This window comes from Sphingomonas sp. PP-CC-1A-547 (assembly GCF_003610375.1).
Lineage (GTDB): Bacteria > Pseudomonadota > Alphaproteobacteria > Sphingomonadales > Sphingomonadaceae > Sphingomonas.
This window is the reverse complement of the sequence record NZ_RAPZ01000011.1, coordinates 965,720-1,023,022: the sequence shown is the minus strand read 5'-3', so window position 1 is coordinate 1,023,022 and position 57,303 is coordinate 965,720. Positions and strand designations below refer to the sequence as shown.

Genomic DNA, 57,303 nt, shown 5'->3' with positions numbered 1-57,303 from the left:
CTTCAGGCTCGCGTCACAGGCCGACCGCACATAGTCGGGCGACCGTTGATGCCCTTGAAGCTGCCATCCGACCCGCGGACGTTGCCGAACTTGGTCGCGACCACGATCCACTCGCGGCGCTCGCGTACCACGCGACCGAGCAGCTCTTCGTTGGCGCCAACGCCGTACATGTCGGCGGTGTCCAGGAACGTCACGCCGAGATCCAGCGCGCGATTGATCGTCGCAATGGACTCCGTCTCGTCGCGGCTCCCGTAGAAGTCGGACATGCCCATGCAGCCGAGACCTAGCGCGGAGACTTCGAGGCCTTGCTGGCCCAGTTTGCGGGTTTCCATCAGATCAGTCCTTGTTGGCGGGCAATATGATTGTCGGGCGAAGGGTTACGGCCTGCGGGATTGCGAAGGTTCGTCCCAAACGTCGGCGGCCGTGAGCAGGACCGGGGGCTCCCCGCCCAGCCGGCTGACGAACTCCCGCCGCGCGATACGGTGTATGTCGGACTCGAATTCCCCATACGTCTCGATCGCGGTATCGCTGTCGATGCCGTCGAGGTCCGGACTGATGAACTCCGTCAACGCCTCGCTCGTGATCAGGAACTCGACCATGCCGAGATCGGTGTGGCCGAGGAACAGGACGCCGTGCCGTTCGGCGAGCCATTCATACTCGCCCGGCTCGAAGCGAACGCTCGCAGGTGCCATGGCTCAGCCCTCGTCGTTTGCGCTAGGCAGCCGCTCGGCCAGCGCGGCGATACCGTCGCCAGCGAGGGTTGCATGGGCCGCACCGTCGATTTGCAAAGGGTGCTCCGGCGTAAGCACGGCAGCGTCGCGATGCTCGGGATCGAGCGTCATCCACGTACGCACAGCGCCCTCAAGGCTCGTTACCTCGGCAAGGTTCTCGTCCCCACGCGGCACGTTCTCCAACGCAGCACTCATCCGCCAGTCGATATCCGGCGTCTTCGCATCGTCGCCCCAGGTCGCTTCCGTCATGCTCAAATCCCAAATTGACCGGGAGTGCCGGCTTCCTGATGGCTCAAGCGCTCACCTTCGAAGGCTGGTTCCAGGTAATTCGCATATCGACCGGACGGATCGCGTCGGCGGCAGGTCCAAGCCGCGACGTAGTTCAGCAATAGCTAATAGAAATCGACGGCTGCGGGTGTCGCCGGCTGGCCGACGCAATGAAACGATGGGAACCACTGGGCGGCTATCGCTGAGCCTCGTCGGACGCGACCGTACCCATCGTCATCGCCAGCAACGACATGCCGCCGTGTTCGTGATCCAGCTTCAGAAGCCTGACCCAGTGCGCGATATGCTTCCCGGCTGCCTCACCGGCCTTTCGCAGATGCTGCGGGGTCGACAGATCCGTGTCGTTTTCGATCACCGCGGCGATCGACAGCGCAAAGAAGTCGATGATGTCATCCGCAATCAGTGCTCGATCCGGGGAGTTCGCGGCGAGATACTGCATTACGATGGGCGCGATAACCTGGAACAGGTCGATCTTGGCTTGGTCGTCTACCTTCATCGTGTTTGCGGTCATGCTCGTCTCCTCCGTTCCTGACCTGTATCGTTCGAGACCGGGGGGCGAAAGGCGCAGGCCATCGCTCCCGCCAAGATCGGAGGCGCGATGATCCGCCGACAAGAGAATAGCTTTGCCGCAAAGTCTTAGCGATTGGCCGGGCGCCTCGAACCTGGAACTGTTCGGCGATCACCGTTTTCGCAACCGCGATCGGCGCCGTTGTCGAGCGGGTAGAAATCGCCGAACCAGTGGAGTGAGGCTACACGGGCGTCAGTAGATTGCCGCTCAGTTGGAGTTGCTCGATGTCACGACGCGGAGGGGCACCGAACAGGCGCGCATATTCGCGGTTGAACTGCGATGGGCTTTCATAGCCCACGGCAAAACCTGCGCCGCTTGCCGTCGTGTTCCCTGACAGCATCAGGCGTCGTGCCTCCTGTAGCCGCAATTGTTTTTGATACGCCAACGGCGTCATTTTCGTCACCGCCTTGAAGTGTTCATGGAGTGACGACGGGCTCATACCCGCGGCGGTGGCGATGTCCCCGATGCGGAGCGGCCGATCGAATCCGGTGCGGATTGTGGCGATAGCGCGGCTGACCTGATTGAGGTGGCTGTCGGCCACTGCCATGTAGCGAAGCGCAGCCCCGTGGGGACCCACGAGCAAACGGTACAGGATCTCCCGTTCGATCAGCGGCGCTAGCGCAGCGATGCTGTCCGGCCGATCCAGCAGCCGCATCAGTCGGCACGCCGCGTCGACCAGATCGTCGTCGCTGCGATAGACCGCGAGCGCCGGCAGATCGGCTTTCGGCGCCCGGCCGCCTTCCGCCAGGATGAGGTCCGCCAGCACGGACTGGTCGATGTCGATCTTGCAGCAGAGGTACGGCGCGTCACGATCCGCCTGGACGACGTGTCCGACGAGCGGCAGGTCGACCGAGACCAGCAGGTAATGCGCGGCATCGTAGAGCAGGCTCTCTCCGCCGAGCGAGACTCGCTTGGCACCTTGGGCAATTATGCAAAGCGACGCGTCATACACGGCGGGCAGGGGCACAGTCGGCTCATCGGCCCGGAACAGCGATAGTCGATGGATTGGCGTGCTGACCATGCCGGTTCTCGGGACATGGCGCGCAACCAGCGTGGCGAGGTCTGCGATCGTACTCATCGAGGGACTGTGTCCGCTGCCAGCCGTTCTCACAAGCGGCGGTGAGGCCGTTTTGGAGGATCGTGCAAGCATTGCGGGGGATCGGTCTCACGCTGGTCGGCAATCCGGTTCCATCTGTGTCCAGCCTTCGAGGCGACACGAAAGGAACCATCATGAACGACGTCATCGACAAGACAGTGCTGATCAGCGGCGCCTCCAGCGGTATCGGCGAGGCCACCGTGCGCGAACTGGCGGCCAAGGGCGCGCGCCTTTTCATCGGTGCGCGCAGGACCGATCGCCTCGACGCGCTGGCGGCGGAACTCGGCACGAATGTCGCGTGGCAGGTGCTGGACGTGACCGACGCGGCAAGCTTCGCCGCGTTCGCCGATGCCGCTGAAGCGCGGTTCGGGCGCGTGGACGTGCTGATCAACAATGCCGGCGTGATGCCGCTGTCACCCCTCGCCGCGCTGAAGCAGGACGAGTGGACGCGGATGATCGACGTCAACGTTCACGGCGTGCTGAACGGGATTGCCGCCGTGCTGCCTCGCTTCATCGCGCAGAAGGCGGGCCACGTCGTGAACGTCGCATCGATCGCCGCGCATTTCGTGATGCCGAGCGCCGCGGTCTACTGCGCCACCAAATACGCAGTCTGGGCGATCACCGAAGGGTTGCGGCAGGAGCATGACGATATCCGCACGACGATCATTTCACCCGGGGTCGTGGCAACCGAACTGGGCAACGACATCTCCGAACCTGATATTGCCACTGCACTGACCACGTGGCGGCAGAAGTCGCTGACTCCCGACGCGATCGCACGCGCGATCCGCTACGCTTTGGAGCAGCCCGAGGGGGTGGACATCAACGAGGTCATCGTCCGCCCGACCGCAGCCGGCATGTAGGCGGCGGTGCCAAACTCAGTCCGGGCGGACTTTCTGTCCCCCGGACTGATCAGGTGGACGACCGTCTCGTCAATAGGTCATCGAAAACCATCAATGTCAGTTCACATTGGACAAAGCGGATCGTCGCCCGGCATGATCGGCCCCAAAAACGAAATCATCCGTCCCTTATTTCGCAAGTCGGGGCGAAAGCCAGCCGCCATCCGCTAGCCAGTCTTGCAGGCGATCCGGCCAGTGCAGGATCGAGATCCGGTTCGACTCGTCGAGATTGAACGCGTGGCCACTGTCGGCATACATGTGAAGTTCCGCCGATACGCCACTCTTGCGCAACTGCTCGTAGAGCGTGACCGTCGGTGCTGCGCAGCAAGGATCGCGGCTGCCGGCGACCAGGAACGCTGGGGGCGCGTTGGCGATGGCGGTCGCTGGGATTCCTCGTGGCCCGGGGAAGACCAACACCTGGAAATCGGGGCGAGCGGACTGACGGTCGGTCGGATCGGCGGGTCGACGTCGGGCAGGCTCGGGATTGTCCGCGATCAGCGACACGAGTTCGCCGCCTGCCGAAAAGCCCATCGCACCGACGCGTGCCGGATCGATGCCATAGTCCGCAGCATGCGCTCGGACCCAGCGCATCGCGCGCCGCGCGTCATCCGCAGCATCGCCTTCAACCGAATATTTCGAGCCGGGCTCGTTCGCGAGGCGATATTTGAGCACGAACGCGGTCACCCCCATGCGGTTCAGCGCGGTCGCGACCTTCGTGCCCTCGTTCGTCCATACAAGTAATTTGTGCCCACCGCCGGGCATGATCACGATCGCGGCTCCGTTGCGGTTCGTTACGTCGGCGGGAAAGGCGAGCAGCGACGGATCATGGATGTTGCGGACCCAATAGTCGCGGCCGATCTCCGCCTCGCCGCGGCGTGCCGCCGACCCGGGCGCGCCGTTGGGCCACAGCTTGATCGCGGTGTAGCGGTGTGGCTGCTCTGGCGCCGGATCCTGTCCAGCCAATGACGCGGTTGCGACGGTAGCCGAGGCCAGCAGCGCAATGGTGGCGAAAAGGGTGCGCATCACTTCACCTCCGCGGTCGCGGCCATCGCCGCGAAGCGGATCGGGCTGAACTGGTTCTGGCCGACGATGACGCTCAACGCCTGCGTCTCGAGCGTTTCGGCAGGGCTCACCGTCAGCGATTGCACGTATGTCTCGCTGGAAAATGCACAGAGGCTTACCGAAGCGATGGCGGTGGCGATGCTCTTGCGGGACACACGTCTCTCCTGTCGAATATCGTGGCCGGTGGCGCGCTTGGTTGCGCGGCTCTCCGGTGGAACTGTCATAAAACTCGTCAGACGGAGTTTACTGCGCCGGTTTCAGCCAGCCGTGCATCGCCATCCAGCGGGTGAATTCATCGAACCAACCCGTGCTTGTGGTGGTCTTCGGGTACATGCCGAAGCCGTGACCGCCCTGTTCGAACAGGTGGAACTCGACCGGGCGCTTGGCCGCACGCCAGCTGTCGATCAGCCCATAGCCGCCATTGCCGAAGAAGGGGTCGTCCGCCGCGAGCGCAACGAACATCGGCGGCGCGTCGGCCGGCACCGTCATCGCGGCGAGCGGACCGTAGATGTTGCCGATGAAGGCCGGCTTCGCATCCTGCCCGGCGACGGTCGTTGCCATCGTCAGCATTGCACCTGCGGAAAATCCGACCATGCCGATGCGGCTGGGGTCGACATGCCATTCGCCCGCACGCCTGCGGACCGTGGCGAACGCCGCCCTCGCATCCGCGATCTGCGGCGCAAGGCCCGCCATCATCGCAGCAGCGTTCGGACGTGGCAGGCGCATACCCTGCGGCACCGGTCGCGCGAATGTTGCAAGATTCTGCGGGGTTGGGTTCAGGCGATACTTCAGGACGAAGGCAGCGACGCCTCTGGCGGCAAGTGCACGCGCCACGTCCCAGCCTTCGTTCTCCATCGACAGCGTCTGGAATCCACCGCCCGGTGCGACGATCACCGCCGTTCCGGTGGCCTTGTCGGGATCCGGCAGGAAGGGGGTGAGGGTCGCAACGGTAACGTTGCGGGCGAACACGCTGCCATATTGACTGTGCCACGCCTCCGGTGCGGTCGCCCCCGGGAGTTTACCGGTACCAAGCGCGATGGCGTCGGGCTGCGCCGGAGTGGCGATAGGCGCCATCTTGTCGGTCTGTGCCAGTGCCGGCGTGGTCGAGGCAATCAGCAGGCTGGACAGGCACAGAAGTGCGTGTCCCACCCATCGACGAACGGCGTTCATGCGGAACCCGAATCCCATACTCGCTCTCCCATTTTTATCGTTCTTTTCGTGACGATATAGATAGCGCTACCATAGTACAATGAATTCTGAACAGGTTTCCCCGGTAACCCGTCTACCTTGAATACTGGCGAAAGTTAGAGTGCTCGGGATCACATGATCGCCGCCATGGGAGCCGTCCAGATGGCAGGACTTGGAAGGCATCAAAGGTCTACTGAACATCTCCCCCCAAGGTCATCGCGCGTTGCGAACGATCTCCTGTTCGGCTCCCGATATTCGGCAGTGTTGATCATTGCGGTGATGCAAAGTGCCGGCTAGCGCTGGTCCGCAACTGATAGAAAGGCTCTGTGATGCTCACCAAGCGCGCGTTTGTAGGAATGCTGATGGCGGGCGCCGCTCTGCCGCTGATCGACCCACAGATCGCCATTGCGGCAACCGGGACCGCCGATGACGATGCGCGGCTCCTGCGCTTTCTCGACGCCGCGTTCGATGCGAGTGTCGCGCTCAGTCCCGAGACACAGACCAGCCTTGGCCTGAAAACCAACTACGACAGGCTCGATGATTATACCGACGCTGCCGCACGGCGCGCGCAAGCTTTGCAGGATGCGCAACTCGCCGACCTGCGACGCGGCTTCTCGGTCGATCGGCTTGGACCCGATGCTCGGCTGAGCTATCGATTGTTCGAAGCGCAGGTCGCCACGGATCGCCGCCAGTTCGCGTTCCGCGACTATGCCTTCCCGGTATCGACGAACGGCAGCCCGGCGGGCAACATCCCGGTTTTCCTCATCAACCAGCACCGCATCGCCACGGTAGCCGACGCTCACGCCTATGTGGCGCGGTTGCGTGATTCCCTGCGCGTCATGCGCGAGGTCGCCGCAACCATGCGCAAACAGGCGGCCAAGGGTATCGTGCCGCCAAAGATGGTTTTCACGCCTGCCCGTGGCGATGCCCGCCAAGTTATCACCGGAGCGCCGTTTGATAGTGGCGCGGACAGCAGCCTGATCGCCGATTTCAAGGCGAAGGTCGGCAAGCTTGGCGTGTCCGAGAGCATCAAGGCGGCGCTGATCGCGGATGCGGTCGCGGCATTGAAGGGGCCTTTCCGCCAAGGCTTCGACATACTCTTTGCCGCGCTCGACGAGATCGAGCCACTCGCCAAGGGCAATGACGGCGCGTGGAGCCTGCCCGGCGGCGACGCCTATTATCAAGCGCGGCTCGCCTATTACACGACTACCGACATGACAGCGGAGCAAATCCACCAGCTTGGGCTGGATCAGGTACGATCGATCCACGCCGAGATGACGGCGGTGATGCAACGGGCCGGCTTCACCGGATCGTTGCAGGATATATTCGTGGCGCTGCGGTCCGATCCGAAGTTCAAATACCCCAACACCGATGCTGGCCGTCAACTCTATCTCACCGACGCACGCACGGCCATCGCGCAGACCATGGCCGCCGCACCTCGCTTCTTTCGCCGACTGCCAAAGGCGCCGCTGGAGGTACGCGCGGTCGAGACGTGGCGACAGGAAACTGCCGCAGTGGCGTTCTACGATCAGCCCGCCCCGGATGGCTCGCGGCCGGGCATCTTCTACGTCAATCTGGCGGACATGACGCAGGTGCAGAAGACTCAGGTCGAGGGGATCGCCCATCACGAAGGCGCGCCGGGGCACCACTTCCAGATTGCTCGCGCACAGGAGCTGATTGGCGTGCCGAAGTTCCGCCGCTTCGGCTATTATGGCGCGTATACCGAAGGCTGGGGCCTGTACTCGGAACGGCTCGCCAAGGAGATGGGCGCCTATCGCGATCCGTATTCGGAACTGGGGATGCTGGCGTTGCAAGTGTGGCGCGCGTGTCGCCTGGTGCTCGACACGGGCATGCACGCCAAGCGTTGGAGCCGCGATCAGGCAATCGCTTATTTCACCCAGAATGCGCCACTTTCGGCACGCGACGTGGTCAAGGAGGTCGATCGCTACATCAACAACCCTGGCCAGGCGACGAGCTACATGGTGGGCCAGCAGCGTATATCGGCACTCCGGCATAAAGCGGAGACCGCATTGGGCGCGCGCTTCGACATTCGCGATTTTCACGAGGTTGTGCTGGCGCATGGCGCGCTGCCGCTCGGGGTACTGGCGGAACAGGTCGATGCTTGGATCGGGGTGGCCTGAGACCTACGCCAAGGCTACCACGCGACGAGGGGTGGATCGACGAACCTCGCCGCTCGGTTAGCAGTCCAAAGGTCAGAATTTGGTGAGGCCAGACCAGCACGCGAGTTCTGGGACAAGCGTCTGAACGCCTGTATTTGAACACGCGTTGACTACGATCAGTGGAGCAAGCGTAGTGGGTTACCCCGCAAAATCGAGCTATCGCTGGTCGCCTGCATGCTGATAGTAAGCGGTCAAACGAGACGGCGACGGGAAGCTCCACGGCATTGACGGTCAATCGGCGACATATCGCCATCATCGCGCCGCCAACGGCCGGGCACATCAATCCGCTGGTGGCATTGGGAACATCGCTCGTCGAAGCGGGGCGTAGAGTCACGATAGTCCATCTGGCCGACGTCGCCTCGCTAGTGCCTAACGGTAGTGTCGGTTTTGCGGCGCTCGACCACCCGGCGGACTGCAAAGGCTTGTTGGCAGCATATTACCGGAAGCTGGCGCAGCCATCGGGCCCTGTCGGACTGACCAGGATGATCCGCGGCACGGCGTCCGTGACGGAACTGCTATTGGAGGCTCTTCCGGCGGCACTGTCGAGACTTGGGGTGGATGCGGTACTCGCCGACTCCGTCGAGCCGGCCGGTGCGCTGGTGGCACGACATCTCCGACTGCCGTTTGTGACAGCCGTCACCGGGTTGCCCTTGCTCAGAGAGCCGATGGTGCCGCCACCGTTTCTCGGGTGGGAATATCGTCCCACTGCGGCTGGCCTTCGTCGCAACAATGGTGGGTACGCCGTCAGCGACCTGCTGATGCGGCCGATCGCGAAAGTCGTGTCGTCCTATGCGCGCCGGTGGAAGCTTGACTCCGACCCTAGGCAACAATGGTCGGACCGCCTCCACGTCGCACAATGCCCGGCAGGTCTGGATTTCCCGCGGGCGGCATTGCCACAGAACTTCCGATACGGCGCGCCGTGGCGGCTGGACGAAGCTGACGTCGATCTTCCGGAAGACGACGGCCGACCCTTCATATTCTGTTCGCTGGGATCGTTGCAGGGCGCGCGCCGATCGTTGTTTGCCGCGATGGCAACTGCCTGTGCCGCAGTCGGTGCTCGCGCGGTAGTCGCGCATGGTGGCGGGCTGAGCGAGGCCGAAGTCACCTCGCTACCCGGGAGGCCCCTGGTCCGGGCATTCTGGTCTCAGACCCGTATCCTGCCACAATGTTCGGCGGCGATTTTGCACGGCGGGTTCAATACCGTGCTGGACGCACTGGCCGCCGGCGTTCCGATCGTTGCGGTACCGCTGGCATTCGAACAACCCGCTACGGCCGCGCGACTGAAGCGGATCGGGGCGGCTCGTATCGTATCGCCCGCCGAAGCAGACAAGGGCGGCCTCGAAGCGGCGTTGCGGCTCGTGCTGTCGGATCCGTCGTACCGCCACGCGGCAAATTTGCTCGCTGCTGAAATGGCGGGGGCCGGGGGCGCTGCCGAGGCTGCCGCGCTGGTCGATTCGGCCCTCTTCGACGATGTCGACGCTATGCCGGCAGGGCTGAGTCCATCAGATGGGGAGCCCGCCTGCGCCGCATGATGTGGCGGCTGGCAATGATGGCAGGTGGTGCGAGAAACAGCCCCATGATGACGTCGACCCCGTAGTGACCGCCGAAGACCGGTGTCGCGACGATCGTCAATATCGCCCATACCCGGCCCGGAACCGCAACCCGGGGCATCGCGCTGAACGCCCAGATGAAGATGGCGGCGAGCGTCGCATGGAAACTGGGAAAGCTGACGATTCCCATGAGCATCGTGAGATCTAGCACGCGTAGCGACCCATCGCGAAGCCCGGATATCAGCTCCTGTTCAAGCCAGGCTATGGATGGCCAGAGATGTGCGTACCTGGACGGATCGAACAGATTGCCCATGGCTGGAGTAAGGCCCGAAATCAGTATCGTGACGAAACCGGACAGGATCGCGGCACAGACCATCGTCCTCAGGGTGCCGAATTTCCCCATGCCGCTCAGCGCTACGATGACGACGATCATCTGCAAGGTGAGGCTGTGATACGCCAGTCCAAGCAGCCAAATCAAAGGAGGGGACTTGTCGAGCAACGCCAACACGACCGGCCAGTTGAAACCAATCGCGCGGTCGGCGGCGGCCAGTCGGGCATCCCACAACTGCCCTGCGTTTGCTGCCAGGGCATACGCCAGAACGACGCCGAGCACCGTGAACAGCGTCATTTGGAGAAACGCTCGCGCGCCGGCGACGAGACGCGGCCGCGCGGTGTACTTGCCGATCGCCAGCGCGAGGGAGAGCGCCATCACCGCTGCCATCGCGGGAGCCGCTCGGATCGGATCCACGGTGAAGCGGTGATGATATTGGGCGACGAGGAAGCTCATCAACATGGCCCCGATCAAGACCCAGGAGGGAGTCTCTCGGTGGTCGGCGCGGAACAACGGGGCAATCATACCGGTCGAACGCAGCGTGCCGCCATGCGGTGCCCAGGCAGATCGATTTCGACCACATTACATGGACATCACGCGATCTAAAGACGACGTGGTCCGGAGCGGAGAATGGCTTCGACGCCACCGGCTCGGGATATTTTGTCGCGGAGCGCCCTCGCATAGCCGGCGGGTAACGGTTATGTGGGCATCATGCTGAATTCGCTGCACCCGTCCACCGTCAATTCGTGCGATCGCGCAAAGTGACCTGGTTCGAGAAACTCGCGATCGTCGTCTTCATGGTGTTGTTCATGGAGTGCTTCGCGTGGGCGGCGCATCGGTATGTCATGCACGGCTGGGGCTGGGGCTGGCACAAGTCGCATCACGAAGACCATGACGGTTGGTTCGAAAAGAACGACCTGTATGCAATCATCTTCGCGATCGTGCCGATCGTGTTGTTCGTCGTCGGGCTCTGGTGGGAACCACTGTGGTGGGCAGCACTCGGCATCACGGTGTACGGCGGCATTTATGCCTTCGTGCACGACATGCTCGTGCACCAGCGCGGCGGCTTTCGCTGGGTGCCCAAGCAAGGGTATTTCAAGCGCCTGCTGCAGGCACATCGACTGCACCACGCGGTAGAGGGCAAGGACGGTACCGTCAGCCACGGATTCCTGTTCGCGCGGAAGCCTGCGGTACTGAAAGCTCAGCTGCGCGCGAACGCCGATCCGCAGCGACGCGCAATACGTGCTGACAAAGCGGGAAACCTCGTCTCGGCAGATGCAAAGAAGTGAGCGGGACGGTTCGCCAATCGGAGGTCCTGAGGCACCAGACGCGTGTCGGCGTGTCGCTGTCCGCCGCGATCGTCGTGGCGTGGCTGGCGATCCACGTAACGGGTATTTTCTTCTGGCGATGGAGCGCGGATACAATTTTCTTGGCCATCGTGATGGTCATCGTACAGACTTGGCTGAGTACCGGACTGTTCATCGTCGCGCATGATTCAATGCACAGGGCGCTGGCACCCGATCGGCCACGACTGAACCGCGCTATCGGTGCGACCTGCCTGTCGCTTTATGCCTGCCTGTCCTATGCATCCCTATTGCCGCAGCATCATCTGCATCACAAGGAAACGGGGAGGGCGGGGGATCCCGATTTTCACGGTGGCGATCCAAGTCTCGGTGGCTGGTTCCTGCAGTTCTTCAAGACCTATTATTCCCACGGGCAGATCATCCGGATCACCGTGGTCGCGCTGATCTATACGCTGCTGCTTGGGGCACCGCTCGGCAACATCGTCATCTTCTGGGCTCTACCGGCCTTGGGTGCGGTGGCACAGTTGTTCGTCTTTGGGACGTGGTTGCCGCACAGGGAACGCGAGACTCCCTTTGCCGATTCACACCGCGCGCACAGCATCGATGTGGGCCCGGTCTTGTCGCTACTGACTTGCTTCCACTTCGGCGGTTATCATCACGAGCATCATCTTTCGCCGGGAACGCCGTGGTGGGGGCTTCCGTCGCGGCGCCGCGCCCTTGCCGGGCGAGCCGCCCATCGCCGGGTCGTCGAGGATCAAGCATGACGCTCGCCATCATTCTCTCCGCCATCGCGATGACCGTCATCGTCGGCGTTCGCTATCTCCTCGTGTCAGGCGCGTTCGCGTGGATCACGGTCCGCAAGCATCCGGGGCTGTACCTCGGGCTGGACCCGCAGGTCCGTCGCGAAATCATCTGGAGCCTGGCGTCCGCAGCGCTTTACGGGATCCCGGCCGGCGTCGTCGCGTGGGGATGGCAGCATCATGGCTGGACGCAGGTGTACTCCGACATCCACGCCTATCCGCTCTGGTACCTGCCGGTTTCGGTGTTCCTGTATCTGCTGCTGCACGATGCTTGGTTCTACTGGACGCACCGCTGGATGCATCGTCCCAAACCGTTCAAGTTGGCGCACGCGCTGCATCATGCCAGCCGTCCGCCGACGGCATGGGCTGCGATGGCGTTTCACCCTATCGAGGCGTTGACCGGCGCGGTGGTCATTCCGTTGCTGGTGTTCTTCGTTCCGATCCATATCGCCGGCCTCGGTATCGTGCTCACGATCATGACGGTGATGGGGGTCACGAACCACATGGGATGGGAGATTTTCCCGCGGTTCATGTGGACCGGGCCGCTGGGCGGGTGGCTGATCACGGCCAGCCATCACCAGCGGCACCACGAACTCTATGGCTGTAACTACGGCCTGTATTTCCGCCATTGGGACCGGTTGTGCCACACCGACCGCGGTGTCGGCGATTTCACGAAAGAGCATGCGCGCGCTGCGCGTCGCGTCGAAGTGGCGAACTCTTAGGTTGACGATGGACGGGCGCCGAAGCGCCCGTTCGTTCGTCAGTTGATCGGCACACCACCGGTGACTGCGATCACTGCACCGGTCATGTAGCTCCCCTCCGACGACGCCAGGAGGACATACGCCGGAGCAAGTTCGGCCGGCTGTCCTGCGCGACCGAGCGGCGTATCCTGGCCGAGTTTTTCCAGTTCCTCCGGCGACTTCGCGATGGGCTGGATGGGCGTCCAGATCGGGCCGGGCGCCACGGCGTTGACGCGAATACCCTTCGCAACGAGCAGATTAGACAGCCCGACCGTCAGGCTGGAGATCGCGCCCTTGGTCGCGGCGTAGACGATCATGCTCTTGGTCGCGACCTTGGCCTGCTCGCTGGTGGTGTTCACGATCGCCGACCCTGGCTTCATGTGCGGTGCTGCGGCCTTCGCGAGACGGATCATCGCGAACACGTTGGCCGCGAACGCGCCCTGCATCTCGTCGTCGTCGATGCTGTCCAGATCCTCGTTCATCGTCTGCGCCGCAGCATTGTTCACCAGAATGTCGAGCCCGCCGAGCTCCTCGACGGTGCGCTTTACCAACGTGACGCAGTGATCCCGGTCGCGAATGTCGCCCGGTAGCAGCAGGCAGCGCTGCCCCGCTCTCTCCACCCAGCCCCGCGTATCCTCGGCGTCGTCCTGTTCAACGGCGAGGTACGAAATCGCGACATCCGCGCCCTCCCGCGCATAGGCAATGGCAACCGCCTTGCCGATGCCGGAATCGCCACCGGTGATGAGCGCGACCTTACCCTTGAGAAGCCCCTTGCCAACATAGCTTTCCTCGCCGTGATCGGGCTTGGTCTTCATGTTGGCGACAAGCCCGGGGCGGGGCTGCTGCGGTTCGCCGGGAAAGCTCGTCGGGTGGCTGATGCGCGGATCATCGGTCATGGAAAGCGTCCTGCTGTTCGGGTCGCTGAACGAACGGTCCTCCGACCGTTAAGTGCCGCCGACAAAAGACTGTTACCGATGACGATCTACAATCGAGGCGGGTGCACTCAGCGGATATCGGCGCGGCGGGTGGGTGCGTGAAAGTCCGCAGGCTTGTCGGCGATCCAGCGCAGGAAGCGACTGATATCCGGGCGCGCTTTCAAGACATCGAGGTCCGCGAACGTCGTCGCCAGATCCTGGTTCGAAACGCTGGCGTGAATGATGCGGTGACAGATCGGATGAACCGGCATGACCTCCGTACCACCCCGGCTTTTCGGAATGCGGTGATGCCATTCCACCTTTCGCCCCAAGGGCCGCTCGCACAGCCCGCATCGCCCGGCATCTTCAGCAGCGATCGTCCGCGCCTCCGCCTCCAATAGTCTTGCCATCCGCTTCACACGTCCGCCCATGGTTCGAATATGGTGTATCGTGGGGGAAAGAACAGCAGGTGCAGTGGCTTATCAGACGAAACGTGACATGCTTCGCCGAAGGGCGACCCACCAGAAGTAGACCAAGCCCCGGGCCTTATGGCGCAGCCGGAACCAGTAGAACCGCTTGATGCCGGCATGCGTCTTCACAGGCCGCGTCCAGTCGAAGCGAACGGCAAGAATATCCTCGACGATGGCGCGAAGTGCGCGTCCGTCGGAGACGAGATACTTGGCGTACAGCGCGCCGTCGCCGAAGCTGTAGCCTGCCAGCAATCGAGTCTCGTCTTCAATATCACGGCGCCCGTGATGATGATCGACGACCATCAGTGGGTCGTAGAGTATCGCGACGCCGAGGCCCGCTGCACGGAACAGAAAATCCGTATCCTCCGCGGACACGAATGGCGCGCCGGCGCCGAACCGTTGATCGAAGCATCCCGTCAACCGCAGGACATCCGAGGTGAACGCCAGGTTTGCCCCCATGATGAACCCGCCCGGAAACCCGTGCGACGGCGCGACCATGGGATGGTCTTCAAGCTTGATCGTGACGGGGAGATCGGCCGGGTTGCCGAGCAGAATACGACCGCCGATGATCGCCGGTCCGCTGGCCCTTTCGAACGCGGCGCAGACGGCCGCGAAATAGTCTTGATGCAGGACGCAGTCGTCGTCCGTCATCGCGATGATGCGCCCGGTGCAGTGCGCGAGCCCAGCGTTGCGCGCGCGGGCAAGCCCGGGGTGTGGTTCGTGGACGAGGTGGACGGGGAAAGTCTGCCCGGCTTGCCATTCCGCCAGTCGCTGCGGCGTGCTGTCGACCGAGCCATTGTCGACCAGAACGACCTCAACGGTCGTATTTCTGGCATTCGCTGCCGCGCGCTCCACGGACTTTAGCGTCGCCGCCAGCGAGCCGGCGCGATTGCGCGTACAGACGAGCAGGCTGACGTCGATGGCGGCAGTCACCGCGCGCCGACAAGCTGCTTGGCAAGAACCATGGCATGGCCGATCGTCGAGGCCCTCGTCACGATCGCATCCGGGGCAGGCCAGGCGTCGAGATATGCGGCTATCTTGCCGTAGTCGTTGTCGAGAACGACATGCGGAATACCGAGCAAGTCGGCGAGGATGTGGCCGTGGAGCCGGTCCGTCACGACGACTCGGCCTTGGGCGAGCAACCGCAGCCCGCGGCCGACGCGGGCGACGGCTTGAGCTTCGCGTGCTTTGGCATTGACCCCGACCGGCAGATGGGCGTCGTCTTCCAGCCAATCGACGACGGTCGCGGGATCGGCCGACGGCAGTGCATAGCCTTGCCGTTCGTCGTCGGTGCGCATCAACATCAGCACGTCGCATTGCGGCGCGGCGCGCAATTGCTCGCCGAGCGCATACGCCGAGTCCGGGGCAAGATGTGACGGGCAGGCCAGATGCTTGCGTGCGAAGTCGAGGCTGCGCGTATCGCGGACGTACAGGACGAAGTCGGGATGGTCTCCGACCAGCGCGGCGAACCGATCCACCTCGGAAGGCACGCGAAAATGGATCGACTGCGGTAGCTGCACGACCGGTCGGTCACGGACCCTTGCCAGGATGTCCTCGCGGAACCGCTGGTGATGCGGCCAGATGTCGCCGAGGTTGCCGCCGCCATGCAGAAACAGGATGGCGGCGGGACAGGCGCTAAGAAAGGCATCGAGATCGAAATCGTGCCAGGTCGAAACGTAGCACGGATCGCGCCCCGTTATCTTCCGCAGCATTGCGAGTTCGCCGAGCCAGATCGCGCTGTCGCCGACGTTCGCATGATCCGGGAAGTCGACCAGCGCATAGCGCGAACCAAGCTCAACATGCGTCCGGTATAATGCGGAGAGCAGCGCCCGCTGCTTTCCCAGATGGTCGCTGACCGTCATGCGCGCCGCCCTTGTTCGTGATCGACCACGTCACGGAAGAGGTCCTCGCATCGATCGAGCCACCGATCACGGGTGAAGGCCGTCTCAACCCGATCACGCTGCGGGCCGCGGGGACGTTGGATGGCCGTCGTGATGGCGTCAGCGAGTGCGGAAACGTCACCGGGCGGTGCGAAACATCCTGTCTCACCGATGACTTCCCGCAAGGCGCCGCGGTCGAACGCCGCCACCGGCAGGCCGCACGCCATCGCCTCGACCGCGACCAGGCCGAATGGTTCGTCCCAGCACGGCGTGAACACGAACACCGAAGCGCGACCCATCTCCGCCGCAAGCGCCGATGCATTTAGATGTCCGCCATAACGAATGCTGCCGTCCAGCAGCGGCGCGACGTCGGCTTCCCAATAGTCGCGATCCTCAATCGGTCCGAACAGCGTGAGCGGGACGCCGGCCAGCCGCGCCGCCTGCGCTGCCAGATGCGGAGCCTTATCGGGCGTCATCCTGCCGCACCAGACCGCGCTGCCATCGCCTTGCGCAACGAACGGCCACGCATCTAGGTGGATGCCATTGTGCAGTACCGAGGCTTCGCGTGGCGGGCCGTCCGGCCACCACGCGGCGAGCTGGTGGGCCGAGGTCGCGGTCAGGCGGTGGGTCGGCGTGACGCTGGCGTGCACGAACCAGCGCAGCGCGTCATAGGGCGGGACGTGCAGCGACGTGACGGTAGGGACCGACGCGGTCCGCGCCGGCTCGAGCGGGAAGCGGTGCAGGCTGTTATTGTGCACCACGTCAAAACCACCGGCGGCGATCCGGTCGCAGGCCGCGGCATAGCCGTCGTCGAGATGTGCGATCAGCGGCGCGAAGCCGCGGTGCTCGGCACCCGGAAAGGTGCGTTCGTAATGCTCCGGGATCACCGCATCGATCGTGAAGTGCGGATCGCTGTCCCCTGAAGCGAACAGCACGACATCGTGGCCGCGCGCCTGGAGACCTGCCGCCAGATGCCAGCATTGTGATTCCATCCCGCCAGCAAAGGGTTGGGCGATCGGCTGGCGGACATGACAGAGGACTGCGATCCTCATTCGGCGGCCGCGGCTCTCTCGCTTGCCGCCAATCGGTCTTCGAGCAGGCGGATGACGGTCGCCGTATTGGCATAGGGCTGGTGGCTCTGCTGGCCGGTCAGTGCGAGATCGGCGGCGTCGGGGCGGCGGAGGATGCGGATCGGCCGACCCGGTGTGGGGTCGATCAGCCCCATCAGGCGGAACGCCTGGAGCCAATGGCCCATCGTCCGATAGCCCCATTTGGTCTCGAACAGTTCGGCATTGCGCACGACGCTGTCGAGATGGTGCACCGGCGGCATGTGGTGCGGATGATATTGGTGATAGGCCAGACCGCCCTTGATCCACGCGATCTGCACGCCGGCCTCGTCGAGCGCCTTGCCGAAATCGGTATCCTCGCCGCCATAGCCGACATAGCGCTCGTCGAAGCCGCCGAGATTGAGGAACGTCGTCCGTCGCATCGCGAAGTTGAGCGACCAGAAACAGCGATAGTCGGTGCAGATCTCGATGCCCTGCGGCGGGGGACCGCGACGGTCCGAATGCTTTACCGCGATCTCGGCGAACCGGTCATACTGCCAGTCGCCGTCGGTCGCACCGCCCGGCAGGTACAGGACCTCGCCCATCAGCAGCCCGTCGAACGTGTCGAGGAACCCGGCATAATCGGCCAGCAGCGTGGGCGTCGGGATACAGTCCATGTCGAGAAAGACGATGACGTCGCCGGTCGCCGCGCGGGCCGCGACGTTGCGTGCGGAGGCGAGGGGAAGGGTGTCGGCGACGACCTGCATCTGGCGGATCGGAAACGGCGCCTCGGGCAGGTCGTACAGGTCGTCCTGCATCACCGCAACGATCAGTTCGGTCGGGATCAGCGTCTGCCGCATCAGCCCGCGGACGACGTTGACGAGATGGTCTGGACGCCCCTTGCCCAGTGTAACGACGGAAACTTTGGTCATGATGATGGCTCTGCTTGGAATTGGGGACGCGCGGCGGCGGTGGCCGGTCGATCAGAACGCTTGAAGGGGGTAAAAACGTTCCTCGGTGATCCGTTCGGTCCGCTCGGTCATCGCTTCGACCCCACCGAACTGGAAGCCGAGTTGCGACGTGTACGCGGCACAGGCAGCGATCCGCCGTGCGCGTGTCTCGGACGTGAGGTATTCGATTACCGCGGGCATGACGGCAATGCGGTCTTCGCGATCGGCATAGGGCCAGTCTTCCCACAGCAATACGGTATGATCGGCACAGGATCGCCAGATCGCCTCCAGAACGACGTGATGGTCGACATGGTTGCCGAGGCACAGTGGTCCGAGGACGAGATCCGGCCGTTCCGCCACGAGTAACTCGGTCACCGCCGCCGCGACATCGTCGACGATCCGGTCGTCGGGCAGCCGTGCCGCGAACAGCATCTTTGCCGAGGTGTAACCACGATGCGGCGCCTCCAGGAACGGCAAATGCGTCGCGCGCGCGCCAAGCGCTTGGCACGCCACGTGATCCTCGGCACGGCGCAGCGCCATATAGTCGATGTCGGCGCTCAGGCCCTTGTCGAGCTGGCATGCGAGCGCGAACCCGGTCGGCTGTGCGACGTTGCCGGTGAAGCAGGTTGCAACGGTGACGTCCCAGCCCTGGTCGACGCGCGACGCCAGCAGCCCGCCGGCGGAGAAGGCGGCATCGTCCAGATGCGGTGATATCGCGAGCAGCTTCATCGGTCGGTCACAGCAGATGCGGCTCGCTGCGGAAGCGGCAGGGCGTGATCGGCAGGTCCGTGTCGAAGGCGGCTTGCGGCTGGTTACGCAGGTCGCGGTAGATGCCGACGATCTGTTGCCCGACCGCGTCCCAGCTATACACCCGGCGGCATTCTTCCAGCGCGGCGGTCGCCAAACGCGTGCGCAGGTTCGTATCAGTGATGACGCGGGTCAGCGAAGCCGTAAGCGCGGGCACGTCGCCGGGATCGGTGAGCAGGCCATTCTCGTCGTCGCGGACGCAGTCGACGACGCCGACGGCGTGGCACGAGACGACCGCGAGGCCGCACGCCATCGCTTCGAGGATCGTGTTCGAGAAACCCTCGGCATAGGTCGGGGACACGAACACGTCGTGTTCGCGGTAGAGTTCGGGGACCGCGTCATAATCCGCATAGCCGCTGAACGTCACGCGGTCGGTGAGGCCAAGTTCGGTCGCAAGCGCCTGCGCCGGGTCGACGTCGGGACCGATGCCGGAGATGGTCGCTTGCCAGTCCCCGCGCACGTCCGGCAGCGCCATGAGGAAGTCGAGCACGCCTTTGCGGCGGTCGACGCGGCCGTGATAAAGCAGGCGAACCGGTTCGGGCGCGACGATCGCGTGAGATGCCGGCGTGAAATGGTCGGTATCGACGGCGCCCGGAACGATCGTGAACCGGTCGAGCGGAGTGCCGAGCCGGTCGTGGACTTCGCCCGCGAAACTGTTGCCGCCGATCAGCAGCGCGCCGGCATGATCGAGCACGCGGACCATCGCGAGCCGATGCGTCTCGCAGCACGAGCCGACCCAATGCCCGTCACCGCCCTGGATCGACAGGACGCAGGGCAGACCGAGGCGTTGGGCCGCGATCATCGTCGCCCAGCCGGTCGGATAGCCATATTGCGCGTGGAGCATGTCGAACGGATTTACGGCGTGGTCGCGCGCGATCGCCTCGACCAGTGCGTCGATATCGCGTTCAAAATCGCCGCCATCCTGTTCGCCGAGCGCTTCGAGGCCGACGACGCGTACGCCCGGCACCGGGGGCGGGGGGCCGCCGCCGTAGACGCGGGCGCGTGCGGGATCGCCGTAATATTGGCTGATCATCGTCACGTCGTGACCCGCGGCGACGAGCTGGCGCAACAGATTGATCGCGTAGATCGACATCCCCGATATAGCAGGGAAGAAGCGGCGCGAGACGAAGCATATTCGCATCAGGTCAGTGCCGCGCGGAGATAGGCGATCGACTCCGGAATGGCCTGATGCGCGCGGGGGCTCTCGCGCGACAGTTCGACGCAGACCAGCTTGTCGAAGCCGATCGACTCGAGCGCGGTGAGGATGGCGGGGATGTCCATGTCGCCCTGGCCGAAGGGGAGATGCGTGTGATCGCCGCGGCGCATGTCCTCGACCGCGACGGTGCCGAGACGGTCGGCATACGCACGCACTGCGGCGTCGGGGGCGATATCTTGCGTGACGAGGCAATGGCCGGTGTCGAGCGCGAGCCGCAGGTCCGGGTGGCGGATCGCGAGTCGCGCATAGTCCGCGACGGTCTCGATCAGCATGCCGGGCTCCGGTTCGAGGCTTACGGGAATGCCCGTTCGCGCGGCATGCTCGACGACCTTGCCGAGGCCCGTGTCGAGCCAGTCGAGTGCCTCGGTGTGACGCACGCCGGGCTTCGGTACGCCGGCCCAGAACGACACGGTCTCGGCATTCAGGATCGCTGCGACCTCGAGCGCGCGCGCGAGGAACGCGACGCGGCGATTGCGGCCCCCGGGATCGGCCGTGACGAGCGTCGGTTCGTGCTTGTCGCGCGGGTCGAGCAGATAGCGCGCGCCGGTCTCGATCACCGACCCTAGCCCGAGCGACCGCAACAGTGTGCCAACGCGCTCCGCCTCGCGTGCCCAATCGTCGGCAAACGGATCGAGGTGGTGGTGATCCAGCGTCAGCGCGACGCCGTCATACCCCGCATCGGCGATCAGGTGCAGCGCATCGTCGAGCCGGTGGTTGGCCGCACCGTTGGTGTTGTACGCGAACCGCAGCGTCATCGTGCCGCCTCCGTCTCAAGGCCCTGTTCGGACCATGCGACATGATGCGCTTCGGGTTCGCGGTAGAGCGGATAGAGCGGGCCGACGATTTCGTCGGCGAGTGCCGTATCGAAGAACGGCTGGCCGCCGAGCCGCGCGACTGCTTCTTCCGTGAGGCGAACGGGCCGGCGGGATGCGCTTTCCTCGCCGCCGAAGCTGACCAACGGGCTGTCGAGCGCGACCAGCTTGGCGACGTTCCGCTCGCCGATCCGGTAATAGCTCATCGTTTCGACCTCCATGCCGGGCACGATTACCTTGACCACCGCGACGCTCGCATCCGCAGGGGACATGTCGACGTAGAGGATGTCGAACCCGGCCGCCTCTACCGCCTCCCTCGCCAGTTGCCCGCGAGCGCGTGCGTCGGGAACGTCGGCGCGTGGCAGGTCGGCAAAGGCGCGGCGGCTGCGCTCGGCCAGCATCGTGTCGGCCAGCCACGCGCGCAGCGTCGCGGCGTCGATTTCGGTCCAGCGCTTCATCTCGAAGAACGCGCGACCGTCGCTCGATTTCGCGGCACCGCCAGCCTGCGCCATGAACCGGTCGATATATCCGGGTGGTGCGATCGTCTCGGCAAGCGCCATCGGGCCATGCGCGAAGGCTTTGCGCGCGCGGCTCGCAGCGTATTCGGCGATCGCCTTGGCCAGCGCCTGCACCGCGTCGGGATGCGCTGCCTCGCCGCACGCCGTCGCCATGATCGGCACCGCGGGTTCGCGCGCATCGACGCCGACGCAATAGACGTTGGCGAGGCCGAATTCGTCGGTCGCGAACTTGGGGATCACGCGGACGTCGGCGGCGGTGAACCGGTTGATCAGGTCGCTGATCTCGGCAGGCAGGCTATTGGGGAGATCGATCGCGACGCCGCGGTCGAGCGCGCGGAACAGCAGGCCGTTGCCGTCGCGCTGGAGGATCTCGCACAGGCCGTGGCCGATCGCCCAGTCGAGGTCCGGCCCCGCGCCCATCCCGTTGGAGATGATCGTCGTGAAGGGCACGTAGCTGGGCGCCAGTTCCTTGGCGGAATAGGCGGCGAGGTCGATCGGTACGAGGACGCTGGAACCGTCCGCCCACCGCCTGGCCTCGACCCAATCGAGCGGCGTATCACGGCCGACCGGGGAGCCGGCGGGCAGGCACAGCGTCAGCGGATCGGCAATCCCACGCTCGCCGCGTTCACGGACGAGGTCGGCATAGCTGCCGTGCGTCTTGCCGCGCGCCGACAGGGTCAGCGTCGGCCAGACCATCTCGGCGATTTCGCCCAGCGCACCCAGGATCGCGGCCTCGTCGGTCGCGCCATAGCCGACGCCGTACGGCATGATGCCGTCCAGGTCCGCAGTCTCCGGGAACAACGCGACCACCCAGACCGGGATGCCCACGCGGTCGATACCGTCGATCGGAAACGCGACGATATCCCCGGCAGGGAACGCGTCGAGATAGAAATAGCAGGCCGCGCCCAGCTGTTCGGGCAGGCCGGTGATGGTGCGGGTCATAGCGGAATCCTCTTCACGCCCGGCGCACGGGCCAGCGCCTCGTCGAGCACGGCGATGGCGACATCGCGACCGACTTCGGGGGCATATTCGAACGGCGTCAGGACGGCGTCGAACGCGAGCGGCGCGATCACGTCGCGGTACTGGCGGATCTCGCCATGCGTCAGCGGGATGTCCTTGTGGAACGCCTTGTGGCTCGAGATCGCGTGGCTGACGCCTGCGGCGTCCTGGTCGATCTTGAACATGTCGCCGCAGAACAGGCGCTTGCCGACCGCATCGTGGAGCGCGGCCTGGCCTTCGTAATGGCCGCCGACGTGATGCAGCGTGTACCCCGGCGCGATCTCCAGCACGTCGTCATACGGCGTCGTAACGCGGAACGCCTTGGTCATGCCGAGGTCGTCCTTATGGATCGCGAGCATCTCCGGCGCGCAGTCGCGCTGGAGCTGGAACAGCGCGCCATAGCCATGCGCGTGACTGGCCGCGAGATAGCGTATGCCGCCGAGCCGTTCGATCTGTTCGAGCATCGCGGGGGAGTAATAGGGCGCAGCCTCGAAGGCGATGTTGCCGCCCTCTCGGACGATCAGCCAGCCAGTACCGCCGAGCCCGAGATGCGGTGTCGTGGAGAAGGCCCAGAGATCGTCGGCAACCTGTCGCCAACTGCCGTCATGGCTCGCGGCGACGTCCTGTTCGGGGAGGAAGCGCCAGCCGTCCTCGGGCAGGTCGTTGCGCGTATCGTTGCAGACCGGGCAGTCGGCGGGCGCGAAATGTCGCTGCCAAAAGCCACAATGCGCGCAGGCATACCAGCTCAGAGGCATGATCGCGCCTCGGTATAGGCGGCGTCGAAAAGACGCATCAGCGACAGGTCCCGGTCTATGGAGAAATCATGCGCGTCGCCGCGGACGGCGGCGGCAAACGCTGCGGCTTGCGCGGTGAATGGCGACAGCGCGGCGTCGAAGGGGAGGGCGGTCTCCTCCCCGGTGCGGGCGCTACGGCGGATCACGGTGCCGCCCTCGGTCTGGCCCATCGTGTCGGTCGCGACGAGCAGGCCGTCCTCGCCGAGGATCTCGAGCCGGCGGCGGGGCAGCACTTCGGGGCAGTTATAGGCGACATGGCTCTGGACCAGGATGCCGCCTGCGGTGCGACCCGACAGGATGCCGCCATCGTCGACCGGATAGTCGTGGATGCGCCGCTGCAGGTCGATGTGCAGGCGCGCGAGCGGTTCGTCGACCAGCATCGCCGCGAGATCGAGGCCGTGGAGCGCGAGGTCGATGACCGCACCGCCGCCCGCGGCCGCCGGATCGGCGCGCCAGTTGCAACCGCCGCCTTCGCTGGACGGCGACCAGCTCGGGTCGACCCAGCAGGCATAGACGATTCGTACCGCGATCGGTCGGCCGATGGCGCCGTCGCGGATCGCCTCTGCCATCGCGCGATGTGCGGGGTGATGGCGCTGGTCGAACGCGGTGCCGTAGAGGTGCCCCGCGACGGCCGACCCGATGGCTTCGGCATCGTCCAGCGTCGCGGCGATCGGCTTTTCGCACAGCACCGGCACGCCCGCCGCCACGGCCGCGCGGACCGGGTCGGCGTGAAGATTGTTGGGCGTGGCGACGTAGAGGCAGTCGAGCGCGGCATCAGCCAGCATCGCTTCGGCGGTATCATAAGCGAGGATCCCGCCCGACATCGCGCTGGCCTGCGCCATCGGCGAGGGGTCGGCGATCGCGACCAGCGTCCCGCCCGCCGCGGCGATGCCGGGGGCCATATAGTCGCGTGCGACCCAGCCGAAGCCGACGATGCCCCAGCGCATGCTCACCACCGGGCTGGCAGGTCTAGGATACGGCGGTTCCGCGCCGCATCACCGGAGTCCGTCAGCCACGTCGATGCCTCACCATATTCCGCGCGGTAGCGATCGGAGGGCCAGTGCGGGGTATCGCCATCGAGCAACGGGTTCGGTTGCAGGACTGCATCGGCGGCCGGCATCGCCAGTCCGCCGGTCAGCGGACGTGCTTCGCTGCCGTCCGCCTCGACGATCGACCATGCCTCGATCGCGGGATCGTCGGACCATCGGGTCGATACGGGCGCACCGCTTGCGAGCAGCGCGCGCCGCAACTCGCGCTCGTCATACACGACGGCATCTGGAAACAGCGCTGCCCATTCGGATGACGCGCGTGCCGGTCCCATTGCCCCGCCAGAGACGGCGGCGTTGTGGAGGTGGCTTACCGCAAGCACGCCGGCGGGTGCGACGGCGTCGCGCAACAGCCGGGCGATCCGCGGCTGGTCGGGCAGGAAATAGAAGGCGTCGTGACACGCGACCAGGTCAAACGTCTGCGTCTCCACCGGCCACAGCGCGGCGGCGTCGAACACGACATAGTCGGCCTTGGGCGCGACCCAGTGCTTTGCCAGCCAGCATTTCGAGAACACGACGTCCGCGCCGACGCACGCGACGCCGTGCGCGGTGAGCTCGCGCAAATAGTGGCCGATCCCGCAGGCTAGCTCGAACGCGGCACCCGGCTGCCGCCAATGCGCCTCGACTAGCGCCAGCCCTGCCATATAGGTCGGATCGCTCCAGCGATGCACGAAATAGTCCGCTACAGGGCCCATCCGCAGCAACGCCATCGCCGCGCGCAACGACAGCGTGTCACGCTCGCGTACCAGCTGCTTCAGCTCGCCGAGATCGGTCGCGGGGCCGGACCACCACGCATCCTGATCCGTCAGCAGCGCGACCAGGGCATCGTCCGGGCAGCCTGCGTCGAGGTGGTCGAGCGCCACTGCCACCAGCCCCTCGCTGTCGGTCCGCAGATACGGGATGCCATCGACCACTGGCCAGCGCTCTCCGGGCGCGGCGAGCGAATGCGGCGTGTCGGCGACGAGTGGCCGTCCGGTGACGGGCGAGCGGTAGGTCAAAGCAGGCCGACGTCCGCTAGAACGTGGTCGTGGAACGTCTTGACCGGGCCGGCATGGACGAGTTCGTAGGTATGCAGCACCGTGTCCATCGTCGCCGAGGCGGCGCGCGTGTGCTGTTCGATCTCGAGTACGCGGTCGAGCACGTCGGCAGCATGGAACGCCCGCGCCGCGGGCGTCGCGTCGCCAGCGATCGGCGCGATCGCCGCGCGAACCTGCGCCGCTACCCCCGGATCGAGCATGGCCATCGCCTGCTCGCGTGCGGCATCGATCACGCGGTCGAGCAGGTCGCCGAGCAGTACCTCACCGGTGAACCCGGCATCGGGCATCGCCGCATTGTGGAAATGATGCGCCATCGATGCGAGGAACACCTCCGCCGGATCCGCGCCGTAACCGGGCGCCGCGAGGACGCCGTACACCGCGACGATCAGGCAGTGCTCGGCATGGTTCTCCGGCGGCTGGAGCAACAGGCGCGGCCGACCCGGGCAAGTGACGCCCGCGCGAGGTTGCGTCGCGAGTTGCGTGACGAACCGCGGCACCGGCCCCGCCGCCGGCGCGCCCTCCGGCAGTGCACGGCGAAGGTCCGCCGCGAGCGCCGGGTCGAGCAGCACTGCCACCTCGTCGAACCCGCGTTCCAGCACGGCGCACGCTTCCGCATCGGACAGGCCAAGCTCGGCCAGCGTGGTGCGGTCGAGATCGCCCAGCCGCGCCGCGGCAAGCGCAGCGGCGACCGTCCGACGCATCACGGCCGCCGGCGCCTCGCCCGCCGCCAGCGCCGCCCAGCCGCGGACGAACAACCGTTCGGCGATCGACCCGTCACGTTCCGCCGACCGGATCCGCTTCAGGTCGCCGAGTTCGCACAGCAGCGGCAGATGCGCCGCGTCGAACGTCATCGGCGATCAAGCCAGGTGTCAAGGATCAGCTGTTGCTCGCCGAACGCGTGGATGGGCTCACCGCCGTCGGCGGTCTGCGGCATCTTGAAGAAGATCCCCATCTGGTCCTGCACGCCGCCTTCGCCGCGCGTCTGTGCCAGCGCCAGGCAGCGCGCGATCTCGATCGCCAGCGGCGCCGCGAGCACTGAATCCTTGCACAGGAAGTTCAGCTTCAGCTGCATCTTCTGGCCGAGGAAGCCGGTCAGGTCGATATTGTCCCACGCTTCCTTGTTGTCGCCGCGCGGCTTGTAATAGTGGATCATGATGATGTGATCCTCGACCGGATAGCCGAGGATCTGGTCGAGCACCGACTTCTTGGTATCGACCTTCGACGCGAGGCTCTTGGGATCGTCGAGCGCGAGGCCGTCCGAATTACCGAGGATGTTGGTCGAGAACCAGCCATCGACATGCAGCGCACGATCACGCAGCGCAGGCGCGATCACCGTCTTGAGCAACGTCTGTCCGGTCTTGCCGTCCTTGCCGGCGATCGGCACGCCGCGCTGGCGGGCGAGTTCGGCGAGCGGTGCGACGTCGGCAGCGACCGACGGCGTGAAATTGGCATAGGGCGTGTCGCTGGCGATCGCGGCATAGGCGTAGAGCATCGCCGGGCTGATCGCCGCGTCGTCATCGTCGAGACCGCGTTCGAAGCCTTCGGCGCTGGTCAGCGCGTCCGCACCAAGATCGGCCTTGCGCTCGGTCGAGGCGAGATTGATCATCACCACCCGGTCGAGATTCTGCTCGGTCTTGAACCGTGCGAGATCATCCTGGATGTGCTGGACCGCGGCACGGTGGCCGGGCGCGGCGATCTTGTTGGCGCCGTCGATGTTCGCACAGAAATCGGTCGAACCGACGGCCGGCCAAGGTTGCATGTCCGACAGGCTGGACGCCCCGTTGGCGAGCTCGCTTTCGCTCAGCACGCCGTGCTTGAGCGCGGCGGTCGCGAGGTCGTCATGGCTGAGGTCCCAGCCGCCGAAATGGAGATCGCGGTATGCTGCCATGCCCTCGACATCGCGGCTGGCGAGCGGCAGGCCCGACAAGTCGTTCGACCCCGCACGGATCATCGCGATCCCCGCCGCCGCGGTGGTGGCCACTGCGCCATTCAGTCCGATCACTGCGATCCCGACCCGTTCGCCCATAAATACGTCCTCTCAAAACTGAGCGCGTGGCTAGCCGTCCGTAAAGTAAAGTCCACCGAAGTCTGAGGAAATTGCCGCTAAACTGCTCCGGGAATTACATATGTTGCTGTCGCGGGAGGGGAAGACGATGAGGCCTGGTCGGGCCGCCACCTCGTCTGGAAGAGCCTTGTTGGCTTGATCGGATTCTCGAAACCTAGTCTGGAACGAAAACTGCCAGATTGAACGTCGGGTCCGCTATCCGCTGTTGCGACGAGCAGTTCTGGCAGGGTCGGATTGCGGCGCGTCCCGCGCAGGGCGGTCATCAGGGCCCGGCCAAGCCCTTTTCGGCGGTGGTCGAGAGCCGTCAGGGTGCGGTCGTAAACAAACGCTTCCGCGGTGTCGGCCGCCAATCCGCTTGTCGGGACTCTCCAACTTTCGCAACGACGCACCGTCGTCATGAAGTCCCCGGCAAGGTCCACGTGCCACCTGCCGGGGAGCGCTGACCGCAGAGCATCGGGCGGGCTGCAGACCTGGAGTAGATGGCCTGGGCGGCTGACCTCTTGAGCCAGTTCGACGAGGCCCGGTACAATTCGAGATTCCGTACGTTCTGTTCGGTGCGATCGGTAGTCGATCGGGCTTCTGCTTGATCACGGAGCGACCAACGAGCCCGCGACTTTCCAGCGCTAGCGGGGGGCATTGTCGCATTGCCCTTCCGATCCGACCGCGTCATTGTCGCGCACTCAGGGGAGAATGGTGTGCGCGACAACATCTGGCGAGCGTATGGGCTGGCAATGCTGCTCGGATCGACGGCGGCGAGCGCGCAGCAACTGCCGCCCCCCGCCGGTTCGCCGACCGGGGGTAGCGCGCAGGGGGACGTGTCGGTCACCATCTACAATAACGACGTCGCGCTGGTGCAGGACGTACGGTCGCTGGCCCTGGCAGACGGGCGGGTGCGGCAGAGCTTTCCCGACGTAAGCGCGTCGATCCGGCCGGAGACGGTATCGCTGACGGTGCCCGATGCCGCGATCGTCGAGCAGAACTTCGACTATGATCTGCTCAGCCCGTCGAGCCTGATGGAGAAAGCGGTGGGCGAGACGATTACGCTGGTCCGGACCAACCCCGCTACCGGCGCCGAGACCCGTGACCGTGCGAAAGTGTTGGCGGTCAATGGCGGCGTCGTGATCGAGGTGAACGGTCATGTCGAGGTCTTGCGCGACGACGGACTGCCCGTGCGCGCGATCTTCGACCGGGTGCCCGATGCGTTGCGGGCCCGTCCGACATTGTCGGTGACGCTGGCCAGCACGCGCGCGGGATCGCGCCCGGCGACGCTGTCCTACCTGAGCCGTGGGCTAGGCTGGAGTGCCGACTATGTCGCTTTGTTCGACGACAAGAGTGGGACGGTGGACGTTCAAGGCTGGGTGACGTTGAAGAACACCAGCGGCACGACGTTCGGCAACGCCAGAACGTTGCTGGTCGCTGGCGAGGTCGGCAGCACGGATGATAACGGGGACGGCAGTTACACGCCGCGCCGTCGCCGCATGACGACGATTCTGCCCGGAACCGAAAGCACCGCGCGCGGACAGCTTGGCGACTTCTATTTGTATCCTTTGGGCGAGCGCACCACGATCGCCGACAAGCAGACCAAGCAGGTCAGTTTCCTAGACGCGAAGGGCGTTGCGGCAAGCGCGGGCTATCGTTTCGAGAATGGCTGGCTGGGGAGCTCGGACGAGCCGCGAAGCGCGCAGTCGGTGCTCCGTTTCAGCAACTCGGGCGCGGCTGGCCTGGGCGACGCGCTGCCGGCGGGCGTGGTCCGGGTCTATGTCCGCGACGCGCGTGGCCAACCACAGTTCACGGGCGAAAACCGTATCGAGCATACTCCACAAGGATCGACGATCGCGCTGCCAACAGGCGATGCCTTCGACGTGAAGGTGCGGCCAACCACCGTATCGCGTACACGGCAGGGTGATAGCCGATGGCGTACGGCGATGCGGTATACGCTGACCAATGCGCGCGGCCGGCCGGTGACGGTCGAACTCGTCCAGGGCGGTCTCGACGGGGGCGACGTGCGCGTCATTGCGGATAGCGCCAAAGGCGAACGTCGCGACGCCGGCACAATGACGTGGCAAGTCGCGGTGCCGGCCAACGGCACCGCGACGGTGACTGTGACCTTCGACACCCGCTACTGATGCGGCTTTGGCTGCTCCTCACGCTGCTGGCGGGCATGTTGTTGTCGGGAGGGGCGGAAGCGCAGACCCGCACGGCCATCGTTACGTCTTCCGCGCCCGATCACGTCGCGTTGACGGTATATCGCTCGCCTTACGGCAAGGGCGCGATGAACCTGCGGTATCTCGGTGGCTTCGCCCTGGTGACGGAGACCCGTCGCGTACGATTGCCTCGGGGATCCGCAGTGATCCGGTTCGAGGGCGTGGCGGAGGGGATCGTCCCGGTCAGCGCCATCGTCGACGGCCTACCTAGCGGTACGATCGAAAAGAACCGCGACGCCCGCCTGCTGTCGCCCGCCTCGCTGGTCGATGGCACGCTCGGTCGCGAGGTAACGCTGACCCGCACCGACAAGGTGAGCGGAAGGTTGGTGAGCGAACCCGCGACGATCGTTGCCGGCCCGACACCGGGGGTTATCCTGCGCACGACTGCCGGGATCGAGGCGTTGCGCTGTTCGGGTCTGGCCGAGCGGTTGAACTTCGCGCGGGTGCCAGCGAGCCTGTCGAGCAAGCCGGTGCTGAGCGTAACGACGACCAGCCCGGCGGCGCGCACGGTCACGGTGCGACTCTCCTATCTGTCCTCGGGCTTCGACTGGCGAGCGAGCTACGTCACGTCGCTTGCCGCCGACGGTCGCACGGTCGACCTGTTCGCTTGGCTGACTCTCGCCAACGGCAATCCAGAGATCTTCTCGAATGCGGACGTTCAGGCTGTCGCAGGCCGGCTCAACCGCGTCGCGGTTCCGGCGATCCCTGCGACGGCTGGTGCGCTGCGATTGGTCTGCTACCCGCTCGGCACGACGACCTCCGACCTGCGGCAAAAGCAATTCGAGCTGGCCGAAGAGATCGTGGTAACCGGATCGCGAGTCATGGAGTTCGCGCTGTCTGCGCCGGTTCCGGCGCCGCCGCCACCACCGCCACCGCCACCGCCGCCACCCGAGGATCTGGGCGACCTCAAATTGTACCGCGTGCCGATGCCGACCACCGTCGCGGCGAGGGGACAGAAGCAGGTTGCCCTGATCGTTCAGAAGGCGGTGCCGGTCGAAAGGCGTTACCGGCGCGCAGTGTATCCCGGACAACAACTCGACGGTGTGCCGACGTCGATCGTGCTGGCGCTGAAGAACGATAAACAGCACGGCTTGGGCGTGCCGCTGCCCGCCGGCAGCACTGCGCTCTACGCGGATCAGGCAGGCGGGCGATTGCTTCTAGGTTTGGGAACGATCGGCGACCGCACAATTGGCGAGACGGTTCGTCTGGGCGCCGGCGTGAGTAGCAGTGTGACACTAACCCAGGCAGTCGCCGTGCTGAGCCCGCCGGGGGCGCTAACTTCGGAAACCGCCGGTTCGCACGAGGCCGTCGTGACGGCGAGCAACGGCAACCCGTTTCCCGTGATGCTCGACGTGGCGATCGGCGCAGCGGGCCAGGCGATCGAAGCCGATGGCGACGAGGTTCGTCGTATCGACGGAATTTCCACTTGGTCGCCGCTGCTGCCACCGGGTGGCAAGGCCGTGTTGCGTTACCGCTACTGACGTCCTGAGCTGACCAGCACGAAGGTCGTTGTCTCGGGCAGCCGTGCTTGCCCTGAGCGAACACTATGCCGAACGACTCAACCGGTAATGAGATGAAGGGTGCGGGTGGCGGGGGCGATGGTGACGCCGCGGCCCCAGTCGAACGCGAAGAAGTCCTGTTCGACACCGTCCGCGAAGATCACCCCGCCGTCGTTCATCCGCGACGTGACCGCGAGCGGCTGGCCCGCGAGCTTGCCGGCACGAAGTGAGGTTGCGGTCGCCACGCTGGGGAAGGGTTCGCGTACGAAGAAGCCGACCGCGCGCTCCTGCGGATCGAGGGGAAGGGCGGCATGCGTCGCCTCCATGATCGAGCGTGCCCAGCCCGTCGCACCGGTCCCCGACGCCACGATCAGCCCACTCGACGAATGGTCCTCGGCCTGGTCACCGCACGTGATCCGGTAGCGCGCCGACTGGTGGCTGCGGTGACCGACGAACACCTCGTTCAACGCTAGCAGCCGTTCGCCGGTATCCAGCCGCGCCTCGACCATCGTCCGCTGCTCGGCCGGCGCCGCACCGGCGACGCTCGCCGGCAGCAACGCAGACAGGCGCGCGAGCGGCACGCGCACCAGGACGCCGTCGTACAGGTCGGGGGCGGGGTTGACCCCGAGCACGGGTTGCCCTTCGAGATACTTCGCGACGTTGGCGACCAGCCCGTCCTGCCCGACCGCGACGATCACGTCCTCAGGGCCGAACAGGAAGCGGTCGAGGTTGGCACGAGCGACACTCGCCTGCCGCCAGTCGTCGGGGACGAGCGAGCGGGCTTCGTGCAGTGTCGCGTGGAATCGGTGGTGCCGATCCTCGATCACGTCGATGTCCTGGCCCCGCGTATCGAGAAAGAACTTCGCCTGTCCGCGCGTGGCGTGCCGCGCGAGCAGGAGGTCATAGTCGGTCTCCCGGGTGACGAAGACCGCGCGCGGGGCGTTGGTCGCCATCAGCGGGGCAACGCAGTCTGAGCCGTCGGGGCTGGATGTGCATTACGGAATTCGCCGAGCACGGTCGCGAGCAGGTCGGGCGTGATGTTCAGATGCTCGATCGTATCGAGCTTGCCCGCCAGCTCGCGCGCGGCGAGCCCGAGCATCACCCCCGGCGGCAGGTCGCGGTAGATCGTCATCCGGGCCTGCTCCGCTTCCGCCTTGGCACTTTCGATCGTGCGGATACGCTCGGCTTCCGCCCCCGCCTCGACCTGCTGCGCCTCGGCCAAGCCGGTCGCGCGGTTGCGTGCGTTCTCAGCCTCCTGCGTGATGAGCAGCATCTCGCGGCGGGCGAGTTCGGTACGGTTCGCGAGTTCGTTCTCGGCGATCGCACGCTCCTTCTCGACCGCGAGCGCACGGCGTTCGAACGTCGCCTGGTCGGCCTTCTGCTGCAATGCCTCGAACGTCGGAGTCTGGAGTGCGCGTTCGAGTTCGCTCGATGGCGCAAGGTTGGTCAGGCGAACCGCAGTGACCGCGATGCCGATCTCGTTCAGCGCCGGATCGTTGGCGAGCGCAGCTTCGAGCTGGTGACGTAGCGGCTCGGGACCGGCATCGAGCAGCGCCCGCACCGAGCCCTGCGCGAGATATTGCAGCGCCGCCTGGTTGACGAGCCCCGCCAGCCGGGTCTCGATCCGCTGGATCGGTTCGCTTTTATAGGCACCGGTGAGCAGGCCGAGGCTGAAGTCGACGCGCGAGGCGAGCAGTTCGGGATCGGCGACGTGCCAGGTCAGCGTGCCCTGGATCGCCACGCTCTGGAAATCCTGGCTGCGACCCTTCACGAAGATCGCCATCTCGCGGTCGTCCATCGGCAGTTCAGCGATGCTCGCGGTCTCCGGACGGAACCAGAAGACCAGCCCGCGCCCGCTCTGCTTCACCTTGCCGCTGCGGTAGCGGATCACGTGATTGCTCGCATCGCTACGCAATTGGGCGAGGAAACCGAGGTTCTTGATCGAGGCCATGACGGTTACTCCTGTGTCGAATGGTGGCGGAAGAGTTCGGCGGGACGGAACGAGGCACCCGTCTCGCGTTCGCCGGTCGCCACCAGCGTGTTCGTGGCGAGCATGCGGCGGCGAAAGGCGGGCTTGTTGAGCGACCGCCCCAGGATCGTCTCGTGGACGTCCTGCAACGCACGCAGCGTGAAAAGTTCGGGCAGCAGCGCGAAGGCGACGTCCGAATAATCGAGCTTGCCTCGCAGCCGCAGCATCGCGAGACCGAGCATCTCGGCATGGTCGAACGCCAGTGGCAGCGCGTCTCCGTCCTGCGATCGTGCCTCGACGGGCCCACCGGTCTCGCCGGACCAGGGGACGACGAGTTCGGCCAATGTCAGGTCGGGCGCCGCCCTCAGCGCGGCTGCGAAGCGGGCGGGGGGAAGCAGTGCGAAATACGCGACGCTGATCACTCGGGTGCGCGGGTCGCGTTCGACCGTTCCAAACGTATAGAGCTGTTCGATATAGGCTTCCGCCATCCGTACTTTCGTTTCTAGCACTCGGTGTGCCGCGGCATCGAGGCTCTCGTCGATGCTGACGAATCCACCGGGCAGCGACCACGTGCCGAGACAAGGATGCTCGGAACGCTGCATGAGCAACGCGGCGGGCCTGCCGTTGACGACGCTGGCCAGGATCAGATCGACCGCAACCGATGGGCGCTCGTACCGGTGTGGATCATACCCATCGAGAAACTCAGTCTCGTTCATCTCACACCCATATATCCTTCTGGCGTATTAGTAATATGCCAAAAGGATATATGTCAAGGTGGTCGGGCGGGGGTGGATGAAGGTTTAGGCCCAGACAAGAGGTTCAGCGTATTCCTGCAAGCGCCGTCAAAGATAACGATCAGAAGGTACCGGCGGGATCTTGCCTAAGCGCGGTTCACCCGAACATGGCGGGGCGCCAGGGCCGCGATATCGTTCACGCCTGCCAAGGTCATCGTACGGTCGAACTCCTCCGTGAGCAGCGTCAATACGCGGTCGACGCCTGCCTCTCCGCCTGCCGCCAAGCCGTACAGGTAGGGGCGCCCGATCGAACAGGCGGTCGCCCCCAGCGCCAGCGCCTTCACTATGTCCGAGCCACGCCGAATGCCACCGTCGCAGATGACGTCCGGCGCATCGCCGATGGCGTCGCGCACTGCCGCGATCTGGTCGATCGGCGCGGGCGCGCCATCGAGCTGGCGACCGCCGTGATTGGAGACCATCACGCCGGTTGCGCCCGACGCGATCGACCGGCGCGCGTCCTCCGGCGTCATCACGCCCTTGATCGCGAGCGGGCCGTTCCATTCTCGCGCAAGCCATTCGACCTCGCGCCAACCGACCGAGCGATCGAACTGGCCGCCGATATAGTCGAACAGGCTCATCGGCCCCGATGCGAGCGCGTCGATCTTGTGGCTGACGTTCGCGAGATCGAATTTCGATCCTGTCAGTGCAGGCAGCGACCATGAGGGATGACGCGCAAAGCTCATGAGCGACTTGAGCGTCAGTTTTGGCGGCAATGACAGTCCGCTGCGCCGGTCTCTCTCGCGGTTGCCGGCGACGGGCGTATCGACGGTCAGCGCCAGCCCGTGATAACCTGCGTCCCGGCAGCGCGCGACGAACTCCGCGGTCAGGCCGCGGTCCTTGAAGATATAGATCTGGAAGACCTTCGGCCCGGCATATGCATGCGCAAGCTCTTCGAGCCGGGTCGTTCCCATCGTCGACAGGCTGTAGAGGATGCCGTGCCGCGCGGCAGCACGTGCCACGGCGAGTTCGGCATGGCCGTGGAACATCCGGGTAAGGCCGGTCGGCGCCAGCATCAGCGGCCAGCGCGAGGGTTGCCCGAACAGCGTCGTGTCGGTCCGGATCGTCGAGACGTCGTTCAGCACGTCCGGCACCAGTTCGTAGTGCGAGAATGCATCGACGTTTCGGCGCAGCGACACCTCGTCATCGGCACCACCGTCGATATAGTCGAAGATCGGTCGCGGCAGCCGTTTGCGTGCCAACAGACGCAGGTCGGCTATATTGTTCGCCCGCCGAAGTCGCGTCATCGGTTCTGCCACTTTTTTATCGCCACTGATTGATTCCGTGATCAGAATGTCGAAGATGCGATTGTAATCTGCGCGCGTTCGGAGCGAGCTACAAAAGCCTTCGCTGTGCCCGTCCGCTGGTTGGCTGTGCCTCCCAACGACCTCGGGCGTAAAGCCAGGTTCTCGGGTACCTTGCGACGAGTCGATCAAAAGCAGGGGAATAGACGCGTGGGTGTACGTCATCGGTTGATCGGCATGGCAGCCAAGTTGGTATGGCGGATAGGCAAGCCGCGAACGATCGGTGTTCGCGCGCTGTTGCTGGACCGGGTCGGGCGGGTCGCGCTGGTGCGGCATACCTATGCCGATCACTGGTATCTCCCCGGCGGCGGCGTGAAGAAGGGCGAGAGTATCGCCGCCGCGCTGATGCGCGAGCTCGCCGAGGAGGTGGCGATTGCCGATGCGGTGATCGAGCGGGTGCTCGGCGTCTATCACAGCCGCGGGGAGGGCAAGGACGACCACATCGTGATCTTCGTCGTACGAACCGAAGCGAGCGGTGTTCTCGCCCGCACCGACCTGCGGGAGATCGAACAGGCGGGCTGGTTCCCGCTGGGCGACCTGCCGGAGACCACATCGCCGGCGACCCGACGGCGCATCGCCGAATACCGGGAGGGTGCGACCGGCACCGGGGCTTGGTAATACCGCGCTTGCCGGCTCGTCGGCTCGCCGGCTCGCCGGACTGCACGATAAAAGCAACGATAGGCATAACGTGAGTTCGCGACGTGCTTTGCCGGAATGCTACCTTTGTCCCTCGACCGCGGCTGCGGATCGGGAGGAGAGAACATCGTGAGCGAACCCATCGTCTCGACCGCCGACGGTATCGTGCAGGGAAGTGCCGCGGGCGACGTACGGCGGTTCCTCGGCGTGCCCTACGCCGCGGCGCCGGTGGGTGCGAACCGGTTCGCGCCGCCACAACCGGTCGTGCCGTGGTCAGGCGTACGCGACGCGACGGTGACCGGCCCCAATGCGCCGCAGCGGACCAAGGCGTTTCCCGGCCTCGATACCGTACCGCTGATCGGCGAGGGCTGGTTGCCGGGCGACGAGTATCTGACGGCGAATGTCTGGCGCCCCGACGACGACCGTGCCGGCCTGCCGGTGATGGTGTTCATCCACGGCGGCGGGTTCGTGATCGGCAGCAAGGATGCGCCGGTGCAGGACGGCAGCACGTTCGCGCGAGACGGCGTGATCTGCGTCGCGGTCAATTATCGGATGGGCGTGGACGGCTTCCTGCCGATCCCGGGCGTGCCGACCAACCTTGGTCTGCGCGATATGATCGCGGCGCTGACATGGGTACGGAACGGGATAACCGCGTTCGGCGGCGATCCGGAAAACGTCACGGTGTTCGGTGAGTCCGCGGGTGCCATGGCGATCGCCGATCTAATCGCCTCGCCGCTCGCCAAGGGACTGTTCCGGCGCGCGATCGTCCAGAGCGGCCATGGCGGAATGACGCGGTCGGTCCCGGTGATGCAGCGACTGGTGAAGAAGCTCGCGAAGATCCTGAAGATCACCCCGGACGCGACCGGCTTTAGCAGCGTGCCGTACGACGCATTGATCGACGCGGTCGAGGCGGTATCCGCACCGACCGCGCGGATCGATCTGCGCGACGAGGCGGGCCACGAACCGGTGTTCGGAATCAGCCGCTTCGTTCCCGTCCACGGCGACGATGTGCTGCCCCAGCGTCCGCTCGATGCGCTGGCGAACGGCGCTGGCGCGGAGGTGGACCTGCTGATCGGTACCAATGCCGAGGAGATGAACCTGTATCTCGTTCCCACCGGCGTGCGTGACAAGATCGGGCGGTTGCTGGCGACCTATGTGCTCCACAAGTCGCAACCGCAGGCGCGCAAGGTGCTGAAGGCCTACGGGATCGGCACGAAGGGCAGGAAGCCGGGGCAGGCGCTGACCGATGCGATGAACGATCTCGTCTTTCGCTGGCCCGCGCGGCGGTTTGCCGAGGCGCACAAGGGGCGCACGCACATGTACGAGTTCGACTGGCGTTCGCCGATGTTCGGCGGCGAGCTAGGCGCGTCGCACGGCATAGAGCTGCCGTTCGTATTCGACGCCTTGGCCTGCGTGACCGGCGAGCAGGGCCTGTGCGGACCCAATCCGCCGCAAGATCTTGCTGAGCGGATGCACGCGCTGTGGATCCGGTTCGCCACCGACGGCCGCCTGCCCTGGGTCGAATTCGATGCCGAGACGCGGCAGGTCTATTCGCTTGTCCGGCAGGAGGCGCGGCACGAGCCCGTCATGCCGGCCGCTCCGTTTCTGCCCTGAGGACCGACCATGTATCTCGAACGATTGAAGCTGACCGGTCGTCGTGCGTTCGTGACCGGTGGCGCGGCGGGGATCGGGCTCGCCTGTGCCGAAGCGCTGGCGGAGATGGGCGCGCTCGTGACGATTGCCGACCGCGACGAGGCGGCAATCGCAGCCGGACAGGCGGCGCTCGCGGACAAGGGCTATGCGGTCGACGGTATCGCGATGGACGTTACCGATTCCGCCCGCGTGACCACCGTCGCCGATCAGCTCGGGGCGATCGACATCCTCGTCAACAATGCCGGCATCGCACGCAGTCAAACCCCAGCCGAAGACGTCGCCGACGAGCATTGGCTGAACGTGCTCGACGTCAATCTCAACGGCACCTTCTGGTGCGCGCGCGCCTTTGGCCGATACATGCTGGCGGCGGGGAAGGGTGCTATCGTCAATGTCGGGTCGATGAGCGGTTTCATCGTCAACCGACCGCAGCCGCAAAGCTATTACAACGCGTCGAAAGCCGCGGTGCACCAGCTGACCAAGAGCCTCGCTGCCGAATGGGCGCCACGCGGCGTCCGCGTCAACGCGGTTGCGCCGACCTATATCAACACCGTTCTCAACAGCTTCGCGGATCGCGAGGGCGAAATGTACAAGCGCTGGATCGACGGCACGCCGCAGGGCCGTCTTGGCGAACCCGAAGAAGTCGCGTCGATCGTCGCGTTCCTCGCTTCGGATGCGGCGAGCCTGATGACCGGCAGCATCGTCCTCGCCGACGGCGGCTATAGCTGTTGGTAGCGCGCCGATCGGCGAAGCCCGCGAGCCGGACGGCATAGCGCGAGACCTTTCATACAGGTAAGCTATCGGATAGCTCTGACTGTAGAAGTAGCCGGCAATGGATCGGCGCTCTAAAGGGATGAGGATCCAATGCGCTTTAAGACATTGCTCGCCGCAGGATGCGCCGCCGCCGCCTTCACGACCGTGCCAGCCGTCGCTCAGGACGCTGCCGTATCGGCGACGCAGGACGCTGCCGATACGGCCAAGACCGCAACGCCCGTCAGCTCCGATGACATCGTCGTCACCGCCCGCCAGCGCCAGGAGTCGCTGAAGGACGTGCCGATCGCAGTGACCGCGATCACCGGCGATCGGCTGAAGGAGCTCCAGGTGAACACCGTCAAGGACGTCGCGTCCTATACGCCGGGCCTCAACATCAACTCGGACAGCGTCGGTCGCGCGTTCGTCTCGATCCGCGGCATCGGCACGACGCTGATCGATACCGTACAGCCGGGCGTCGGTATCTTCATCGACGGCGTCTATCAGCCGAACACGTCCTACCTGAACTCGCCGATCGTCGACGTCGCGCGGATCGAAGTGTTGCGCGGGCCGCAGGGGACGCTGTTCGGCAACAACACGCTGGGCGGCGCGATCAACGTCATCACACGCCAGCCGGGCAACGAATGGGAAGGGCGGTTCGACGCCGCGGTCGCCGGCACGGACAATTACGCGTCGGTCTCGGGCTCGGTCAGCGGGCCGATCGTCCGTGATCTGCTGCAGTTCCGGATTGGCGCGTCCTATCACGAGCAGGACGGCTTCATGCGCAACACGCTGACGATCGGCGACATGAACCCGCTGAAGCAGCAGAGCGTCGGCGGCACGCTGCGCTTCACGCCCGCCGACTGGGCGGTGTTCACCGTCAATGGCAATTACGACCAAACCGCGGGCGGCAGCACGTCGTATATCCATGTCGCCGGGCCGACCGACTACCGCCTCGACGGCGCGACCAACGTCCTGAACCGCGCGGTAATCGACTATTACGGTGCGAGCGTGAAGGGCGAGTTCGACGCCGCCTCGCTGAAAACCAAGATCACCGCGATCGGCGCCTACAACCAGAAGAACGTCGCCGGGATCAACGACGGCGATTTCGGCCCGGTCGACCTGCTCCGCACCCGCGGCGGTTCGACGTTGAAGACCAAGACCGCCGAACTGCGCTTCGATACGCAGTGGAGCGATGCGTTCTCGACGTTGATCGGCCTGTACGGCAACCGCTACACGCAGACGAGCGATCAGCTGACGACGATCGATTTCCGTGCGCTGCTGGGGCCGACCTTCCCGGCGCCGGCCTCGACCACGCCGTCGTCGACCTATGTCCGCAACGACACCCGCGCGATATTCGCCACCGCGTTCCTGAAAGTGGGCACGCTCGATCTCGCCGTAGGTGGCCGGTACGATCACCAGAAGCTGGTCGCGAGCCAGGTAAACGGCACGACGCCGTATACGGCGCCCGAGTACAAGAAGGACCAGTTCCAGCCGCGCGTTACGCTGACGCAGCACTGGACACCGGCGGTGATGAGCTACGCCTCGGTCGCCAAGGGTATCCGCGGCGGTGGCCAGAACGGTCCGGGTACGCGGCCGGAGGATGCGACCTACAAGGGCGATAACGTCTGGACCTACGAACTCGGCACCAAGTTCGACGCGTTCGACCGTCGCCTGACGATCAACGCCGACGTGTTCTATAATGACTATAAGGACTTCATCGGCCAGAACTCGCTCGCGCCCAACACCAGCGGGGGATTCGTCGCGATCAACCTCAACACCGGCACCGTCGAAAGCTACGGCGCCGAAGTGGAGGCGCATCTGCGCGTGACGAACCAGTGGCGGATCGATGCCGGCGCGTCCTATCTCCACGCCCGCATCACCGACGACAGCCAGTATTTCGCGACCACCGGCGTCCACGTATCGAGCGACCGGATCATCTTCACGCCCGATTACAACTTCAACTTCAACACGACCTACACCGTGCCGGTCGGCGCCAATGCGGTGCTGCTCGATGCCGGCATCTTCGGGAAGGGCAGCCGCATCGGCTCCTCGCTCGATCCCAATGTGGCGCCGAAACTATCGGCCTATGCGATCACCAACGCCTCGCTCGGCTTCCGTTTCTCGAGTGGGCTTACGGTCACCGCGTTCGGCACCAACCTGTTCAACACCAAGTTCATCGAGAGCTATATCGACAAGTCGGCGCTGGTTCGCGCCGGGCTCGCGCCGCTGGCGTCGAACCTCGCCATCCAGGGCGACCGCCGCCGCTACGGCGTGCGCGCGAGCTTCCGGTTCTAGGATGACTATGCATTTCGATCCCATAGAGCGCGCACCGCTCGACCCGGCGTTCGTCGCGGCGCTCAAGCAGCGGTTCGGCGACGCGCTCCAGATGAGCGACGCGATGCGGCTCCACCACGGCAGCAGCGAGGCGCATTTCGCACCGATGCTGCCCGACGCGGTCGTCTTCGCGAGATCGACCGAGGAGGTGGTCGATCTCGTCAAGCTGTGCACCGCCGCCAAGGTGCCGATCGTTGCGTTCGGCGCGGGCACCTCGATCGAGGGCAACACGCTGGCGGTGCAAGGTGGTGTCTCGGTCGATCTGTCGGAGATGACGCAGATCGTGTCGATCAACGCCGAGGACTTCGACTGCACGGTGCAGGCCGGGGTCCGCCGCGAGCAGCTGAACGAGCATATCCGCGACCTGGGATTGTTCTTCCCGATCGATCCCGGCGCCAATGCGACGATCGGCGGGATGGCCGCGACGCGGGCGAGCGGGACCAACGCGGTGCGCTACGGCACGATGCGTGAGGCAGTACTGAGCCTGCGCGTGGTGACGCCCGACGGGCGCGAGATCCGCACCAGCCGCCGCGCGCGCAAGTCGGCGGCGGGGTATGACCTGACGCGGCTGTTCGTCGGCTCCGAGGGGACGCTCGGCATCATCACCGAGGTGACGCTTCGGCTGCACGGCATTCCCGAGGCGATCTCGTCCGCGGTGTGCAGCTTCGACACGCTGAACGGCGCAGTCGACACGGTGGTGCAGGCGATCCAGATCGGCGTGCCGCTCGCCCGCGTCGAAATTCTCGACGACATGCAGATGAAGGCGGTCAACGCCTGGTCAAAGCTCGATTACCCCGAACTGACGACGCTGTTTTTCGAATTCCACGGCTCGCCGCGCTATGTCGACGAACAGGCCGAGACGGTGCGCGAACTCGCGGCGGCAAACGGCGGCGGCGATTTCCGCTGGTCGAACCTGCCCGAGGAACGTTCGAAGCTGTGGAAGGCGCGGCACGAGGCGTATTACGCGGCGGTCAACCTGCGCCCCGGCGCGGTCGGTTGGGCGACCGACGTGTGCGTGCCGATCAGCCGGTTGGCAGAGTGCATCGGCGAGACCAAGGCCGACCTCCAGGCCTCGTCGGTCCCCGCGACGATCCTGGGGCATGTCGGCGACGGCAATTTCCACGTCGTCTTCTCTATCGATCCGGAGTCCGAGGCGGAACTGGCCGAGGTGTCGGCAATCAACGCACGGATGGTCGAGCGCGCGCTGGCGATGGACGGCACCTGCACCGGGGAGCACGGCATCGGCATCGGCAAGCAGGACTGGCTGGTCGCGGAACTGGGCGATGCGGTCGACCTGATGCGGACGCTGAAGCATGCGCTCGATCCCGACAACCTGTTCAATCCGGGCAAGATCTTCGCGTTCTGAACTACCCCCCCCCTGCCTGAAGGGGGGGCTGGGGGTGGGTCGGCTTGTTGGCAGGCGCTAGTGTGCGCCCCGAGCCGACCCACCCCCGCCCCCTCCCTTCCAGGGAGGGGGAAGAAGGATTTGATATGGACAGCCTGCACCTCGTCGACCCTACGCTCCGCCCACTGCTGGATATGTTGCCGCGGATATCGCTCACGGACGACATCTTGCCGGCGATGCGCGACCGGCCCTCGATGTTTCCCCCGGCCGACGAGTCGCTCGCGACGCTGGAGATCCATACGGTTCCGGGGCCTGCCGGAGCACCCGATATCAACCTGCACGTCTTCCGTCCGGTGGGCGTCACTGGCGTCCTGCCCTGTATCTACCACATCCACGGCGGCGGCTATGTGATGGGCAAGGTCAGCGACTATGATCCGCTGGTCCGTCCGCTGATCGCCGACCTGCAATGCGTCATGGTGTCAGTCGAGTATCGCCTCGCGCCCGAGACGAACTTTCCGGGGCCGATCGAGGATTGCTATGCCGCGCTCGCCTGGACGATCGCCCATGCCGAGGACATCGGAATCGATCCGACCCGGCTCGGCGTGATGGGGCAGAGCGCAGGCGGCGGGTATGCCGCGGCGCTGGCGCTGATGGTGCGCGACCGTGGTGAGTATGCACTAGCATTCCAGCACCTGATCTACCCGATGCTCGACGATCGCACCTGCTCAGCGCCACCGCATCCGTATGCCGGCGAGTTCGTGTGGACGGGGCAGAGCAACCGCTTCGGCTGGAGTTCGTTGCTCGGCCACGCGCCCGGTGGCGACGACGTGTCGCCCTACGCGGCACCAGCCCGCGCGACCGACCTCGGCAACCTGCCGCGTACCTATATCGCGACCGGTGCGCTCGATCTCTTCGTCGACGAGGACATCGACTACGCGACGCGGCTGATCCGCGCGGGCGTGCCGGTCGAGCTTCACGTCTATCCCGGCGGCTATCACGCCTTCGATGTCTTCGCCGACGGTCCGGTCTCGCAACAGGCGCGCCGCGACAGCCACGAGGCACTGCGCCGTGCGCTTGCATAAGGACCTTCCATGACCGATTTCGCCCGACCGATCGAGGCGGCCTCACCGCCGTTCGCAAGGACGCTGCTGCCGTTGCTCGCGCTCGCGCTGGCGATGGCGGTCGGCTTCACGATGATGGGCTCGTTCGGAACGGTGCAGGAGGGCGCGAAGGCCGAATTGCACCTCAGCGACTATACGTTGAGTTTGATCCAGGGACTGTCGGCGGCACTGCCTCTCGCCGTGTTCTCGATCCCGATCGGTATTCTGGTCGATCGCTACAACCGCGTGCGGATGATGATCGGGCTCGCGCTCGTGTGGACGCTGGGCACGGTGCTCACCGGCTTCGCGCAGGGCGTGCCGGTGCTGTTTGTCGCGCGCATGCTGACCGGGATCGGCACGACCGGCGCGCTGACCGCAGCGCTCTCGCTGTGCGCAGACTTCTGCGTCCCAACACAGCGGGGCAGGGCGATGCTGGTCGTCAACCTCGGCAAATCGCTCGGCATTGCGCTCGCCCTGGGCTTGTCAGGCGCGCTGTTCGGCCTGTTCTCGCATGGCGGCGCGCCGGCATGGTTCGCAGGCATGATGCCGTGGCGCAGCGTCCATCTGGGCCTCGCGGTCATCAGCGTGATCGCGATCCTGCCGCTGTTCCTGCTGCGCGAACCGGCGCGACAGGAGGTTGCGGCGGGCACGCACGCGCCGTTCAAAATCGTGGCCGGCGAGCTCTGGGCGCGTCGGGTGTTCCTGATCCCGTTGTTCATCGGGCAGATCAGCGTGGTGATGGCCGATGCCGCCGCGGGGATCTGGGTCTCGCCGGTCCTGTCGCGCAATTTCCACCTGCAGCCCGACCAGTTCGCCGGCTGGATGGGCACGCTGCTCTTTGGCTCGGGCGTAGTGGGTGCGATCATTGGTGGCCTGTCCGCCGACCGGGGACAGAAGAGCGGGCGACGCGGTGGCTTGCTGATCGGTGCGATCGTCGCCGCGGCGGTCGGCGTGCCTGCCGCGCTGTTCCCGATCATGCCCTCGGTCCCGCTGTTCGGGGTCGCGGTCGGCCTGCTCGTGACGTGCGGCGCAGTGACGGGCGTGGTGACCTCGGTGGCATTGACCGTGCTCATTCCCAACGAACTGCGCGGGCTGTGTATCGGCGCGTTCATCGCGATCGCCGGGCTGATCGGCTACGGCCTCGCACCGACGCTGGTCGCGGCGGCAAGCGGCATGCTGGGCGGCGAGGCGCATCTCGCGCAAGGTCTCGCGATCGTCGGCGTGGTGACCAGCGCGATCTCCGTCATCGCCTTCACGATGGCGATGCGTCGCGCTCCGGTGTCGGCAACGGACTGACCTGTAAGATAGCTCTTGCGCGAGCTATCCGATAGCTGCATGGTCGACCCAATCCCGGCAATCGGGAACAGGAGATCGGTGTTGGGCGAGGAAAGCATGCAAAAGGAACGGGTCACGGTGTCGCCCGAGATGGCGGCCTTCATCGGCGAGGGCCTGGTCGACCCGACGGCCGTTTCCGCCGACGCGGTGGTCCTCTGCTTCACGGTGGGCGAGGACGGGCCCGCGCAAGTCACCGTCACCACCGGCACGGTTCCTTCGGAGGAGCGCGCGATCCTCGTCCTCGCGGTCGAACGTGGCGCCTGCCTGCGAGTCTTCGATTACGCGCCCGACGCGAACATCGCGTGCCATCTGCCGAGCGAATTGCGGATGATGGTCGCCGCGATCCTCGATTGCACGCTGCCCGAACCCTGGCGCAGCACGCATCGTTCGGCAAAATGTATCGAACTCCTGTCCAGCACGTTCCAGCGGATCGTCGAGGACGACCTGGTGCCGCTCGCGGGCGCCGGGCAATTGTCCGCCCGCGACAGCCAGAGGATCGTCGCGGCAAAGCGGATGATCGACGAACGCTGGGGTGAGAAGATGACGCTCGATTCGATCGCGCGTGCTTGTGGTCTGAACCGTGCGAAGCTCACGCGCGGCTTCCGCGACATGTTTGCGTGCACGGTCGCCGACGCGCTGCTCGACCGGCGGCTTGGGGCGGCCCGTCAGTTACTGATGGCGACCGACCTGCCGGTATCGTCGATCGGGTACCAGTGCGGCTATCTCAACAACGCCAGCTTCACGCGCGCCTTCTCGCGGCAGTTCGGCACGACCCCTTCTTCGCTGCGCGCCACACCGTCCTCACTGCGCGCACCGCGGCTCGCGGCATGAGCACGGCGAGCCTGCGACTGGTCGAGGGCGGCTCGCTCGTCGACCAGGCGGTCCATGCGGTTCGCACGCATATCCGCGCGAACGACATGAAGGTCGGCGATACGCTGCCCTCCGAAGGGCATTTCGCGACCGAGCTCGGCGTCAGCCGCCCGGTGCTGCGCGAGGCGTTCGGCGCGTTGGCGGCGTTGCGGCTGATCGACGTCGGCAACGGCCGGCGCGCGCGCGTTGCGGCGATCGACGGATCGGTGATGGCGACGTCGCTCGATCATGCCGTGGCGACGGCGCAGATCTCGATGGTGCAGATCTGGGACGTGCGCCGCACGCTGGAACTGCGCACCGCCGAACTCGCCGCGATCGAACGTACCGACGACGAGGCACGGACGATCATCGGCCTGGCCGAGGCGATGGAGGCGGCCGGTACCGATGTCGATGCGCTGACCCGCCACGACATCGCGTTTCACCAGGCGATCGCGCAGGCGGGGCGCAACATGCTGTTCCTGCAGATCGTCCGCTCGTTCGCACCCATGATGGTCCACGCGGTGCCCGCCGCCTGGGCAACGCGAACCACCGCGCGGCAGCGTACCGCCGTGTTGGTGCACCATCATAACCTAGCGCGTGCAATCGCCGACCGTGACCCGAAAGCGGCGATCGCGGCCATGAGCACGCATTTCGTCGCGTCCATCGGCGATCTTTTCGCGCGTCTTTGAAGTGCGCCCAGCCGGCATCGCTTTCTTCGGGGCCGGTAACTTTTGAAGTTCAACCTTTTGACCCGGCGCGGGCGCGGGCGTTGGCATGATCTACCGCGTGGACCTCGTCGCAACGGCCACTGCCATGTTAAAAGCGACGGGCGGAAGACCAAAATACCGGACGTGGCTGGCTTCGCTACCCGTCGCATGCCATTCGCCGTTGTTCGTTCCTCACCGGCATGCAACATGATGCGTTCATGTTTTTCGGTCTAGCATCTCCACTTCGACGACGGACGACATTCAAGGACGACTGATGCGCGCACCTCGGCTTTCCTGCCTGTTTCTCTCGAGCATCGCCGCTAGCCTCCTCGTTGCGACACCGGCGACTGCAGACTCGATTGCGCCTACCGGGCTCGAACGCGTGTTGAGTTTGCTGGTCGCGGAACGCTCCGGTGACTACGGCATCGCTGCCCTGGACCTTCGCGATGGCTCGACCGCGTCCGTCAGGGGGGACACGCCGTTTCCGATGGCGAGCACAGTCAAGATCGCGATTGCCGCCGCCTACCTTGCCGACGTCGACCAAGGTCGCCGCACCCTCAGCGATCTGATCGTCGGTCGTCCTGCCGCGAAGGTCATGGAATTGATGATCGTCCATAGCGACAACCAGGCGACCGACCAGTTGCTTGCGGCTCTCGGGGGCCCCGTCGCTATCCAGCAGTGGCTGTCGTCGCACAGGATTACCGGCATCCGGATGGACCGGACCATCGCGCAGTTGCTGAGGGAGCGTGGCCACCTTGCCGACAGCAAGGATGTCGCGACGCCGATCGCGATGGTCACGTTGTTGAACAAGCTCGACAACGGTACCGTCCTGGCGGCCCAAAGTCGTCAATTCCTGCTCGAATTGATGAGCCGCTGCCAGACGGGCACGCGCCGTATCCGCGCCCTGCTTCCCGCGGGTACCAGGGTGGAGGACAAGACCGGTACGCTCGACGGTATCACCAATGACGTCGGGTTCATCACGATGCCTGACGGTCGCCGAGTCGCGATCGTGGTGTTCGCGCGAGGGGGGCGCGACCGCCAGCCTGTTATCGCCGAAGTCTCACGCGCGATTTACGACTATTTTGCGGATAGCGCCCGCAACGCGCTCGCTCTCTTCATGCAGATGCGGTGACCAAGGTTTAGTTTCCGGCTTACCGTGAAGTGTAGGCGGCACGGTTTTTGCCAAACCGCAAAGCATGTCGCTGGCCGGATCCTTAGCCGCCTCGGACCCTGGCCTAGGCGGAGGTCTCAGAGGGCGACACCGATGCGCTCATGGTTACGCGCGTGGTGGCCGCCGCGCCGAGCACCATCAGTGCGCCGCCGAGGTACAGGATGTTGCGCGGTTCGCCGCCCATGACGGAGTGGTAGAACAGCGGGACGGTGAGGCTCTCGATGATCATCGGGATGACGATGAACATGTTGAAGATGCCCATGTAGACGCCGTTGCGCTCGGGCGGGATCATGTCGATCAGCATGATATACGGGTTCCCCATCATGCTTGCCCAGCCGATACCGATACCGAGCATCGCCACGAACAGCGCGGGCTCGGTGCGAAGGCCGGGAATCGCCAGCATCGCCACGCCCGACGCGAGCAGGCACGCGGCATGCGCGCTTTTGGCGCCCCAGCGGCGGGCGAGCGGGACCAGCGCGATCGCCGCGACGAACGCGACGGCGTTGTAGAACGCGCCGAGTTGGCCGACGGTGAGCACGGTATTGCGAAACGCTTCGCTCTTGGCATCCGACGTGCCGTGCAGCGAGCGTGCGACGGCGAAGGTGATGAACTGCCAATAGGCGAACATCGCGTACCATTGGCACAGCATTGCCAGCGCGAGCTGTCGCATCGGCTTCGGCATCTCGACCAGCGCGGTCTTGAGGTCGCGCAGCGTGCCGCCGAGCGTCAGCGGCTCCTTAGCCAGCCGCGCCTTCTCCTCCTCGGGCAAGGGCAGTTCGGGAACGCGCACGACCGACCAGACGATCGTCGCCAGCGACAGCACCGCGCCGATCAGGAACGCGATCCGGGTGATGTCGGGAATGCCGTTGCCGTCGATCGCGTCCTTGTTGAAGCCGATCCACACCAGCAGCGACGGTGCCAGATACGACAGCGTCTGCGCGAGCCCGGTGAACGCCGACTGCGTCAGGAAGCCGCCGGCGCGCTGGTCGTCGGGCAGGCGATCGCCGACATAGGCGCGGTATGGCTCCATCGTCACGTTGTTGGCGGCATCGAGCACCCACAACAGGCTGGCGGCCACCCACAAAGTCGGGCTGTACGGCATCGCCAGCAGGCACAGGCTGCACAGTATCGCGCCGACGAGGAAATAGGGGGTGCGGCGGCCGATCCGGGTCGAAGTCCGGTCGCTCATCGCGCCGATCAGCGGCTGGATCAGCAAACCCGTCATAGGCCCCGCGAGCCACAGCAAGGGCAGGCTCGCCTCGTCCGCGCCGAGATAGCCGTAGATCGGCGCCATGTTGGCCTGTTGCAGACCGAACGAGAATTGCAGCCCGAGGAAGCCGAGGTTCATCTCGATCAACCGCATCAGTGAGAGGCGGGGCTTGGTCATGAGGCCGAGGTTCATTGTCATGCCTTCTCTATCGACCCAAGATCGGTGTTTTCCCGTTCCCCCGCGAAAGCGGGGGGCCAGGAGCCACGAACGCTACCGCTTGGGACCCTGGGCTCCCGCCTTCGCGGGAGAACAGAAATGGTCGAGCCGATCACGCCGTCGGGCCTGCCCAGATGACGCCCCAGGGTTCGACAGCGACGGTGGCACCACATGGCTGTTCGGACAACCGATCCTGCCAGCCTGCCAAGCCATCGACTGGCACCGCAGCGTCGGAGAAGTTCAGGAACACCCGGTCGCTGCCACAGCCGATCCCGAGCAGGGCGGCATCACCCGTCGCGAGCGCCGCGGGCGAACCGGCACCGCCGCTCGCAATCCGCGCCGCTCGTAGCGCTTCCAGATCGCCGCTGATCCGCCGTGCGGCCAGCCCGTCGAGCGCCGTCCAGTCCATCTCGGGCCGATGCAGCCAACGGCCTTCATGCGCGCGTTCGGGGTCGCTGAGATAACTAGTATCGTTTAGCAGTCCCGCCTCGTCACCCATGTACGTCGTCGCCAGACCGCCGCTCGCGATCGACAGCGCGTTGAGCAGTGCGATCCGCCGAAACGCCATCTCGCGCGCATCATCGTCCGCCGCCGCTTCGAGCCCGGCCAGCGAGGCCATCGTCCCGTTCGAGCCATGCAACACCGATCCGTCCGACTGGAACGGCGCACCGCGTGCCCAGCTGCCGTCGCCGCCTTCGAGGAAGCGTGCCGCCATCTTAAGGCGCGCGACCGGATCGGGGTCGATCCCAGCGAGGTCGCCGATCACTGCGCCCCAGCCGATATCATCGTGGCACCGCGCATAACTCAGCCAGTTGGCACCACGCGGTAGGCCGCCGCTCGCCCCGACGATCGCGTGGGGGAGGGTGGCGGATTGCTCTGCCAAAGCGACCCAGCCGGCTACCATCAGCGAGTTGTTATAGACGAGATGGCATTCGGGCTCGAACCCGCCATCCCAGTCTGCGCCTTCGTCGGCGCCAAAATACGGCGGTACGAGCGCGGTCGGGACGATTGCCTCGGCCTTCAGCAGTGTTGCCGGCGCGACGATATCGAGCGCGGCACGAAGCGCGCGGACGATGAAATGCGCCTCGGGACGGTTGCGGCAATCGGTGCCGATCTGCTTCCACAGGAACGCGATCGAGTCGAGCCGGAACGCCTCGAAGCCGTGGTTCGCCAGCCGCAGCATCGTGTCGACGATCGCGAGCATGACTTCGGGATTTGACCAATTCAGGTCCCACTGGAACGGATAGAAGGTCGTCCAGACCTGCCCGCCCATCGCCGGCACTTCGGTGAAGTTGCCGGGCGCGGTCGTCGGAAACACCTGGGGGAGGTCGGCCTCGTACGCCTGCGCCTCGTCCTCGCTCAGCACATGATAAAAGGCACGATAGTGCGGATCGCCGGCCAGCGCCGCCTTTGCCCAGGCGTGATCGTCCGCGGTGTGGTTGAGCGCGAGGTCGACGCACAGGCTGATCCGTCCTTCGCGCAGCCGTGCGGCAAGCCGCTCGACATCAGCCATCGTCCCTAGCGGGGGTTCGATCGCGAGATAGTCCGCGACGGCGAACCCGCCATCGCTGTCGCCCTCGCGCGCCTTCAGCAACGCGAGCAAATGGAGGTAGCGGACGCCGAGCGATTCGAGGTGGTCGACCTTGTCGGTCAACCCGCCGACGGTGCCGGCGAACCGGTCGACATAGGTCGAATAGCCCAGCATGTCGGGCGCGACGAACCAGTCGGGATCGGCCAACCGCGCTTCGTCGAGCGCGACCATCGCCGCTGGCCGTTCGGCCGCCCGGTCGCGGAGGATCGTCTCCATCCGAAGCCAGAGCGTCGCCAGTCGATCGGTGCCGTACAGCCGTTCGAGCTGGCGTTTGAGCAGGGGGGCGAGCGCGTCGAGACGGCGCTCGGTGGAGGTCACTATCACGCTCACCCGCCCGATCAGAAGCCGACGCGGACCGCGGCGGAGATCGTCCGGCCGGTGATCGAGCGTGCCCGAACGATGCCGTTGGTCGGGATCGCGCCCTCCTCGGCTTCGGTGATGCCCTTCACGTCGAACAGATTGTTGCCGTTGACCGACAGCGTGACGTTCTCCGCCGGACGGACCGACACAAACGCGTTGACCTGCGTGTAGCCCGGCATCTTCAGCCCGTTATTGTCCTGCGCGAAGCTGTCGGTGGTGCCGATCACGTTCGCGCCGACGGTCAGACGGCCGACATCGACCTGCGGGGTCGCCTGGAAGATGAACTTGGCCTGGCGACGTGGGCGGTTGCCCTCGACCGCGGGGTTGAGCACGTCCTTGGTGATCTCCGCATCGGTGTAGGTGCCGCCCGCCGACAGCGAGAACGGTCCGCGTGCGATCCGGCCCTCGAGCTCGACGCCCTTCGCTTCATATTCGCGGTTGAAGAAGCGCTGCGTCGTCGCCTCGAAATTCTGCTCCTCGGTGCGCGCCCAGAAGCCGGTGGCGTAGAGCGAGAGACCGTTCTGGCGGAACTTGAACCCACCTTCGAGCTGGCGAACGAAATCGACCGCTGCGCCTTCGTCGGTCAGGCCGCCCGTGGTCGTGTTGATCGACGGGCCGAACAACAGGCGATCGGCGTTGGCCCGGCCGCCGCGGCTGTAGCGGGCGAACACCGCCGTGCTGTCGGTCAGGCGATAGTTCGCGCCACCCGAGTAGGACAGGTAATCATAGTTGTAGTTGAGTGGCGAGCGGCGGGTCGGGATGATCGCGACCTGACGCTCGGGCGCCGAGATCACGCCATTGCCGTTGATGTCGAACGTCGTGATGCCGCTGCCGAAGCCTGCGCCCAGATCCGAACCCGCGACGCTACCCCGTGCGCGACCGAAATCGTAGCGCAGCGAGCCGTCGATGTTGAAGCGGCCGATCTCCAGCCCGAGCTGCGCGAACGGTGCGTAGGTCGTGTAGTCGAGATCGTACGACCGGCGGCAGCAATTGCCGAAGCCGAATGCCGAATAGCCCGGCGTGCCGTTCTGCGTGACCGGAACGCCCGCTGCGGTGCGGATGTCGACGAGCTGCGAACGGCCGTCATCGGCGACGGTCTGGACGAACGAGTTCCACAGCCAGTCGCTCTTGATGTCTTGGCGCGACGCGTAGAAGCCGCCGGTGATCGCCAGCGTTCCGGTGCCCACCGGGACCGAACCGTTGAGGCGGATGTCGTTGGTGATGTTGTTGAGGCTCTTCAAGTCGACGTCGAACAGTACGACGTTGGCGAGCAGGCCGTTGCCGTTAAGTGATGCGGGGTTGGTGATCCGCTGGCCGGTCTGCGGTCCGCTCGCGTAGAACAGCTGGGAGTTCGCGCCGCCGATACCGTTGGCGATCGTCTGCGCCGAGCCGACGGCCGCCGGGAACGGCGAGGTGAAGCCACCCGAGATATCCGAATAGCGAAACCGCTCGACCACGTTCCAACCGTCCGCGACCGGGATCTGCGTCTCGAGACCGGCCGAATACACGACGGGGTGCTGGCCGTCGCGGATCGAGCGCGTGACGAGCTGGTTGTTGCCATCGAGCGTCTGCACGGTGCGGATATCGGCGCTGTGCAGCGTGCCGTTGTTGATCGAGAAATTGGTAATGTTGCTGTAGGTCGGGTCACTGTTGGTGCCGCTCACCTGCACCGGGTTCGGGAGGTAGCCGATCGCGCGGTCGTCGAGATACTTGCCGTACAGACGGACATACCCGCCATTGCCGAACGACTTGGTGACGTTCGCCTTGAACTGGCCGCCCTTAACGCCGTCGAAGCCGACTTCGCGCTGGCCGTCACCGATCCGGTAGAAGCCGCCGAAATGATAGGTCAGCGTGTCGGACAGCTTGCCACCCTGGTCGAAATCGACGCGGAATTCGCGGTAGTCGAGGCCGCTGCTGAGCTGGAACGCGCCGCCTTCCTGCTCGCCGGTCTTCGAGATGAAGTTGATCACGCCGCCGGGCGAGTTCGAGGCGAAGGTCGAGGCCGAGCCGCCGCGGACCGACTCGACCGTCCGGACATTGAAATCCGCGCGCAGGAAGATGTCGGCGTTGCCGAAAGTAATGTCGCCGAATTCGAGGATCGGCAGGCCGTCTTCCTGGAGTTGGAGGAACTTCGAGCCGCCCGATGCGACCGGCAGGCCGCGGACCGAGATGTTCGCGTTGCCGTCGCCGCCGGATGCCTCGACCCGGATGCCGGGGAGGTTGCGGAGAAGTTCACCCGAGGTGCGCGGCGCAAGCTGGACCAGCGCATCCGACGTGATCGAGCTGGTGGTGATCGAGGTGTTGAGCTTGTTCGTGCCGCGCGCGACCGCGGTCACGACGATGTCGTCCTGCGGCACGTCGGCGGCGGGAGCTGCATCGGCGGAGGTAGCAGCTGGATCGGTTTGCGGCGCGGTCTGCGCAGCACCGGCGGTGGCGAACGATGCGGCGGCGATGCCAGCCAGCAATGCGTGACGTACTTTCATGCGACTCTCCCTGCGCGACGGCTTTCTGAGAAGCCCAAGGCCGCCTCCTACGCGCTTCGCAATCGATTGCAAGACATGTTTCACAATCGATTGCGTAAATTAGGCGGACTGTCTCTTTATCAGCGCAGGGGGGACGATCGCGGACTCGGCTGGCTCGCCGGCTATACGTTTTAACAGGCGGTCGACCATCAATTCCGCCCCGATCGCAAGATCTTGGCGGATCGTCGTCAAGGACGGTGACGTGTGTGCTGCCAGGGAGACGTCGTCATACCCAATCACGGCGGTTGCGGTAGGAACGTCGATCCCCGCCTCGGCCAGCGCGCGCAGTACGCTCATCGCTGCGACGTCCGATGCGGCGAAGATCGCGTCGGGAACGATGCCGCCCGCGAGATTCGCCGCCACCGCAGCATGAACCGCCTCCGGACTCATCGGCGTGGCGAGGACCGTGTACGCAACACCGGCCTGGTCAGCCGCCGCAGCGAACCCGGCGAGCCGGTCGGCAAACTCGGGCGGGGCAGGGTCGCCGACGAACAACAGCCGCTGCCGACCTAGCGCGATCAGATGCTCCGCTGCCAGTCGCCCGCCCGCGACATTGTCCGATCCGATCGTTAAATGATGTTGGCCGGGACGGTTCGCGCCCCACACGATCAGCGGCCGATAGCGCTGCGAAACCCGCTCGATCGCCGCGAACTGGTCCGACTGGCCGACCAGTAGCAAGCCATCGATCCGCCCGCTGTCGACCAGCCGTTCGAGCCAGTCGTCGGCATCGGGAATGACCCGCGACAAGAGGATGTCATAGCCGCGCTCGACGAGCAGGTCGGCGAGGAACCCGAGCAGCGACAGGAAGAACGGGTCGGTCAGGTGCTGCGTCTTCGCGTGCCCCAGCGGCAGGACCAGTCCGATCGCGCCGGTGCTCTTCATCCGCAGGTTGCGCGCAAGCTGGTTGGGCCGCACGTCATGCTCGCGCGCCAGCAAGCGTATCCGCTCGCGCGTCTGCTCGTTCACGGAGGAATGTCCTGCGAGCGCGCGCGAGACGGTTGCAGTCGAAACGCCCGCGAGTGCGGCCAAATCGGCGAGTTTCATTGTGGTGGAGTTCCTCGTCGGTACGCGCGTAGGCCACGTCGTACAGTCAGCACCGAAGGCCTGCAATTGTCGGGCGAGCTACCGACGGACGTATGCGATCCGGTAAATCGAGTGGGGCGCAACGACGATATCGGGATAATGGGCCGGTCGTGTTGGCTTGCTGTTTGAGTGGCGCAAGTCGCTGCGAACCGGCAACCGGCGTCCTCGCCATGCTGTGCATTCCTTCGAATAGCGATCCGGCCGCGGTCTGTCAGAGCATGCGCTTAAATAGCCAAGCAACTGGGGAGATGCGGTAAGTGTCCCTAATCTCGACTCGGCCAGCTATGCGACCTCGAACGCCGCCACAGTGTTGATCGTCTGCTTGCCGGATGCATTACCGTGACGCTCGACGCGATCTACCGCATCCGGGCCGCGGCGGTGACCGGGGCTGCAAGGTAGCGATCCAGGAACTGCTGGTGCGTCGGCATCCCTGCGACTGCGTCTGCGATCGTGCTGCGGATATTGGTCAAGACGCCGGCTAGCTGCGGGCCACCCATGATGCTGCCCAGGCGGTGGTGGTCGCGCGGGGTCAGGCGCTGGCCGAGCATCACCTGCACCCAGCTGGCGACGCGGAACAGGTCATCGCCGCCCTGATACGCCTGCGCGCCCTCTGTGAAGAGCGCGATGCGCTCCACGAGCGTGTCGGGGATCGGCATGTCCCGGCGCGCTGCCCAGAAGGGCTCGGGACGTTCGTTGAGGTGGTAATGGAGGATGATGAAATCGCGGACGCGCTCGAGCTCGGCCTGCGCCTGATCATTGTACCGCTTGACCAGCGCGGGTGCGATTCCGCCGAACGGGAAGGTCTGCATCAGCCGCGTAATGCCTGTCATGATCAGATGGATGCTGGTCGACTCGAGCGGCTCGACGAACCCGCTGGCAAGGCTGAGCGCAACGCAGTTCCCCATCCATACCTGCCGCCGGCGGCCGGTGCGGAACCGGATCAGCCGCGGCTCGGTAAGCGGCGCGCCGTCGATCGTGGCGAGCAACCGGGCATGGGCCTCGTCGTCCGACAGATGATCGCTGGCATAGACCAGCCCGTTACCGACGCGGTGCTGCAACGGGATACGCCAGCGCCAGCCCGCGTCATGCGCGATCGCGCGCGTGTACGGATGCGCCGGGCCCGTCGCGGCGGTCTGCACGGCCAGCGCGCTGTTGGTGGGCAGCCAGTGCGACCAGTCCTCGTATCCGGCGGCGTAGGTGCCCTCGATCAACAGCCCGCGAAAGCCGGTGCAGTCGATGAACAGGTCGCCCTCGACGCGTTTGCCCGAGGCTAGGACGAGCGCGCGGATGAAGCCGGTCTCGCCGTCGCGATCGACGCTGGCGATCCGCCCCTCGATCCGTTTCAACCCGTTCGCCTCGCTGCGCGCGCGCAGGAAGCGGGCGTACAGGCCCGCGTCGAGGTGATAGGCGTAGTTGATCTGGCCCTCGGAGGGGAGCGCGAACCGCTCTGCCTTGGCCGCCTGAAGTTCCAGGCAGTAGTCGCCGATCTCGCTCGTATCCCCGTCGGCTTTCGCGGCAAGCCAGAAATGGTGGAAGTCGCCCATCCAGGTCGATTTGCCGATGTCGCCGAACGAATGGATGTAGCGATCGCCGTCGCGTGCCCAGTTCTCGAACGAAATGCCGAGCTTGAACGTCGCTTGCGTCGCGCGCATGAACTCGCGTTCGTCGAGGCCCAGGATCGTGTGGAAGGCGCGCATCGTCGGGATCGTCGCTTCGCCGACGCCGATGGTGCCGATCTCCTCGGATTCGACCAGCGTGATGTCGAGCAGCTGGCCCAATTGTCGCGACAGGGCGGCGGCGGCGAGCCAGCCCGCGGTACCACCGCCGGCGATGACGACTTTCCTGATGCGCTGCTCGGCCATGTTCGGCTCCTATCGGTTGATGCGCTGGAGGATCTTGGCGCGCAACCGGCGTGCCGACATAGCGTCCAGCGGCGCGAGTTCGCCCTGTGCGTGTTCGGGCAGGTGCTCCCTGGCCTGATCCGCAGGGCCGAAGACATAATGGTCGAACATCGCGCGCCACGCCTGCTTCTCGTGATCAGGCCGATCGCGCAACGACAACAGGCCGTGAAGCAGGGTGTTCATGGGCGTATCCATGAACCGTGGCACTGCGTTCCACCAATAGTTGATCATCACGTTGAACGGATCCAGCGCCTCGACATTGTGCCACCACAACGCCGGATAGAGCAGTACGTCGCCCGGCTCGAGCGCGGCGATTTCGGCATGCGCCAGCGCCTCGGCAAAGCGCGGGTACCGGTCGAGATCTGGTGCGCGGAGGTCGACCATGCTGACCACCTGTCCGGCCGGCGTCGGCTCCAACGGTCCGGGGTAGAGGTTGGCGACCTGATCAGGCGGAAACAGCGTGAAGCGCCGGCGACCGACGATGCAGCACGCCAGATTGTTCGACATGTCGTAATGCGTCGCGGCGGTGGTACGATTGCCGATCCAGATGCTGACCAGCGGTGGGTTCTCGACGAGCTGCGGGTCGCCGAACGGCAGCGCCGCCTGCGCGCGAAGACCAGGCAGGTACAGATCGATGTCGGTCGAGCCGATATAGATGGCGGGGGCTTCCGGATCGCCGAGGCCGGCCAGAAGCTGGTCGAGATAGCCGGACAGCGAACCGCTCTCTCGTTTGAAGTTCAGCGCGGCGCAATCGTCGGAATACCCGAAGCGGCCGCCGATCGCCGGATCGCCGACGTACGCCGTGACGGGACGGCCACCGTCGAACTGCTTGAGCCACGTCATTGCCGGCTCTGCACCTTCCAGCCCGACAGCCACCAGCGGCAAGTGGCTGGCGATCCCGCGCAGGATCACCGGAACGCCGTCGGCGATCAGGTCGGCGATTGGCACGCTGATCGCGCTCGTGCCATCGATGACACGCGTACGGCGCGTGATACCTGCCACCGCGATCAACCGTTCTGGGTGAGCAGAGATTGCTTGCGCGCAATCAACTGCTGGATGTTGCCGAGCGACGCTGCGGCCAGGATGGCGAGACGCAGCACGCCCGATCCATGGAGCCGCTCGAGTAGCTCGCCTTTCAGACCGGCTAGATGCTCGAGGTCGACGACCAGCACGTCGGCTATGGTATAGCGGCGCTCTTCGCTGACATCGACGGTGAGCGTTACCGGCGTGAGCAGGCCAGCCTCGTCAAGCGCGGTATAGGCAGCCGGCGCGGTCTCCAGCCCTTCGTACAGCAGGCGGAGCACACCGGTGATATGTTCCAGGTAAGGCGTGTTGCCCCCATGTTCGAGGAACAGCGGCAGGCCGGCGCTATCGCCGACGCGCCCGTCGTCGAGATCGACGTGCAGCATCGGCTCGCCGACATCGTCCCCGAGGCCCCGGACCATCCCGATCGAGAAGGGGCCGCGCTGGTGACTGGCGGGTACATAG

The 57,303-nt window shown here is 65.4% G+C and carries 52 protein-coding genes and 1 pseudogene (2 of these 53 only partly in view); 18 read left to right on the top strand and 35 right to left on the bottom strand.

The window, feature by feature from the left end; genetic code table 11:
* The 5 genes and pseudogenes from C8J39_RS10825 to C8J39_RS10805 all read right to left on the bottom strand — a co-directional run.
* Positions 1–332 (bottom strand): annotated as a pseudogene (locus C8J39_RS10825) (aldo/keto reductase) (it extends 654 nt beyond the left edge of the window).
* A gap of 45 nt (positions 333–377) precedes the next feature.
* The gene (locus tag C8J39_RS10820) at positions 378–692 is read right to left on the bottom strand and encodes a DUF1488 family protein (protein ID WP_120300411.1); all 315 of its coding nucleotides are present in this window, start codon (positions 690–692) and stop codon (positions 378–380) included.
* 3 nt (positions 693–695) lie between these two features.
* Positions 696–980: a hypothetical protein gene (locus tag C8J39_RS10815; RefSeq protein WP_056481342.1), complete on the bottom strand. Its 285-nt coding sequence runs from the start codon at positions 978–980 to the stop codon at positions 696–698.
* Between the two features lie 214 nt (positions 981–1,194).
* On the bottom strand, positions 1,195–1,527 hold the full coding sequence (locus tag C8J39_RS10810) for a hypothetical protein (RefSeq protein ID WP_120300410.1): 333 nt from the start codon (positions 1,525–1,527) through the stop codon (positions 1,195–1,197).
* 238 nt (positions 1,528–1,765) lie between these two features.
* Complete coding sequence (locus C8J39_RS10805; protein ID WP_120300409.1) at positions 1,766–2,662, bottom strand: AraC family transcriptional regulator; 897 nt, start codon at positions 2,660–2,662, stop codon at positions 1,766–1,768.
* A gap of 152 nt (positions 2,663–2,814) precedes the next feature.
* On the opposite strand from C8J39_RS10805, the gene C8J39_RS10800 reads away from it, so the two are divergent.
* Positions 2,815–3,540 carry an SDR family oxidoreductase gene (locus C8J39_RS10800; RefSeq protein WP_120300408.1) on the top strand — a complete coding sequence of 242 codons (726 nt, stop codon included), beginning with the start codon at positions 2,815–2,817 and terminating at the stop codon, positions 3,538–3,540.
* A 165-nt stretch (positions 3,541–3,705) separates the two neighbouring features.
* On the opposite strand, the gene C8J39_RS10795 is transcribed toward C8J39_RS10800, so the two are convergent.
* The 3 genes from C8J39_RS10795 to C8J39_RS10785 all read right to left on the bottom strand — a co-directional run bounded on the left by C8J39_RS10795 (position 3,706) and on the right by C8J39_RS10785 (position 5,712).
* A complete protein-coding gene (locus tag C8J39_RS10795) occupies positions 3,706–4,599 on the bottom strand; it encodes an alpha/beta hydrolase (RefSeq protein WP_120300407.1) in 894 nt (297 codons plus the stop codon).
* A complete protein-coding gene (locus C8J39_RS10790) occupies positions 4,599–4,793 on the bottom strand; it encodes a hypothetical protein (RefSeq protein WP_120300406.1) in 195 nt (64 codons plus the stop codon). Before C8J39_RS10790 ends, C8J39_RS10795 begins: the two co-directional genes overlap by 1 nt.
* 88 nt (positions 4,794–4,881) lie before the next feature.
* Positions 4,882–5,712 (bottom strand): alpha/beta hydrolase, encoded by an 831-nt coding sequence (locus tag C8J39_RS10785; RefSeq protein ID WP_404969337.1) that lies wholly within the window; start codon positions 5,710–5,712, stop codon positions 4,882–4,884.
* Positions 5,713–6,182: 470 nt separating this feature from the next.
* Between C8J39_RS10785 and C8J39_RS10780 the strand changes: the two genes are divergently transcribed.
* Together C8J39_RS10780 and C8J39_RS10775 are read left to right on the top strand one after the other, a co-directional pair.
* The gene (locus C8J39_RS10780) at positions 6,183–7,967 is read left to right on the top strand and encodes a DUF885 domain-containing protein (protein ID WP_404969336.1); all 1,785 of its coding nucleotides are present in this window, start codon (positions 6,183–6,185) and stop codon (positions 7,965–7,967) included.
* Positions 7,968–8,230: 263 nt separating this feature from the next.
* Entirely contained in the window at positions 8,231–9,538 is a 1,308-nt protein-coding gene (locus C8J39_RS10775; protein WP_243649906.1) for a glycosyltransferase, read from the top strand.
* Here C8J39_RS10775 and C8J39_RS10770 read toward each other — a convergent pair.
* The gene (locus C8J39_RS10770) at positions 9,486–10,343 is read right to left on the bottom strand and encodes a phosphatase PAP2 family protein (RefSeq protein WP_183037974.1); all 858 of its coding nucleotides are present in this window, start codon (positions 10,341–10,343) and stop codon (positions 9,486–9,488) included. The genes C8J39_RS10775 and C8J39_RS10770 overlap by 53 nt on opposite strands.
* A 341-nt stretch (positions 10,344–10,684) precedes the next feature.
* Here C8J39_RS10770 and C8J39_RS10765 point away from each other — a divergent pair, with 341 nt between their 5' ends.
* The 3 genes from C8J39_RS10765 to C8J39_RS10755 are packed head-to-tail and all read left to right on the top strand — an operon-like array spanning position 10,685 to position 12,713.
* Positions 10,685–11,176: a sterol desaturase family protein gene (locus tag C8J39_RS10765; protein WP_404969335.1), complete on the top strand. Its 492-nt coding sequence runs from the start codon at positions 10,685–10,687 to the stop codon at positions 11,174–11,176.
* Between the two features lie 50 nt (positions 11,177–11,226).
* Positions 11,227–11,955 (top strand): fatty acid desaturase, encoded by a 729-nt coding sequence (locus tag C8J39_RS10760; RefSeq protein ID WP_243649905.1) that lies wholly within the window; start codon positions 11,227–11,229, stop codon positions 11,953–11,955.
* Positions 11,952–12,713 carry a sterol desaturase family protein gene (locus C8J39_RS10755; RefSeq protein ID WP_120300401.1) on the top strand — a complete coding sequence of 254 codons (762 nt, stop codon included), beginning with the start codon at positions 11,952–11,954 and terminating at the stop codon, positions 12,711–12,713. The genes C8J39_RS10760 and C8J39_RS10755 overlap by 4 nt, the downstream gene beginning before the upstream one ends.
* 38 nt (positions 12,714–12,751) lie before the next feature.
* Here the strand turns inward: C8J39_RS10755 and C8J39_RS10750 are convergent, their stop codons facing one another.
* The 15 genes from C8J39_RS10750 to C8J39_RS10680 all read right to left on the bottom strand — a co-directional run bounded on the left by C8J39_RS10750 (position 12,752) and on the right by C8J39_RS10680 (position 27,246).
* Positions 12,752–13,627 carry an SDR family oxidoreductase gene (locus C8J39_RS10750; RefSeq protein ID WP_120300400.1) on the bottom strand — a complete coding sequence of 292 codons (876 nt, stop codon included), beginning with the start codon at positions 13,625–13,627 and terminating at the stop codon, positions 12,752–12,754.
* Positions 13,628–13,734: 107 nt separating this feature from the next.
* Positions 13,735–14,055, bottom strand: a complete 321-nt coding sequence (locus tag C8J39_RS10745; protein WP_120300399.1) for an HNH endonuclease — start codon at positions 14,053–14,055, stop codon at positions 13,735–13,737.
* A 72-nt stretch (positions 14,056–14,127) separates the two neighbouring features.
* Positions 14,128–15,048 (bottom strand): glycosyltransferase family 2 protein, encoded by a 921-nt coding sequence (locus C8J39_RS10740; RefSeq protein WP_243649903.1) that lies wholly within the window; start codon positions 15,046–15,048, stop codon positions 14,128–14,130.
* Complete coding sequence (locus C8J39_RS10735) at positions 15,045–15,977, bottom strand: polysaccharide pyruvyl transferase family protein (protein WP_120300398.1); 933 nt, start codon at positions 15,975–15,977, stop codon at positions 15,045–15,047. The genes C8J39_RS10740 and C8J39_RS10735 overlap by 4 nt, the downstream gene beginning before the upstream one ends.
* Positions 15,974–17,047, bottom strand: a complete 1,074-nt coding sequence (locus C8J39_RS10730) for a glycosyltransferase (protein ID WP_120300397.1) — start codon at positions 17,045–17,047, stop codon at positions 15,974–15,976. Before C8J39_RS10730 ends, C8J39_RS10735 begins: the two co-directional genes overlap by 4 nt.
* The gene (locus C8J39_RS10725) at positions 17,044–17,973 is read right to left on the bottom strand and encodes a glycosyltransferase family 2 protein (protein ID WP_120300396.1); all 930 of its coding nucleotides are present in this window, start codon (positions 17,971–17,973) and stop codon (positions 17,044–17,046) included. The genes C8J39_RS10730 and C8J39_RS10725 overlap by 4 nt, the downstream gene beginning before the upstream one ends.
* Positions 17,974–18,024: 51 nt before the next feature.
* Complete coding sequence (locus C8J39_RS10720) at positions 18,025–18,720, bottom strand: PIG-L deacetylase family protein (RefSeq protein WP_120300395.1); 696 nt, start codon at positions 18,718–18,720, stop codon at positions 18,025–18,027.
* A 7-nt stretch (positions 18,721–18,727) separates the two neighbouring features.
* Positions 18,728–19,891 (bottom strand): glycosyltransferase family 4 protein, encoded by a 1,164-nt coding sequence (locus tag C8J39_RS10715; RefSeq protein WP_243649901.1) that lies wholly within the window; start codon positions 19,889–19,891, stop codon positions 18,728–18,730.
* Between the two features lie 47 nt (positions 19,892–19,938).
* Entirely contained in the window at positions 19,939–20,769 is an 831-nt protein-coding gene (locus tag C8J39_RS10710) for a sugar phosphate isomerase/epimerase (RefSeq protein WP_120300393.1), read from the bottom strand.
* Positions 20,766–22,286, bottom strand: a complete 1,521-nt coding sequence (locus C8J39_RS10705; RefSeq protein WP_120300392.1) for a YcaO-like family protein — start codon at positions 22,284–22,286, stop codon at positions 20,766–20,768. Before C8J39_RS10705 ends, C8J39_RS10710 begins: the two co-directional genes overlap by 4 nt.
* Entirely contained in the window at positions 22,283–23,098 is an 816-nt protein-coding gene (locus C8J39_RS10700; RefSeq protein ID WP_120300391.1) for a hypothetical protein, read from the bottom strand. Before C8J39_RS10700 ends, C8J39_RS10705 begins: the two co-directional genes overlap by 4 nt.
* The gene (locus C8J39_RS10695; RefSeq protein WP_120300390.1) at positions 23,089–24,084 is read right to left on the bottom strand and encodes a Gfo/Idh/MocA family protein; all 996 of its coding nucleotides are present in this window, start codon (positions 24,082–24,084) and stop codon (positions 23,089–23,091) included. The genes C8J39_RS10700 and C8J39_RS10695 overlap by 10 nt, the downstream gene beginning before the upstream one ends.
* 2 nt (positions 24,085–24,086) lie before the next feature.
* Positions 24,087–25,181, bottom strand: coding sequence for a bifunctional 2-polyprenyl-6-hydroxyphenol methylase/3-demethylubiquinol 3-O-methyltransferase UbiG (locus C8J39_RS10690; RefSeq protein WP_120300389.1), 1,095 nt, complete (start codon positions 25,179–25,181; stop codon positions 24,087–24,089).
* Positions 25,178–26,071: a hypothetical protein gene (locus tag C8J39_RS10685; protein ID WP_120300388.1), complete on the bottom strand. Its 894-nt coding sequence runs from the start codon at positions 26,069–26,071 to the stop codon at positions 25,178–25,180. The genes C8J39_RS10690 and C8J39_RS10685 overlap by 4 nt, the downstream gene beginning before the upstream one ends.
* Positions 26,068–27,246 carry an inositol-3-phosphate synthase gene (locus C8J39_RS10680; protein ID WP_120300387.1) on the bottom strand — a complete coding sequence of 393 codons (1,179 nt, stop codon included), beginning with the start codon at positions 27,244–27,246 and terminating at the stop codon, positions 26,068–26,070. The genes C8J39_RS10685 and C8J39_RS10680 overlap by 4 nt, the downstream gene beginning before the upstream one ends.
* A 770-nt stretch (positions 27,247–28,016) precedes the next feature.
* On the opposite strand from C8J39_RS10680, the gene C8J39_RS10675 reads away from it, so the two are divergent.
* Together C8J39_RS10675 and C8J39_RS10670 are read left to right on the top strand one after the other, a co-directional pair.
* Entirely contained in the window at positions 28,017–29,411 is a 1,395-nt protein-coding gene (locus tag C8J39_RS10675; RefSeq protein ID WP_120300548.1) for a DUF4139 domain-containing protein, read from the top strand.
* Positions 29,411–30,970, top strand: coding sequence for a DUF4139 domain-containing protein (locus tag C8J39_RS10670; RefSeq protein WP_120300386.1), 1,560 nt, complete (start codon positions 29,411–29,413; stop codon positions 30,968–30,970). Before C8J39_RS10675 ends, C8J39_RS10670 begins: the two co-directional genes overlap by 1 nt.
* Before the next feature lie 77 nt (positions 30,971–31,047).
* On the opposite strand, the gene C8J39_RS10665 is transcribed toward C8J39_RS10670, so the two are convergent.
* From C8J39_RS10665 to C8J39_RS10650, 4 genes are all read right to left on the bottom strand, one after another.
* The gene (locus tag C8J39_RS10665) at positions 31,048–31,941 is read right to left on the bottom strand and encodes an NAD(+)/NADH kinase (protein ID WP_120300385.1); all 894 of its coding nucleotides are present in this window, start codon (positions 31,939–31,941) and stop codon (positions 31,048–31,050) included.
* Positions 31,941–32,939, bottom strand: coding sequence for an SPFH domain-containing protein (locus C8J39_RS10660; protein ID WP_120300384.1), 999 nt, complete (start codon positions 32,937–32,939; stop codon positions 31,941–31,943). The genes C8J39_RS10665 and C8J39_RS10660 overlap by 1 nt, the downstream gene beginning before the upstream one ends.
* 5 nt (positions 32,940–32,944) lie before the next feature.
* Positions 32,945–33,673 carry an NrtR DNA-binding winged helix domain-containing protein gene (locus C8J39_RS10655; RefSeq protein ID WP_120300383.1) on the bottom strand — a complete coding sequence of 243 codons (729 nt, stop codon included), beginning with the start codon at positions 33,671–33,673 and terminating at the stop codon, positions 32,945–32,947.
* 164 nt (positions 33,674–33,837) lie between these two features.
* Entirely contained in the window at positions 33,838–34,950 is a 1,113-nt protein-coding gene (locus C8J39_RS10650; protein WP_243649898.1) for an alpha-hydroxy acid oxidase, read from the bottom strand.
* 279 nt (positions 34,951–35,229) lie between these two features.
* On the opposite strand from C8J39_RS10650, the gene C8J39_RS10645 reads away from it, so the two are divergent.
* The 10 genes from C8J39_RS10645 (at position 35,230) to C8J39_RS10600 (ending at position 46,893) form a co-directional block, all read left to right on the top strand.
* A complete protein-coding gene (locus tag C8J39_RS10645; RefSeq protein ID WP_120300381.1) occupies positions 35,230–35,670 on the top strand; it encodes an NUDIX domain-containing protein in 441 nt (146 codons plus the stop codon).
* 147 nt (positions 35,671–35,817) lie between these two features.
* Positions 35,818–37,302, top strand: a complete 1,485-nt coding sequence (locus tag C8J39_RS10640; protein WP_165895182.1) for a carboxylesterase/lipase family protein — start codon at positions 35,818–35,820, stop codon at positions 37,300–37,302.
* 9 nt (positions 37,303–37,311) lie between these two features.
* Positions 37,312–38,073: an SDR family NAD(P)-dependent oxidoreductase gene (locus tag C8J39_RS10635; RefSeq protein WP_120300379.1), complete on the top strand. Its 762-nt coding sequence runs from the start codon at positions 37,312–37,314 to the stop codon at positions 38,071–38,073.
* A 129-nt stretch (positions 38,074–38,202) separates the two neighbouring features.
* Positions 38,203–40,386, top strand: coding sequence for a TonB-dependent receptor (locus tag C8J39_RS10630; protein WP_120300378.1), 2,184 nt, complete (start codon positions 38,203–38,205; stop codon positions 40,384–40,386).
* A gap of 1 nt (position 40,387) precedes the next feature.
* On the top strand, positions 40,388–41,791 hold the full coding sequence (locus C8J39_RS10625; protein ID WP_056481447.1) for an FAD-binding oxidoreductase: 1,404 nt from the start codon (positions 40,388–40,390) through the stop codon (positions 41,789–41,791).
* Between the two features lie 125 nt (positions 41,792–41,916).
* Positions 41,917–42,852 carry an alpha/beta hydrolase gene (locus tag C8J39_RS10620; protein WP_120300377.1) on the top strand — a complete coding sequence of 312 codons (936 nt, stop codon included), beginning with the start codon at positions 41,917–41,919 and terminating at the stop codon, positions 42,850–42,852.
* Between the two features lie 9 nt (positions 42,853–42,861).
* Positions 42,862–44,166: an MFS transporter gene (locus tag C8J39_RS10615; RefSeq protein ID WP_120300376.1), complete on the top strand. Its 1,305-nt coding sequence runs from the start codon at positions 42,862–42,864 to the stop codon at positions 44,164–44,166.
* Between the two features lie 96 nt (positions 44,167–44,262).
* Positions 44,263–45,036, top strand: a complete 774-nt coding sequence (locus C8J39_RS10610) for an AraC family transcriptional regulator (RefSeq protein WP_120300375.1) — start codon at positions 44,263–44,265, stop codon at positions 45,034–45,036.
* Positions 45,033–45,743 carry a FadR/GntR family transcriptional regulator gene (locus C8J39_RS10605; RefSeq protein ID WP_120300374.1) on the top strand — a complete coding sequence of 237 codons (711 nt, stop codon included), beginning with the start codon at positions 45,033–45,035 and terminating at the stop codon, positions 45,741–45,743. Before C8J39_RS10610 ends, C8J39_RS10605 begins: the two co-directional genes overlap by 4 nt.
* Before the next feature lie 292 nt (positions 45,744–46,035).
* Positions 46,036–46,893 (top strand): serine hydrolase, encoded by an 858-nt coding sequence (locus C8J39_RS10600; protein ID WP_120300373.1) that lies wholly within the window; start codon positions 46,036–46,038, stop codon positions 46,891–46,893.
* A gap of 103 nt (positions 46,894–46,996) precedes the next feature.
* Here the strand turns inward: C8J39_RS10600 and C8J39_RS10595 are convergent, their stop codons facing one another.
* From C8J39_RS10595 to C8J39_RS10565, 7 genes are all read right to left on the bottom strand, one after another.
* On the bottom strand, positions 46,997–48,340 hold the full coding sequence (locus C8J39_RS10595; protein WP_243649897.1) for an MFS transporter: 1,344 nt from the start codon (positions 48,338–48,340) through the stop codon (positions 46,997–46,999).
* A gap of 130 nt (positions 48,341–48,470) precedes the next feature.
* Positions 48,471–50,273, bottom strand: a complete 1,803-nt coding sequence (locus C8J39_RS10590; RefSeq protein ID WP_147420672.1) for an alpha-amylase family glycosyl hydrolase — start codon at positions 50,271–50,273, stop codon at positions 48,471–48,473.
* A gap of 14 nt (positions 50,274–50,287) precedes the next feature.
* The gene (locus C8J39_RS10585) at positions 50,288–52,792 is read right to left on the bottom strand and encodes a TonB-dependent receptor domain-containing protein (protein ID WP_120300370.1); all 2,505 of its coding nucleotides are present in this window, start codon (positions 52,790–52,792) and stop codon (positions 50,288–50,290) included.
* Between the two features lie 99 nt (positions 52,793–52,891).
* The gene (locus tag C8J39_RS10580; RefSeq protein ID WP_120300369.1) at positions 52,892–53,875 is read right to left on the bottom strand and encodes a LacI family DNA-binding transcriptional regulator; all 984 of its coding nucleotides are present in this window, start codon (positions 53,873–53,875) and stop codon (positions 52,892–52,894) included.
* 395 nt (positions 53,876–54,270) lie between these two features.
* Positions 54,271–55,776 carry a tryptophan halogenase family protein gene (locus C8J39_RS10575; RefSeq protein ID WP_120300368.1) on the bottom strand — a complete coding sequence of 502 codons (1,506 nt, stop codon included), beginning with the start codon at positions 55,774–55,776 and terminating at the stop codon, positions 54,271–54,273.
* Between the two features lie 9 nt (positions 55,777–55,785).
* A complete protein-coding gene (locus C8J39_RS10570; protein ID WP_120300547.1) occupies positions 55,786–56,817 on the bottom strand; it encodes a cupin-like domain-containing protein in 1,032 nt (343 codons plus the stop codon).
* A gap of 5 nt (positions 56,818–56,822) precedes the next feature.
* A protein-coding gene (locus C8J39_RS10565; RefSeq protein ID WP_120300367.1) for a SapC family protein crosses the window boundary here: on the bottom strand, positions 56,823–57,303 show its 3' portion. The gene runs 239 nt beyond the window's last position; only the last 481 of its 720 coding nucleotides appear in the window; its start codon lies off the right edge, out of view; it ends in the stop codon at positions 56,823–56,825.

Bases quoted from the DNA above. Each gene is read 5' to 3' on its own strand.
- C8J39_RS10585 (WP_120300370.1), bottom strand. From the start codon at position 52,792: ATGAAAGTACGTCACGCATTGCTGGCTGGCATCGCCGCCGCATCGTTC.
- C8J39_RS10745 (WP_120300399.1), bottom strand. From the start codon at position 14,055: ATGGCAAGACTATTGGAGGCGGAGGCGCGGACGATCGCTGCTGAAGAT.
- C8J39_RS10675 (WP_120300548.1), top strand. From the start codon at position 28,017: ATGCTGCTCGGATCGACGGCGGCGAGCGCGCAGCAACTGCCGCCCCCC.
- C8J39_RS10600 (WP_120300373.1), top strand. From the start codon at position 46,036: ATGCGCGCACCTCGGCTTTCCTGCCTGTTTCTCTCGAGCATCGCCGCT.
- C8J39_RS10665 (WP_120300385.1), bottom strand. From the start codon at position 31,941: ATGGCGACCAACGCCCCGCGCGCGGTCTTCGTCACCCGGGAGACCGAC.
- C8J39_RS10655 (WP_120300383.1), bottom strand. From the start codon at position 33,673: ATGAACGAGACTGAGTTTCTCGATGGGTATGATCCACACCGGTACGAG.
- C8J39_RS10795 (WP_120300407.1), bottom strand. From the start codon at position 4,599: ATGCGCACCCTTTTCGCCACCATTGCGCTGCTGGCCTCGGCTACCGTC.
- C8J39_RS10605 (WP_120300374.1), top strand. From the start codon at position 45,033: ATGAGCACGGCGAGCCTGCGACTGGTCGAGGGCGGCTCGCTCGTCGAC.
- C8J39_RS10670 (WP_120300386.1), top strand. From the start codon at position 29,411: ATGCGGCTTTGGCTGCTCCTCACGCTGCTGGCGGGCATGTTGTTGTCG.
- C8J39_RS10815 (WP_056481342.1), bottom strand. From the start codon at position 980: ATGACGGAAGCGACCTGGGGCGACGATGCGAAGACGCCGGATATCGAC.
- C8J39_RS10735 (WP_120300398.1), bottom strand. From the start codon at position 15,977: ATGACGGTCAGCGACCATCTGGGAAAGCAGCGGGCGCTGCTCTCCGCA.
- C8J39_RS10780 (WP_404969336.1), top strand. From the start codon at position 6,183: ATGCTGATGGCGGGCGCCGCTCTGCCGCTGATCGACCCACAGATCGCC.
- C8J39_RS10710 (WP_120300393.1), bottom strand. From the start codon at position 20,769: ATGACGCTGCGGTTCGCGTACAACACCAACGGTGCGGCCAACCACCGG.
- C8J39_RS10765 (WP_404969335.1), top strand. From the start codon at position 10,685: ATGGTGTTGTTCATGGAGTGCTTCGCGTGGGCGGCGCATCGGTATGTC.
- C8J39_RS10660 (WP_120300384.1), bottom strand. From the start codon at position 32,939: ATGGCCTCGATCAAGAACCTCGGTTTCCTCGCCCAATTGCGTAGCGAT.
- C8J39_RS10620 (WP_120300377.1), top strand. From the start codon at position 41,917: ATGGACAGCCTGCACCTCGTCGACCCTACGCTCCGCCCACTGCTGGAT.
- C8J39_RS10800 (WP_120300408.1), top strand. From the start codon at position 2,815: ATGAACGACGTCATCGACAAGACAGTGCTGATCAGCGGCGCCTCCAGC.
- C8J39_RS10725 (WP_120300396.1), bottom strand. From the start codon at position 17,973: ATGACCAAAGTTTCCGTCGTTACACTGGGCAAGGGGCGTCCAGACCAT.
- C8J39_RS10810 (WP_120300410.1), bottom strand. From the start codon at position 1,527: ATGACCGCAAACACGATGAAGGTAGACGACCAAGCCAAGATCGACCTG.
- C8J39_RS10805 (WP_120300409.1), bottom strand. From the start codon at position 2,662: ATGAGTACGATCGCAGACCTCGCCACGCTGGTTGCGCGCCATGTCCCG.
- C8J39_RS10705 (WP_120300392.1), bottom strand. From the start codon at position 22,286: ATGACCCGCACCATCACCGGCCTGCCCGAACAGCTGGGCGCGGCCTGC.
- C8J39_RS10645 (WP_120300381.1), top strand. From the start codon at position 35,230: ATGGCAGCCAAGTTGGTATGGCGGATAGGCAAGCCGCGAACGATCGGT.
- C8J39_RS10700 (WP_120300391.1), bottom strand. From the start codon at position 23,098: ATGCCTCTGAGCTGGTATGCCTGCGCGCATTGTGGCTTTTGGCAGCGA.
- C8J39_RS10820 (WP_120300411.1), bottom strand. From the start codon at position 692: ATGGCACCTGCGAGCGTTCGCTTCGAGCCGGGCGAGTATGAATGGCTC.
- C8J39_RS10750 (WP_120300400.1), bottom strand. From the start codon at position 13,627: ATGACCGATGATCCGCGCATCAGCCACCCGACGAGCTTTCCCGGCGAA.
- C8J39_RS10685 (WP_120300388.1), bottom strand. From the start codon at position 26,071: ATGACGTTCGACGCGGCGCATCTGCCGCTGCTGTGCGAACTCGGCGAC.
- C8J39_RS10720 (WP_120300395.1), bottom strand. From the start codon at position 18,720: ATGAAGCTGCTCGCGATATCACCGCATCTGGACGATGCCGCCTTCTCC.
- C8J39_RS10630 (WP_120300378.1), top strand. From the start codon at position 38,203: ATGCGCTTTAAGACATTGCTCGCCGCAGGATGCGCCGCCGCCGCCTTC.
- C8J39_RS10575 (WP_120300368.1), bottom strand. From the start codon at position 55,776: ATGGCCGAGCAGCGCATCAGGAAAGTCGTCATCGCCGGCGGTGGTACC.
- C8J39_RS10625 (WP_056481447.1), top strand. From the start codon at position 40,388: ATGACTATGCATTTCGATCCCATAGAGCGCGCACCGCTCGACCCGGCG.
- C8J39_RS10755 (WP_120300401.1), top strand. From the start codon at position 11,952: ATGACGCTCGCCATCATTCTCTCCGCCATCGCGATGACCGTCATCGTC.
- C8J39_RS10695 (WP_120300390.1), bottom strand. From the start codon at position 24,084: ATGCGCTGGGGCATCGTCGGCTTCGGCTGGGTCGCACGCGACTATATG.
- C8J39_RS10785 (WP_404969337.1), bottom strand. From the start codon at position 5,712: ATGGCGCCTATCGCCACTCCGGCGCAGCCCGACGCCATCGCGCTTGGT.
- C8J39_RS10595 (WP_243649897.1), bottom strand. From the start codon at position 48,340: ATGACAATGAACCTCGGCCTCATGACCAAGCCCCGCCTCTCACTGATG.
- C8J39_RS10615 (WP_120300376.1), top strand. From the start codon at position 42,862: ATGACCGATTTCGCCCGACCGATCGAGGCGGCCTCACCGCCGTTCGCA.
- C8J39_RS10680 (WP_120300387.1), bottom strand. From the start codon at position 27,246: ATGGGCGAACGGGTCGGGATCGCAGTGATCGGACTGAATGGCGCAGTG.
- C8J39_RS10580 (WP_120300369.1), bottom strand. From the start codon at position 53,875: ATGAAACTCGCCGATTTGGCCGCACTCGCGGGCGTTTCGACTGCAACC.
- C8J39_RS10635 (WP_120300379.1), top strand. From the start codon at position 37,312: ATGTATCTCGAACGATTGAAGCTGACCGGTCGTCGTGCGTTCGTGACC.
- C8J39_RS10770 (WP_183037974.1), bottom strand. From the start codon at position 10,343: ATGAGCTTCCTCGTCGCCCAATATCATCACCGCTTCACCGTGGATCCG.
- C8J39_RS10610 (WP_120300375.1), top strand. From the start codon at position 44,263: ATGCAAAAGGAACGGGTCACGGTGTCGCCCGAGATGGCGGCCTTCATC.
- C8J39_RS10730 (WP_120300397.1), bottom strand. From the start codon at position 17,047: ATGAGGATCGCAGTCCTCTGTCATGTCCGCCAGCCGATCGCCCAACCC.
- C8J39_RS10715 (WP_243649901.1), bottom strand. From the start codon at position 19,891: ATGTCGATCTACGCGATCAATCTGTTGCGCCAGCTCGTCGCCGCGGGT.